Raw genomic sequence first — 56,443 nt, forward strand, 5'->3', positions numbered from 1 at the left:
ACTCAGGCGCTGGTGATGCTGGCTCGCAAGCTTGCTCGGGTGGTATTCGCCTTGCTGAAAGGGCAAAGCGAATATCAGCCAAAAGCCAGTTGAGGGCTTTCCCTCAACCATAGAATCTCCCACAGTAGATCGCATTCCTCCGAGCCAACTCGGCCCTTGTAGGAGTGAGCCTGCTCGCGATGGTGTCAGCCCGGTCACCACTTTCCTGCAGGCAAAAGAAAACCCCCGACAATCCAGAGGGCTGTCGGGGGTTTCGGGTTACCGGCTCAGCTTATTGGCAAGCTTCGCAATCCGGCTCGTCGATGGCGCAAGCCTTCGGCACTGGAGCAGGGCCGGCAGGTGCTGCCAGGACCGAATCGTCACCGTGGTTGCCGCCGCTGGAAACAGCGTTCAGCTTGCCGGTGTTGATGGTCGACTTCTCGGTGCTGGTCGCGGCCAGGGCACGGAGGTAGTAAGTGGTTTTCAGACCACGGTACCAGGCCATGCGGTAGGTCACGTCCAGCTTCTTGCCCGATGCGCCAGCGATGTACAGGTTCAGCGATTGAGCCTGGTCGATCCACTTCTGACGGCGGCTTGCCGCGTCAACGATCCACTTGGTGTCCACTTCGAAGGCAGTCGCATAGAGCTCTTTGAGTTCTTGCGGGATGCGCTCGATCTGTTGCACCGAACCGTCGTAGTACTTCAGGTCGTTGATCATGACCGAGTCCCACAGACCGCGAGCTTTCAGGTCGCGAACCAGGTACGGGTTGATCACGGTGAATTCGCCCGACAGGTTCGATTTCACGTAGAGGTTCTGGTAGGTCGGTTCGATCGACTGCGATACGCCAGTGATGTTGGCGATGGTCGCGGTCGGTGCGATGGCCATGATGTTGGAGTTACGAATGCCTTTCTGCACACGGGCACGAACCGGTGCCCAGTCCAGGGATTCGTTCAGGTCAACGTCGATGTACTTCTGGCCACGCTGCTCGATCAGGATCTGTTGCGAATCCAGCGGCAGGATGCCTTTGGACCACAGCGAACCCTGGAACGTCTCGTAGGCGCCGCGCTCGTCGGCAAGATCGCAGGAAGCCTGGATCGCGTAGTAGCTGACCGCTTCCATCGACTTGTCGGCGAACTCGACGGCCGCGTCGGAACCGTAAGGAATGTGCTGCAGGTACAGCGCGTCCTGGAAGCCCATGATGCCCAGACCGACCGGACGGTGCTTGAAGTTGGAGTTCTTCGCTTGTGGCACCGAGTAGTAGTTGATGTCGATAACGTTATCGAGCATGCGAACGGCGGTGTTCACGGTGCGTTCCAGCTTGGCGGTGTCCAGCTTGCCGTTGGTGATGTGGTTCGGCAGGTTGATCGAGCCCAGGTTGCAAACGGCGATCTCGTCCTTGTTGGTGTTCAAGGTGATCTCGGTGCACAGGTTCGAGCTGTGAACCACGCCGACGTGCTGCTGCGGGCTGCGCAGGTTGCACGGGTCTTTGAAGGTCAGCCATGGGTGGCCGGTTTCAAACAGCATGGACAGCATTTTGCGCCACAGGTCTTTGGCCTGGATGGTCTTGAACAGCTTGATCTTGCCCGGGTACTCGGACAGGGCCTCGTAGTACTCGTAACGCTCTTCGAAGGCCTTGCCGGTCAGGTCGTGCAGGTCCGGCACTTCGGACGGCGAGAACAGGGTCCACTTGCCGTCATCGAAGACGCGCTTCATGAACAGGTCAGGGATCCAGTTGGCGGTGTTCATATCGTGGGTACGACGACGATCATCACCGGTGTTCTTGCGCAGTTCGATGAACTCTTCGATGTCCATGTGCCAGGTTTCCAGGTAGGCACAGACAGCGCCTTTGCGCTTGCCACCCTGGTTAACGGCAACGGCGGTGTCGTTCACTACTTTCAGGAACGGAACAACGCCCTGGGATTTGCCGTTGGTGCCCTTGATGTACGAACCCAGTGCACGAACCGGGGTCCAGTCGTTGCCCAGGCCGCCCGCAAATTTCGACAACATGGCGTTGTCGTGGATTGCGTGGTAGATGCCCGACAGGTCATCCGGCACGGTGGTCAGGTAGCAGCTCGACAGCTGTGGACGCAGAGTACCGGCGTTGAACAGGGTCGGGGTCGACGACATGTAGTCGAAAGACGACAACAGGTTGTAGAACTCGATCGCACGGTCTTCTTTGTTCTTCTCTTCGATCGCCAGGCCCATGGCCACGCGCATGAAGAAGATTTGCGGCAGTTCGAAGCGGATACCGTCCTTGTGGATGAAGTAACGGTCGTACAGGGTTTGCAGGCCCAGGTACGTGAACTGCTGATCGCGCTCGTGGTTGATCGCCTTGCCGAGTTTTTCCAGGTCGAAGGTAGCGAGGACCGGGTTCAGCAATTCGAATTCGATGCCCTTGGCGATGTAGGCAGGCAGGGCCTTGGCGTACAGGTCGACCATTTCGTGGTGGGTCGCGCTTTCGGCGACTTCCAGGAAGCTCAGGCCTTCGGCACGCAGGGTGTCCATCAGCAGGCGGGCGGTCACGAACGAGTAGTTCGGCTCACGCTCGACCAGCGTACGGGCGGTCATCACCAACGCGGTGTTGACGTCGGTCAGGGCCACGCCGTCGTACAGGTTTTTCAGGGTTTCGCGCTGGATCAGGTCGCCGTCGACTTCTTCCAGGCCTTCGCACGCTTCGGTGACGATGGTGTTCAGGCGGCCCATGTCCAGAGGAGCAAAGGTGCCATCGGCGCGGGTGATGCGGATCGACGGGTGAGCGTTGACTGCTTCTTCGGCCGGTGCGTGGGCGGCGCGTTCTTTCGAACGACCGTCACGGTAGATCACGTAGTCGCGGGCTACTTTCTGCTCGCCGGCACGCATCAGGGCCAGTTCGACCTGGTCCTGGATTTCTTCGATGTGGATCGTGCCGCCCGAGGGCATGCGACGCTTGAAGGTCGCGGTGACTTGTTCGGTCAGACGGGCAACGGTGTCGTGGATTCGCGACGAAGCGGCAGCGGTGCCGCCCTCAACTGCGAGAAACGCTTTGGTGATGGCGACGGTGATCTTGTCATCGGTGTAAGGAACGACAGTGCCGTTACGCTTGATCACGCGCAGTTGACCAGGCGCGGTGGCGGACAGATCCGAAGTCGAATCTGCGGCCTGCGGCAAGGTGCCCTGCGGGTTCTCGCGAGTTGTGTCGGTTTGCATGGGGGGTTGTCTCCACATTCTCTATGTTTGTTTGGGCACCGTTTGGGTGCCCACCGTTCCGTCCTGAAGCACTACAACCGGCGAAGGGCCGGGCATACCAACTTCGGGACAGATCAGGAAGGGGCAATTGGGGCGCCGCTTCCATGCCGAAGTCTTTGGTCCCAGGCCTTGAACCTGAAACCGGGATCCTTTTGGGTGACAGTAATTGACTGCAACACCCGTACCGTAAACGCCGTTTTCGGCGCAAAAACAGTAGCCATCCGCACGCGCGGTTTGGTCTTTCGAAAATACGTTTGGTTCAACCGGACAGAGGCAATAAAAGCGCTTGAAATCGGTGTCTGATTTGTGTTTGGTTTTTTACGCAAAACCCTACATGTAGGGTTTTTTTGGCGCCGGGGTACAAGATAATGCGTTTTTTGGGGTGTTGCAACGTACTACCTGTGGATAAGCCTGTGCGTAAATTGTGTGTGAAAGGTGGAACGGGCGTGTAGGCCGCGACCTAGCTGGAGCGGACCGTTTTTCACTGATTTTCACCGATTGAAAACAGTCGCTCGGCTTTTTAAGGGCGCGAACCCTATCACAAAAAACCGCGTTGTCCGAACGCATTTACCGGCTTGTGTTCTTGGTGAGCGGCGTTTATACAATCGGCCCATGCAGATGCATTCTTATCCTCCCCAATCATTACAAAAAGACGGGCGGATCCTTCCTTATTAAGTGTTGTTGGCAAGCAGAGGTCACCGTGGAGCAAGACAACTGGCAGGTATTGATTGTCGAGGACGACCAGCGTCTGGCCGAACTGACCCGCGACTACCTGGAAGCCAATGGTCTGCGCGTATCGATCGAGGGTAACGGCGCCTTGGCCGCGGCACGGATCATCAAGGAGAAACCGGACCTGGTGATCCTCGACCTCATGTTGCCAGGCGAAGATGGCCTGAGCATCTGCCGCAAGGTCCGCGACAAGTATGACGGCCCGATCCTGATGCTCACCGCCCGCACCGACGACACCGATCAGATTCTTGGTCTGGACCTGGGTGCCGACGACTACGTGTGCAAACCGGTTCGCCCCCGACTTTTGCTGGCGCGCATCCAGGCCTTGTTGCGACGCAGTGAAGCCCCGGAAGTGGCGCCGGAAAAACAACGGCGTCTGCAGTTCGGTCCCTTGGTGGTCGACAACGCATTGCGCGAAGCCTGGCTGAACGACAACGGCATCGAACTGACCAGCGCCGAGTTCGACCTGCTCTGGCTGCTGGTGGCCAACGCCGGGCGCATCCTGTCCCGGGAAGAGATTTTTACCGCGCTGCGCGGCATTGGCTATGACGGCCAGGACCGTTCCATCGACGTGCGCATCTCGCGCATTCGCCCCAAAATCGGCGATGACCCGGAGCATCCGCGGCTGATCAAGACCATCCGCAGCAAAGGTTATCTGTTCGTTCCGGAAGCCTGCACGCTGTGAACTCGATCTTCCTGCGCATCTATGGCGGCATGTGCGCGGCGCTGATTCTGGTGGCGGTTCTCGGCGTGCTGGCCTTGCACCTGCTTAACCAGGTGCGCGGCGAGCAATACCGCGAACGCCTGGCCCACGGCACGTTCTCGCTGATGGCCGACAATCTGAACCCGATGAACGAAACCGAGCGCCACCGTGCCTTGCTGGTGTGGGAGCGGTTGTTGGGGATTCCTCTGGCGCTGAAGACCTTTGCCCAAACCGACCTCGACCTCACCCAGCGCACCCGCGTGCTGCACGGTCAGGCGCTGGTGGAACAAACCGGTCCGCACGCGGCGAAGGTCTATCGATTGGTCAGCGACAAGGAACAGCTGGTGCTGACCGGCGAAGTCCAGCAGATCAGCGAACAACTGGCCCGGGCGACTATTTACCTGCTGGCCGATGAACTGGTGCGCTACCCGGTGGCCGAGCAACCCGAGCGCCTGGCGCAGTTGAAACGCGATAAAGGGTTTGGTTTCGACTTGCGCCTGGTGACGATCGAACAGGCGGACATGGACGAAGACCAGAGTCGCCGGGTGTCCGAGGGCGACACGGTGATGGCGCTGGGCAAGGGCGGCGATTCGATCCGGGTGTTTGCCGGCATGGTCGGTACGCCGTGGGTGCTGGAAATCGGCCCGTTGTATCAGATGAATCCTTATCCGCCGGAGTGGCTGGTGCTGATCGCCGCCCTGGGTTTGAGCCTGATCGGTTTGATCGTCTATCTGTTGGTGCGGCAACTTGAGCGCCGTTTGCGTGGCCTGGAAGCGGCCGCCACGCGCATCGCCAAGGGCAGCCTGGAAACCCGCGTGCCTGCACGCGGCGCGGATTCGGTGGGGCGGCTGGCTTCGGCGTTCAACGGCATGGCCGAGCACTTGCAGCAGTTGCTGGCGATTCAGCGTGAGTTGGTGCGCGCCGTGTCTCATGAGCTGCGCACACCCGTGGCGCGGTTGCGTTTTGGTCTGGAAATGATCGGTTCGGCCACCACGCCGCAGGCGTTGGAAAAATACTGTGAAGGCATGGACAACGACATCGAGGATCTCGATCGGCTGGTGGACGAGATGCTCACCTACGCACGACTGGAGCAGGGTTCACCGGCATTGAATTTTCAGCGGATCGATCTGGATGCGTTGGTCAATCAGGTGATCGAAGAACTGGCGCCGTTACGCGCCGAGGTCACGGTGCAACGCGGTTTGTGTTTGTCTGCCGCTGACAATGACGACGCCTGGGTCGAGGCCGAGCCGCGCTACCTGCACCGGGCGTTGCAGAACCTGGTGAGCAACGCCATGCGCCACGCTCAATCACGGGTGACTGTCAGCTATCAGGTCGGGCAGCAGCGCTGTCGAGTGGATGTCGAGGATGACGGACCGGGCGTGCCGGAAACGGCTTGGGAGAAGATCTTCACGCCATTCCTGCGCCTCGACGACAGCCGTACCCGCGCTTCCGGTGGGCATGGGTTGGGGTTGTCCATCGTGCGGCGAATCATCCATTGGCATGATGGCCGGGCGTTGATCAGCAAGAGCAAAAGCCTGGGCGGGGCGTGTTTCAGTTTGAGTTGGCCGAGGAATCAGGAGAAGCGTTGAGAGGTGCGGTGGATGAGCTACCGCTTTCGTCGGAACGCCGCCCGGAGACAAGCCCGCTCCCACAGGGGATTTGCGTGAGACATAGATCCAATGTGGGAGCGGGCTTGCTCGCGAAGAGGCCGTCCCAGGCCCCACAAATGTCAGGCCTTGATGCTGACCAGACTCAACAACTGCCCATCAATGACCCCGAACTGCGCATCCAGCTCAGTGCCATTGCACCATTCGCTGGACAGATCCGTCAGCAACCGCAGCCGCACTTCACCGCGCTCGGTCCACTCCAGCACTTCAGCGTGCTCGAAATAGAAGCGCTGCTGAACGATCGGATACAGCGCCTTGAACAGGCTTTCCTTCACCGAAAACGTCAGGGTTACCAGCATCGCCAACTGATCGCGACGGCCCGCGGTCATGCGTTGCAACTCGGGCGGCGTGAGGATTTCCCCGGCCAGTCGCTCGGCCCGTTCAGGGTTGAGCAGGTTCTCCAGGTCCATTCCCAGGCCGCGCCAGTGGGTTTTCTTCGCGACAATCGCCGAGGCCCGGCCGGTGCTGTGGGTGATCGAGCCCGTGATGTGCGTCGGCCATACCGGTGCCCGGTCTTCGCCGATAGCCGGGATAAAGCTCAGCCCTTCCAACTGTTGCAACGCCGCCCGAGCGCAAACCCGCCCGGCGAGGAACTCCGCCTGACGCTTGGCGACCGAACGCTGGATGGTGGGCGGCGGCTCGATGGCGCTGCGCTGGAAATCATCGCTGGCCAGTTGCGAGGTATCGAAGTGCGTGCTCAACAGCACCGTATCGGGCAGCGCAAACGGCAGCGGCCAATGGGCATCGAGTGGGGTACAACAGACGGGTAGGGCGGGGGCGCGATTCATGTGGGGCATTTTGCCGGGTTGCTCTCAGGCTGGGTAGCCCCACACTGATCGTTCCCACGCTCTGCGTGGGAATGCCTCAAGGGACGCTCCGCGTTCCAATGGGACGCAGAGCGTCCCGGGCTGCATTCCCACGCAGAGCGTGGGAACGATCATCGTGTCAGCCAAAGATTTTTTTGAAGAACGCCTGCATATCCGCCCAGGATTTTTCATCCGCCGCTTTGTTATAGCCAATATCCGGCCCGGCATGATCGCCATGGCTCAGACGATCCGCATCAGGATTACTGAACCCATGCTTGGCACCTTCAAGGCTGACAAATTTATAGTCAGCCCCAGCCTTGTCCATTTCGGCCTTGAACGCCGCAACGTTATCCGCCGTTACCATGCTGTCCAGAGCGCCATGTTCGACCAGGATCTTGGCTTTCACGCTACCCGGTGTGGCAGGCGTCTTGGTCGCCAGCGCGCCGTGAAAACTCACCACGCCCGCCAGCGGCAAACCCTGACGTGCCGCATTCAGTACCACTGCACCGCCGAAGCAATAACCGATAGCGGCGATTTTGTCCGGATCGGTTTGCGGCTGTTTCTTCAGCAGATCGAGCCCGGCCTGAAAGCGCGCGCTCGCCGCGCCACTGTCTTTCAACGCGGCCTGCATGAAGGCCATGGCGTCCTTGGGATGCTCAGTGTTTTTGCCATCGCCATACATGTCGATGGCCAGTGCGCTATAGCCCAGACCGGCGAGATCACGGGCGCGGCGCTTGGTGTACTCGTTGAGCCCCCACCATTCGTGCACCACCACAACGCCAGGGCGTGCGCCTTTGATGGCGTCGTCATAGGCGAAATAGCCGATCATTTTGGTGCCGTCAGTACTTTGATAGGGGATTTCCTGAGTCTTGATGGCGGCTTGAGTCAGCCCGCTCAAGGCCAGCAAGACGAAAGCGAGAAACATGCGCATGGTCGGATCTCCTGACAGAAAAGTCGTCAAAAACAGCTGGGTCGATCTGGTTCAGCTTAGGTTCAGAGAGCGTTCAGGGGGAGTTCAGGGCCGGGTGAGTAACCTTGCCCCGTACCCAAATAGCATATAGCGCATAAGGAACGCCCCTATGACTGGCTTCAAAAAACTGCTTCTGGCTTTCACTGTCTTGACCGCGAGTACCGCGGCTTTCGCTTCCGACGACAATTTCGCCAGCCTTACTTTTGGACAGACCAGCGACAAGGTCAAAAAGTCCCACGCCCTGAACGACAACCTCAACAGCCCGAACGCCGACGGCGTGATCGGCAAGGACAACACCTGGGGTGTGCGTCTGGGCCGGCAAAACAGCCAGGGCCGCTACTACGCCACTTACGACAATGTGTCGGGTTCGCACAATGGCATTAAACTGCGTCAGGAAAACCTCCTGGGCAGCTACGATCTGTTCTACCCGGTGGGCGGCAGCACCAAGCTGTTCGGTGGCGCCACAGCCGGCTTGACCAAAATGACTCAGGAATCCCCAGGTTTCAGCCGCGACAGCGACATCGGTTACGCCATCGGCGGCCAGTTGGGTGTCCTGCAACAGGTTTCGCAAAACACCTCGGTGGAACTGGGTTACCGTTACCTGCGCAGCAACGCCAGCACCGAGATGAGCGAGCGCGGTGGTAGTAAACAAGGTTCGCTGGACCTGACCAGCAGCGCCCAGACCTACCTGTCGGCGAACTACGCTTTCTGATAAGTAATGCTAGTCGGTCAAGCGCAAAACCTGTGGGAGCGAGCCTGCTCGCGATGACGGCGGTACATTCAGCATCAATATTGGCTGACCCACCGCTATCGCGAGCAGGCTCGCTCCCACAGGTTGCGCGTCTTAACTGATGGGCGTCGCCCTGTCAGCCATTGAAGTTTGTATTTGGAGATGTTGATTTGCGTAGGAGAGCGTTATGAAACTGCTGGTCGTCGAAGATGAAGCGCTGTTGCGCCATCACCTGCAAACCCGCCTGACGGACAGCGGTCACGTGGTCGAGTCCGTGGCCAACGCTGAAGAGGCGCTGTACCAGACCGAGCAGTTCAACCATGACCTGGCGGTGATCGACCTCGGCCTGCCGGGCATGGGCGGGCTCGACCTGATTCGTCAGTTGCGCTCGCGCGGCAAGACCTTCCCGATCCTGATCCTCACCGCCCGCGGTAACTGGCAGGACAAGGTCGAAGGCCTCGCCGCCGGCGCCGACGATTACGTGGTCAAGCCGTTCCAGTTCGAAGAACTCGATGCCCGGCTGAACGCGTTACTGCGCCGTTCCAGCGGTTTCACCCAGTCGACCATCGTCGCCGGGCCGTTGCTGCTGGACCTCAATCGCAAACAGGCGTCCCTCGATGATCAACCGCTGGCGCTGACCGCTTACGAGTATCGGATCCTCGAGTACCTGATGCGGCATCACCAGCAAGTGGTGGCCAAGGATCGCTTGATGGAGCAGCTCTACCCGGACGACGACGAGCGCGATCCGAACGTGATCGAAGTGTTGGTCGGCCGTCTGCGCCGCAAACTTGAAGGCCCGGCCGGCTTCAAACCGATCGATACCGTGCGTGGCCTCGGCTACCTGTTCAATGAGCGCTGCACTTGATTCGTTCCCTACGTGTCCGTTTGATGCTCGCCGCCACGATCCTGGCGGTGTTGTTCATGCTGGCGTTGCTGCCGGCGATGCAGGGCGCGTTCAGCCTGGCGTTGCAGGATTCCATTGAGCAGCGCCTGGCGTCGGACGTCACCACGCTGATCTCCGCCGCGCGTGTGGAAAACAACAGCCTGCAAATGCCAGCGCAGTTGCCCGATGAGCGCTTCAACCTGACCGACAGCCGTTTGCTCGGCTACATCTACGACCGCGAAGCTCACCTGGTGTGGCGCTCGAAAGCCACCCGCGAAGAGAAGATCAACTACAAACCGCGTTACGACGGACGCGGCAACGAGTTCGCCCGAATTCGTGAGGCCGATGGCCAGGAATTCTTCGTCTATGACGTCGAGGTCAAACTGCTCGGCGGCAAGAGTGCGGCGTTCAGCATCGTCGCGCTGCAACCGGTGCGTGAGTACGAAGCCACCCTCGAAGGCCTGCGGGAAAATCTCTACCTCGGATTCGGTGCCGCCTTGCTGGTGTTGCTCGCGCTGCTGTGGATCGGCCTGACCTGGGGCTTGCAGGCGTTGCGCCGGCTCAGTCAGGAACTGGACGAGATCGAAAGCGGCACCCGCGAAAGCCTCAGCGAACAACACCCGCGCGAACTGCTGCGCCTGACCGGTTCCCTCAACCGCTTGTTGCACAGCGAGCGCGAACAACGCAGCCGCTATCGCGATTCCCTCGACGACCTGGCCCACAGCCTGAAAACCCCGCTGGCCGTGCTGCAAGGCGTCAGCGAAGACATGGCCCGGCGCCCGGCCGATCGTGATCAGGCCTGGGTGCTGCAAACCCAGATCGAACGCATGAGCCAGCAGATCAGCTATCAACTGCAACGCGCCAGCCTGCGCAAAAGCGGTCTGGTGCGCCACCAAGTGCGCCTGCAACCCGTGCTGCAAAGCCTGTGCGACACCCTGGACAAGGTCTACCGCGACAAACGCGTGCGGGTCGCCTTCGATCTGCCGGCGCAGTGTTACGTGCCGATCGAGCAGGGTGCGTTGCTGGAAATGATGGGCAACCTGCTGGAAAACGCCTATCGCCTGTGCCTCGGCGAAGTACGCATCAGCGTGCGCGAAAGCCTGAGCGGGATTGAATTGTGCGTTGAGGATGACGGTCCGGGAGTGCCGCCGGATCAGCGTGCACGGATTCTGCAAAGGGGAGAGCGGCTGGATCGCCAGCATCCGGGGCAGGGGATTGGGCTCGCGGTGGTCAAGGACATTATCGAGAGCTACAGCGCCAAGTTGACGCTGGGGGACTCGCCAATGGGCGGAGCGGCGTTCCGGATTCATTTTCCGGTGGTTTGATGGTGTTCTTACGGGCCTCTTCGCGGGCAAGCCCGCTCCCACAGAGGGCTATGTATTACACAGATTTTGTGTTCGGACTCGAAACCTGTGGGAGCGGGCTTGCCCGCGAAGAGGCCGGCCCATTCACTACAAAACATGCAGGTAAGACCTATAAACAGCAGTGTTTAAAACACATCTCCAGACACTCAGTCAGGCTACACATCCTTGCGCCGCTGCCTACGGCTGGATCTCAAGTCTTGAATCAATGCTCCTGCGCCCGATAAGCCCCAGGCGTCAACCCGGTCCACTTCTTGAACGCCCGGTGAAACGCTGAAGGCTCTGAAAACCCCAACTGCTCGGCAATCTGCTGCAACGACAAATCCGCCCGCCCCAGGTGATAGATCGCAATGTCCCGGCGCAGTTGATCCTTCAATTCCTGAAAACTCGACCCTTCCTCCCGCAAATGCCGACGCAACGTCTGCGGGCTGATGTGCAAGTGCGCGGCGACCTCTTCCAGGTCCGGCCAGTGTGAACTGTCGCGGCTGAGCAACCTTCGCAACTGGCTGCTCAAACTGTCGCCGTCATCCGGGCGCGACAACAGGTCGGCGGGGGAGTGTTCGAGGAAATGCTTGAGTGTCCGCTCGTCCTGCAACAGCGGCATGTCCAAGTAACGACTGTGAAACAGCAGGCTGCTTTTCGCCGTGGAAAACGCCAGAGGGCAGGGGAACAGCAAATCGTATTCGGCGCCGTGCTCGGGTTTCGGGTAGCTGAATGTCGCCTGTTCCAGGCGAATGCGCTGGCCGATCAGCCAACTGGCGAGGCGATGCCACACCATCAGCTGGCTCTCGGTGAGGAAGTGATCCGGGTCCCGGAACTGCGAATCGTCGAGGCTTAGGCGGATCATGTCGTTTTCGCGGGTCAGGGTCAGACGCGGACCGTCGGGGAATAAGCTATAAAACAATAAGCCGCGATGAAGTGCTTTCTCCAGATTGCGGCAGTGGATCACCGCATGGCACATCATCGCGAAACTCCCGGTTTTGCTCGGGACCGGCCCGAAGCCCAGGTATTCGTCGTCCAGTGCCAACCACAGTCCCTGGATCAATCGGGTGAATTGTTCAGGCGCGATTCTCGCTCGTGGCTCTTCAAGCAACTCGGGGCTGATACCGAGTTGTTGCAGCAGATTTGAATAGTCGTAACCCAGCCGGCGTGCGCCACCGAGGGCGGCACGGGCGAAATGACTGGCGATGGTGCGTTCGCGCATAAGAAGGCAAGTCCGTCCATTGAACGGCGGATGGTAGCCGTGGTGTCTGATGATGGACAAGGCGGATATCCGCCAATTTGTAGGACAAGGTCTGGTCGATGGGCGGAAATCCGCCACTTTGCCGTAACCGCTTGGTGACAAAGAAAAACCTGCAACCCTTGATGTCAAAAGACTTGCTGGCGATTTGACGAAGGTGGCACGGGCCTTGCGATACAACCTGCAGATGCCTGCCGTTGCGCAGCTCGACAAAACAAATCCCTCCAGTGCAGGAGGGTTCGCAATTGAAGTGCCTTTGGCAACAGATGGATGTTGTCACCGGGCACTCTTGAGGAACTTTGCAATGACGACTCGTCAGCCACTGTACAAATCCCTGTATTTCCAGGTGATCGTTGCTATTGCCATCGGCATCCTGCTCGGTCACTTCTACCCGCAGACCGGTGTTGCCCTCAAGCCGCTGGGTGACGGGTTCATCAAACTGATCAAAATGATCATTGCCCCAATCATCTTCTGCACCGTCGTCAGCGGTATCGCGGGCATGCAGGACATGAAGTCGGTCGGCAAGACCGGCGGTTACGCGCTGCTCTACTTCGAAATCGTTTCGACCATCGCATTGCTGGTGGGTCTGGTGGTGGTCAACATCGTGCAGCCGGGTGCCGGCATGCACATCGACGTCGCTACGCTGGATGCCTCCAAAGTCGCTGCTTATGTGGCAGCCGGTGCTGATCAAAGCGTTGTTGGCTTCCTGTTGAACGTGATCCCGTCCACCATCGTCGGCGCGTTCGCCACAGGCGACATCCTGCAAGTGCTGATGTTCTCGGTGATCTTCGGTTTCGCCCTGCATCGCCTGGGTGCCTACGGCAAGCCGATCCTGGACTTCATCGATCGCTTCGCCCACGTGATGTTCAACATCATCAACATGATCATGAAGCTCGCGCCACTGGGTGCCTTCGGTGCCATGGCCTTTACCATCGGTGCCTACGGTGTTGGCTCGCTGGTGCAACTGGGTCAATTGATGGCGTGCTTCTACATCACTTGCCTGGTGTTCGTGCTGGTGGTGCTGGGTGGTATCGCTCGCGCTCACGGCTTCAGCGTGTTGAAAGTGATCCGCTACATCCGTGAAGAACTGCTGATCGTGCTGGGTACTTCTTCTTCGGAATCGGTACTGCCACGCATGCTGATCAAGATGGAACGCCTGGGCGCGCAGAAATCCGTTGTGGGTCTGGTGATCCCGACCGGTTACTCGTTCAACCTCGACGGTACGGCGATCTACCTGACCATGGCGGCGGTGTTCATTGCTCAGGCAACCGACACCCACATGGACATCACTCACCAGATCACCCTGCTGGTGGTGTTGCTGCTGTCCTCCAAAGGCGCTGCGGGCGTGACCGGTAGTGGCTTCATCGTGTTGGCGGCTACCTTGTCCGCCGTTGGCCACTTGCCGGTGGCCGGCCTGGCGCTGATCCTCGGTATCGACCGCTTCATGTCCGAAGCCCGTGCCCTGACCAACCTGGTCGGTAACGCTGTTGCCACCCTGGTTGTGGCCAAGTGGGTCAAGGAACTGGACGTCGACGTGATGCACGCCGAACTGGCTTCTGGCGGTCGCGGTATCTCCGACGAGCCTAAAGACGATGTTCTGGGCCACGTCGAAGAGGCAACCCCAAGCAGCGTCAAATAAGACGGCTGCACGGAAAAAACCCGCTTCGGCGGGTTTTTTCATGCCTGGGATTTGAGCGCAACGGTCAGCGCATCTGACGCATAAGGTGATTGCTGCAATGCCATTGGCTGCCTAGTCTGGAGGCATCGTTTACGGAGAACGCCCATGCTCGGTCCACTGGCATCACTCAAGGTTCTGGATTTCTCGACACTGCTGCCGGGGCCGTTCGCCTCGTTGTTGCTGGCAGACATGGGCGCCGAGGTGCTGCGCATCGAATCGCCAACGCGCATGGACCTGCTGCGGGTTTTGCCGCCTCACGATCAGGGCGTTTCCGCCAGCCACGCTTACCTCAATCGCAACAAACGCAGCCTGGCGCTGGACCTCAAGCAGCCTGAGGCGCTGGAGCTGATCAAGCAGTTGCTGCAGGACTACGACATCGTGCTGGAGCAGTTCCGCCCCGGCGTGATGGAGCGATTGGGCCTGGGTTATGAAGCCTTGAAGGCGATTAATCCGAAACTGATTTACGTGTCGATCACCGGTTACGGCCAGACCGGCCCCTACAAGGACCGCGCCGGCCACGACATCAACTACCTGGCGCTGGCGGGGCTGGCGAGCTACACCGGCCACGCCGACAGCGGGCCGTTGCCGTTGGGCATGCAAGTGGCGGACATCGCCGGTGGCTCGTTGCACGGGGTGATCGGGCTGCTGGCGGCGGTCATCGCCCGGCAGCAAACCGGACAGGGGCAGCACCTGGATGTGAGCATGACCGACTGCGTGTTCAGCCTGAACGCTATGGCTGGCGCCGGGTATCTGGCCTGTGGCGAAGAGCCGGGAAGGGAGGCGCAGATGCTCAACGGTGGCAGTTTCTATGACTATTACCGTTCTCGCGATGGGCGCTGGTTCTCGGTGGGCAGTCTGGAGCCAGCGTTCATGAAGCAACTGTGCGCAGCACTGGGGCTGGAGGAGCTGGAAACCTTGGGCTTATCGCCGGAACCGGCCTTGCAAAAGGCGCTGAAGAACGCGCTGAGGATTGAGTTCGAGACCCACGATTTCGCCGAGTTGTGCGCGTTGTTTGCCACGTTGGATGCGTGTGTCGAGCCGGTGTTGAGTTTGAGCGAAGCGGTGCGGCATCCGCAGTTGAAGGCCCGGGCGCTGGTGACCGATGTGCCGCGTGGTGACGGGACGACTCAGGCGCAGATGGCGTGTCCGTTGAAGTTTTCAGATGGGTTGCCTGAGCCTCGGTATATCGGCGCGGCCATAGGGCAGCATACGGAACAGGTGTTGGGGGAGTTGGGGTATAGCGCTGAGCGGATTGAAGCGTTACGCCGTGCCAAGGTGGTTGTTTAGCGCCTGTCAGGACGCCTTCGCGAGCAAGCCCGCTCCCACACTGGATCTTCGGCATGACATATATCCAGTGTGGGAGCGGGCTTGCTCGCGAAGGGGCCAGCACAGGCACCACAAATCTAACTACTCGACCCGCATTTCCCCACTGAACACCAACGTGCTCCGGCACCGCCGACACAGATACCGCCGCCCCTGTCTCACCAAACCATGGCGCTGGGCCGAAAACGGGAAATCGCTGTCGGGGCACGGGCATTTGTAAATGTAGCGGGTCATGCTGCGGCGTTTGACGTCATAGGTGTGGCAACGATTGGGCGGCAGTTCGTACACGCCGCGCATGATCAATTGCCACTCTTCGCCATGGGGCTGGATGCGGTCGCCGAACAGTTGATGGGCGATCAGGTGCGCCACCTCGTGGGCCACGGTTTGTTTGAGGAAGTCTTCGGTATTTTCCCGGTACAGCTGTGGATTGAAGCGCAGCAGGTTCTCGTGCAAATGCGCGACACCGGCTTTTTGCCCGCGCAGCTTGAGGCTCACCACGGGGCGTTTGAAAGGTCGTTTGAAAAAGGATTCGGCTAGCTGGTAACAGTCTTCGACGCGGGTATTGAGTTGCTCGGGCATGCTTGATGGATCTCCAGAGGCGTCGAGTATGCCGTAACCCTCGGGACTTGCGAATCGCTCAGGCGCCGAATGGTCGTCACCGGTTTCTATCCTTGAACACTAGAAGGCCGCCTTGCGGCGGCCTGTGTTGGCAGATCTTGTTTTTGGGTGAAGTGTTGCTAATTCGTATAGACCGGCCCCACGCCGAGTCCCCAGACAATGACCGTGAACGCCATGATGGCCACCAGCACCACCAGGCCTACCGCAAGCACCGAACTCGAAAACAGAAATCCCTCGTCTGATGGAATGCTCATGAAAGTGGGTAGCCCCACATACAGCAGGTACACCGTGTAGCAGATGGCCGCGGTGCCGACGATCATCCCAAGCCACATGTGTGGGTACAGCGCCGCCAGACCGCCGATAAACAGCGGTGTCGCGGTGTAGGTCGCAAATGCAACGCAGCGTGCCAGGCTCGGGTTGGCGTCATAGGTGCGAGCCATCCAGTGGATGAACGCGCCCATGACCGCCACACCGCCGAGCATCGCCAGGTACGACATGACCGTCATCCATATCGCGCTTTCCACCGTCAGCATCACCGGTGCGCGACTGCCAATGACCCAGCCGACCTGTGTGGTGCCAATAAACGCCGACACCGCAGGGATCGCCGCCAGAATCAGGGTATGAGTGAGATACATGTGGCTGATGCTTTCCTCCTGGTCGCCACGAATCTCTTTCCATTCTTGGTCAGGGTGGGTGAAGAGCCCCACTACGTGATGGATCATGCCAGTCACTCCTCTTGTTTTTACCGTCGCCCCCCAGCGGAGCGCCTACGGGCCAAAGTGGCCGAGTAAGGAAAGGTCTGGATTATGTGTGCGACCTTATGTCGCAGTATAGAAAGGTCTTAACGACGCAGGTTGCAGGGCTTTAGAGCAAATTGCGCTGTAAACCCCGCTGCTAATCGCCGCAGGATCTGTCACCGACCCCCTGTGGGAGCGGGCTTGCTCGCGAAAGCGGTGTGTCAGTCGAAACAATATTGCTTGACACACCGCTTTCGCGAGCAAGCCCGCTCCCACAGGGGATAGGGGGCTCTTCGCCCGTGACCGGTTTTTGCGTAAAATGCCGGCCTTTCGTCACACCTCACGGATTTCGCGTCATGGGCACTCTTACGGTCAACCAGAACAAACTGCAAAAGCGCCTTCGCCGCCAGGCCGGTGAGGCTGTTGCCGATTTCAACATGATTGAAGACGGCGACAAGGTCATGGTCTGCCTGTCCGGTGGCAAGGACAGCTACACCCTGCTTGACGTGCTGTTGCACTTGCAGAAGGTCGCCCCGATCAAGTTCGAGATCGTGGCCGTGAACATGGACCAGAAACAGCCGGGTTTCCCTGAGCATGTGCTGCCGGCCTACCTCAAAGAGCTGGGCATCGAGTACCACATTGTCGAGAAAGACACCTATTCCGTGGTCAAGGAGCTGATCCCGGAAGGCAAGACCACCTGTTCGCTGTGCTCGCGCCTGCGTCGCGGCACGCTCTACACCTTTGCCGACCAAATCGGTGCGACCAAGATGGCCCTCGGTCATCACCGCGACGACATCGTCGAGACCTTTTTCCTGAACATGTTCTTCAACGGTTCGCTCAAAGCCATGCCGCCGAAGCTGCGCGCCGACGATGGCCGCAACGTGGTGATCCGTCCGCTGGCCTACTGCAACGAAAAAGACATCCAGGCCTACTCGGACTTCAAGCAATTCCCGATCATCCCGTGCAACCTCTGCGGCTCCCAGGAAAACCTGCAACGCCAGGTGGTCAAGGACATGCTGCAGGAATGGGAACGCAAGACGCCAGGCCGGACCGAAAGTATTTTCCGCAGCTTGCAGAACGTGATCCCGTCGCAACTGGCGGACCGTAATCTGTTCGATTTCACCAACCTGCGTATCGATGAAACCGCCGCGTCGCGCTTCGTCAACGTCGTCAACCTCTGAACAAATTGTGGGAGCGGGCTTGCTCGCGAATGCGTAGTGTCAGTCGACATCAATGTTGAATGACACACCGCCTTCGCGAGCAAGCCCGCTCCCACAGGTTTTTCGTTAACCTCAGGAGAGGGCATGCGCGATTACAAGTGGCTGCACGAATACTGTCTGAACCGCTTCGGTTCGGCAGCTGAACTGGAAGCCCATCTGCCCGTTCCGAAAACCCCGGCGCAATTGCGCAACATCAGCGACGACCGCTACCTCTCGACCATGGCGCTGCGCGTCTTCCGTGCCGGGCTCAAGCACAGCCTGGTGGACGCCAAATGGCCGGCGTTCGAAGAAGTGTTCTTCAAGTTCGACCCTGAGAAAGTCGTACTGATGAGTGCCGAACACCTTGAGCGTTTGATGCAGGACGCGCGGATCATTCGTCACCTGGGCAAACTCAAGAGCGTGCCGCGCAACGCGCAGTTCATTCTGGATGTGGCGCATGAGAAGGGCAGCTTCGGCGCGTTGATCGCCGATTGGCCGGTCACGGATATCGTTGGGTTGTGGACCTGCCTGAAAAAGCGCGGTCATCAATTGGGCGGGTTGTCAGCACCGCGGTTCTTGCGGATGGTGGGCAAGGATACGTTTGTGCCGAGCTACGACGTGGTCGCGGCGTTGAATGCGCAGAAGATCGTCGACAAGGTGCCGACCAGCCTGCGGGATCTGGCGTTGGTACAGGATGTGTTTAACCAGTGGCATGAACAGAGTGGCGGGCGGGCGATGAGCCAGATTTCGATGATGCTGGCCTACACTGTGAATCATTAAGACCGAGTCGCGCCCTTCGCGAGCAAGCCCGCTCCCACAGGGGATTTGTGGACGACGCAGATCCAATGTGGGAGCGGGCTTGCTCGCGAAGGCGTCGGATCAGGCGACTCGAATCTCACCTTCGCCAGCCAACTTGCGGTTCAACTGAAACCGCCACCGTACATACAGCAGCGCCGAGCAGAACACCGCCAGGCTCGCGCCCATCTCCAGCAAACCAAACAACTGTCGGTTCGGGTCATACGCCGCCAATGCGCCCTTGATGAAATACAGGTTCACCACAAAACACATCCATGAATGCCCGCGTGCACTGCCGATAATCATCCCCGGCGCCAGCAATAGCAGCGGCACCAGTTCGATTAGCAGAATCACCCATGGTCGGGCGCCGTGCAGGTCGGCGACCACCAGGTAGTAGGCGCACAGCAAACCCACCAAACCGAAGTAGCACAGCAGGCTGATGACGCGCATCGCTCGGACCCGCGGTTCGAGCCATTCGATGGAGGGCAAAATCTTCGGCTTTTTGGCCACGTCAGTTCCCCAGTTTCTGTGCAGTCTTCGCCAGGCGCAGGCCCAAGGCCCGACACAGCGCGACTTCATGTTCATTCAAACCGCTTTTGCCGTCCGCCCCGGCGTGATGGCTGGCGCCGTAAGGCGTGCCGCCGCCACGGGTTTCCAGCAGGGCCGATTCGCTGTAAGGCAGGCCGGTGATCAGCATGCCGTGGTGCAGCAACGGCAACATCATCGACAGCAGCGTGGTTTCCTGACCACCGTGCAGGCTCGCGGTGGAGGTGAAAACACCAGCCGGCTTGCCCACCAGAGCACCGGTCAGCCACAGGTTGCTGGTGCCGTCGAGGAAGTACTTGAGCGGCGCCGCCATGTTGCCGAACCGGGTCGGGCTGCCCATGGCCAGGCCCGCGCAGTTCTTCAAGTCGTCGAGGCTGGCGTACAGCGCGCCTTCGTCGGGGATGTCCGGCGACACGGCTTCGCATTCGGCCGAGATCGGCGGGACCGTGCGCAACCGGGCTTCAAGACCGGCCTGCTCGACGCCCCGGGCAATCTGCCGGGCCATTTCATTGGTCGAGCCGCTGCGGCTGTAATACAGAACCAGAATGTACGGCGCACTCACGGCAGCAGCTCCAGCACATTTTCCGGCGGACGGCCGATGACGGCTTTGTCGCCGACTTCCAGAATCGGTCGTTCCATCAGTTTCGGGTGGGCGGCGATGGCGGCGATCAATTGCGCCTCGCTGAGGCTGCTGTCGGCCAGGTTGAGGGTTTTGTACTCGTCCTCACCGGTGCGCAGCAGTTGCCGGGCGCTGATGCCGAGCTTGGTCAGCAGGCTCTGGATTTGCGCCGCGTCCAGCGGGGTATCCAGGTAGCGGACCACCGTCGGGGTCAGGCCACGGGCTTCGAGCAGTTCGAGCGCACCGCGGGATTTCGAGCAGCGCGGGTTGTGATAAAGCGTCAGATCGGTCATGTGCGGTTCGCATCTTGCGTAAGGTGACGGCTATTCTAACTGTGCTGCGCGTAATCCAGAACCTTGGGAGGCGATGGGTCGCAGGCGCATTCAATTTTGAACAAGGGATACGACATGACTAGGCGACTGGCAGCGGCATTGGCGATCATCGGTGCGTTATTGCTGGGGGGCTGTGGTAACGACTATGGCACCGACCAGAGCGGCCAGAAAGTCGCCGCCGCACGTCTGGACAAACAATGGCTGGTGCTCAATTACTGGGCTGAATGGTGCGGGCCGTGCCGGACCGAGATCCCTGAATTGAACGCCTTGGCCGATCAGCTCAAGGCCAGGAAGATTGGTGTGTTCGGGGTCAACTTCGACAATGTGCAGGGTGAAGAGCTGAAAAACGCCAGTGAAAAACTGGGCATCAAGTTCACCGTGCTGGCTTCTGATCCGGCCGATCTTTTCGAGTTACCGCGCAGTGAGGCGTTGCCGGTGACTTACATCATCGATAACAAGGGCAAGGTACGGGAACAGTTGATGGGTGAGCAGACGGCGGCGGGGGTGATGGCGAAGCTTGAGGCGTTGCAGGCGAAGAACTGATTGCTCCTACTGTGGCTAGGGAGCTTTTGTGGAGAGGGCTTTTGTGGCGAGGGGATTTATCCCCGTTGGGTTGCGCAGCAACCCCAAAAAAGGGACTGCTGCGCAGTCCAACGGGGATAAATCCCCTCGCCACAGATACACTTGGCTGCAGTGAGGAGGGCTCAACCCTCTTCAAGCCACCAACGCAACGGCTTGCCTTCTGCCGGCCAGAAGCGCATCTGGTCGATCGGCGAGACGTCCCAGCGCTGAACGTTTTCCAACGCCTGGAGGAAACGCTTTTCCTGCTCCATCAGCGCCGGCGCACACAGTTTGCGGGTGCTGCCAACCTTGCCGAAGCTCAGCTTGTCGCCTTCCAGGGTGTACGGCGCGAACCAGTGGTTGCAGCCGCCGTTGCCGTAGGCCCGACCGTCTTCACCGAGGGTGACGGTCAGGTGGCTGTAATCCATCAGCGGACGTTCGCCAATCCACTCCAGAATGTAGCTGCGGTTTTGTTGCAATTGCACCGGCTCGGCGGCGCAGCCCAGCAGGCTGGCGCCAACCATAGTGGTCAGAGCGAGGCGTTTCATCACGCGGGCTCCTGGCATTTCGGGCACAGGTGCTTCTCGCCAACCGTGGTCCAGCCCAGTTCGGCGATCCGCGCGGTGGCAGCAGGCTTTTCAGCCTTGTTGCCCAGCTTGGCGTCGACCGCGAACTCGAAACTCAGCTCTTTGGCGCAGCTGTCGCAGTTGACTTTCCAGGTGTGGATCGCCAGTTCGCCGAACACCGGACCACTGGCCACCGCGACCCATTGGCCGGGCGGGTTGATCAAGTGGCGAACCGTTTCGACGGTCAGGCGCATGGACAAGTCCTTGGCGCCTTTAAGGGTCACTACCAGCACGTCGTTGTTACGAATCGAGCCGCCGTTGCCGGTGACTTGATAACGCCCCGGCACAAGGGCGCGGCATTCGGTGAGGGTGTGTTGCGGGTTCATCAGGCTATAGCGGAAATCGTGTTCGACCATGGGTCCTCCAAATATGCGCGGCATGCTAGCACGGACATCAGCGCAGCATGGCGCGGGCGTATGACCTTCGATCTGGTTCAGTCACCCTTTACCAGATTCGCAGGCGCGCCGGCCGCCCAAGCGGCGATGTTCTGCAGGGTAGTCGCGGCAATCGCACCCAGGGCTTCGCGGGTCAGGAAGGCCTGGTGAGCGGTGATGATCACGTTCGGAAAGGTCAGCAGCCGTGCCAGCACATCGTCCTGCAGCGGCAGGTCGGAACGGTCCTCGAAGAACAGCTGTGCTTCCTCTTCATACACATCCAGCCCCAGATAACCCAGTTGACCGTCCTTCAACGCGTCGATCAGCGCCGGCGTGTCCACCAGACCACCGCGGCCGGTGTTGATCAGCATCGCACCGGCTTGCATGTGCGCCAGTGACTCGCGATTGATCAAGTGTTTGCTTTGTTCGTTGAGCGGGCAGTGCAGGCTGATGATCTGCGACTCGGCCAGCAGTTCCGGCAGGCTCAGGTAACGGGCGCCGAGGGCTTCGACTTGCGGGTTGGGGAAGGGGTCGTACGCCAGCAATTGGCAGCCAAAGCCGTTCATGATTTTCGCGAAGGTCGCGCCGATCTGCCCGGTGCCGACCACGCCGACGGTCTTGCCCACGAGGTCGAAGCCGGTCAGCCCGTGCAGGCTGAAATCCCCTTCGCGCGTGCGGTTGTAGGCGCGGTGCAGGCGCCGGTTGAGCGCCAGGATCAGTGCCACCGCATGTTCCGCTACTGCGTGGGGCGAGTAGGCCGGGACGCGCGCAATCGCCAGCCCCAAACGCTTTGCCACTGCCAGGTCGACATGGTTGTAACCGGCCGAGCGCAGGGCGATCAGGCGTGTACCGCCCACAGCCAGGCGTTCGAGCACCGGCGCTCTGAGGTCATCATTGATGAAGGCACAGACCACTTCGTGATGCTCCGCCAGCGCCACCGTATCAAGGCTCAGTCGCGCTGATTGAAAGTGCAGTTCAATGCCGGCCGGTAGTTCGGCACAGAGAAAACTGTCGCGATCGTAGGTCTGGCTGCTGAAAAGAATCGTACGCATGCGGTCCTCCTGGAATGCACATCAAGCATTTATACGGGCATGAGCGGCCAGACGATTGATGGCCCGGTCGAGGTCTTCCAGCGCGCTGGGGGCTTTGGGGTCCTGTTGCTTGAGCAGGGTTTCGCTGCGTTGGCAGGCGGCGCGCAGTTGCGGGACGCCGCAATAACGGGTCGCGCCGTGCAGGCGATGGACACGCTCGATCAGGGCGTTGTGGTCGTTGGTTTCCCGGGCGAAACGAATCGCCTCGCGGTCGGCTTCCAGCGACGCCAGCAGCATTGCCAGCATGTCCGCCGCCAGATCAGCCTTGCCGGCAGCCAGGCGCAAACCTTCTTCGTGATCGAGTACCTGCAACTCATGACCGCCACCGTGGCTGTCGCTGGAGCGCTCCGGCCCATGATTGCGCAGCGCCAGGCCGGTCCACTTCAGCACCACTTGGGCCAGTTGCCGTTCGCTGATCGGTTTGGTCAGGTAATCGTCCATGCCGCTTTGCAGCAGCGCGCGTTTTTCGTTGGCCATGGCGTGAGCGGTGAGGGCAACGATCGGCAGCGGCGTGCAATGCCGTTCACTTTCCCACTGGCGAATCGCTTCAGTGCTTTGCCGCCCGTCCATGCCGGGCATCTGAACGTCCATCAACACCAGGTCGAAGGTTTCGGTCTGCACCGCCTTGACCGCCGCGTAACCGCTTTCCACCGCGAGGACTTTGGCGCCCATGTCCTCGAGCAGGGTTTGCACCAGCAGCAGGTTGGCCGGGTTGTCGTCGACACACAGCACCTTTGGCGCGCGGCTGGACACCGGTTCGCCGGGTTCGCTGCGGTGCTGGCGCGGGTTGACCAGGTCGGACAAGGCCCGCCGCAGCTTGCGGGTGCAGGCCGGTTTGGCCTGGAGCTGGCTGTGCGGGTTGGGCACCGAGAGGTGGAACAGCGTCTGTTCGGTGGTCGGGCACAACACCAGCACCTTGCAGCCCAGGTGTTCGAGGTCCCAGATGTGCTGGTTGAGGCGCTCTGGCGGCATGTCGTTGCTGGTGATGCCGAGCACCGCCAGGTCGATCGCCTGATCGGTCTGATGCGCGCCGGTCACGCCATTGGTCAGGCTTTCCAGCGTATTGAATGGGGTGACTTCGAGGCCACAGTCTTCCAGTTGATGCTGCAACGCCTGACGGGCCAGTTCGTGGTTTTCCAGCACGGCCACCCGACGCCCGAGCAACGGCGGACCGGGCAGGTCTTCGGCGTCGTCGCGGGTTTTGGGCAGGCTCAGGCTGATCCAGAATTCCGAGCCTTCGCCGGGCGTACTGTCGACACCGATCTCGCCGCCCATCTGTTCGATCAGACGTTTGGAAATCACCAGCCCCAAACCGGTGCCGCCCGGTTGCCGCGACAGCGAGTTGTCGGCCTGGCTGAAGGCCTGGAACAAGGCGCGCACGTCCTGGTTCGACAGCCCGATGCCGGTGTCCTGAATGCTGATGCGCAGTTGCACGCTGTCTTCGTGTTCTTCTTCAAGCATGGCGCGGGCGACGATGGTGCCTTCGCGGGTGAACTTGATCGCGTTGCTGACCAGGTTGGTGAGAATCTGCTTGAGTCGCAGCGGATCACCCACCAATGACAGCGGCGTATCGCGATAAACCAGACTCACCAGCTCCAACTGTTTGGCGTGGGCGGCCGGGGCGAGGATGGTCAGCGTGTCCTGGAGCAGGTCGCGCAAGTTGAACGGAATATTGTCGAGCACCAGTTTGCCGGCCTCGATTTTCGAGAAGTCGAGAATCTCGTTGATGATTCCCAGCAGGCTGTCGGCGGACTTTTCGATGGTGCCCAGATAGTCGAGCTGGCGCGGGGTCAGCTCGCTTTTTTGCAGCAGATGCGTGAAGCCGAGAATGCCGTTGAGCGGCGTGCGGATTTCATGGCTCATGTTGGCCAGGAACTCGGATTTGATCCGGCTGGCTTCAAGGGCTTCCTTACGCGCCAGGTCCAGTTCGATGTTCTGGATCTCGATGGTTTCCAGGTTCTGGCGCACGTCTTCGGTGGCCTGGTCGATGCTGTGCTGCAATTCTTCCTGCGCGTTTTGCAGGGTGCCGGCCATACGGTTGATGCCGGACGCCAGTGTGTCCAGCTCCTGGCTGCCGAGGGGCGGCAGACGGGTTTCCAGATGACCGTCCTTGAGTTGCGCCACCGCTTGCTTGATCTGGCTCAGCGGCCGATTGATGCTGCGGCCCATGCGTAACGCCAGCAGCGCCGCACCGGCCAGCCCTGCGCCGATCAGCAACAGGCTGGCGAACAGGCTGCGGTAACCGCGCAGCAGCATGCCGTTGTGGGACAGTTCAAGTTCGACCCAGCCCAACAGGCGATCGGCTTCGTCGGGAATCAAATCACCGGCCAGATTGCGGTGCTTGCCGAACACCGGCAGCAAGTAACGCGTCGCGTCATTGCCGCTGCGACGCAGCATCTGCGAACTGTTGCCGACCGGCGCCTGGTTGAGCATGGTCGGGCCGGCATGGGCCAACAGGGAACGGTCGGGGGCGAGGAATGAAACGGCGCGCACGTCCGGTTGTTCCAGCGATTGGGTGGCAATGCGTTCCAACAGCTCGGTGTTCTTGTGGCCCATGGCCGGGGCCACCAGGGGCGCCAGTTGTTCGGCGATCATCTCGCCACGCTGCATGAGCTGGGTTTGCAGGTCGGATTGCTGCATCCAGGTGAAATAGCCGCCCAGAACCAAGGCCATCAGGCTGGTCGGCAACAGGGTCAGTAATAGCACGCGGCCTTTAATTCCCAGTTTCTTGAGCACGCATCTCTCCTGCATCCAGCGATTTAATGACCTGCACGTACGTCCAGCACGCGCCACCTGCGCAGTGTAGCGATTTGCAGGCGGGCAATCTTCGTAAAATTGATGTCGGCATTCGTCGGCAGGATCGCCACTTTTACCTCACGGGCAAACCTTGTGTTGCCCGCAGCAAGGCAATCTTGAATAATCCACAACTGAGAATTATTTGCAGATAGTCATGACTCCCATCGCTGCTGGACACCCTCGTATCCTGTCTATAGAAGACGACCTCGTACTCGGTGCTTATGTTCATGAACACCTGGGACGTTGCGGTTTTCAGGTGACGTGGTGCCAGAACGGTCTGGAAGGCTTGAACATCGCCCGCCAGCAAGCCTTCGATGTGGTGCTGATGGATATTCTGCTGCCGGGCCTGGACGGGCTGAATGTACTGACGCAATTGCGCCAGAGCCATTCCACTCCGGTGGTTCTGATGTCGGCGCTCGGTGCCGAGGCGGATCGCATCAGTGGTTTTCGCCTGGGCGCCGATGACTACCTGCCCAAACCCTTCAGCATGGTCGAGTTGCGGGTGCGCATCGAAGCGATCCTGCGACGGGTCGCGCTCGACCGCCGGCCAGCGCCGGCACCGATTGCGCCTTCGGCGGACAGCCTGCGTTTCGACGATGAAGGCTGTGATGTCTTTTATGGCGAACACGCTGCCGGCCTGACCCGCAGCGAATATCGGTTGCTGGAAACGCTGAACCGCAATGGCGATGAAGTCCTGAGCAAAGCCTTCCTTTACCAGCATGTGCTGCAGCGCGGTTACGCGCCCCATGACCGCAGCCTCGACATGCACATCAGCCAGATCCGCCGCAAGCTCAAGGCCGTCGGTTACCTCGAGCGCGAAGTGCGCACGGTGTGGGGCAAGGGTTACGTATTGAGTGCGGTCGATGAAGTGGACTGACCTGCCGGGCAGGCATTCGCTGTTCTGGAAACTGGCGTGTTTGTTGGTGGCGTTCTGTCTGCTGATGATCTGGCTCAGTTGGTCCTGGGGGCGCTACATGGAACAGAAAAACCTGTTCCTGTCCGACGAGGCACGGGGCACGCTGATGCGCTACGCCGCCGAGGCCGAGCAGGTGTGGAATGAGCGCCAGAGTGCGGGCATCGATGCCTGGTTGCACAGCGTCGGACATCGCGAGTCGACATGGGTCGGTGTGATTGGCGGTGATTTGCAGTCATTGAGCAGTTACCCGCTGACGGAAATAGAAACCCGGCGCCTGACCTTTTTACGCGGTCTGGATTGGCCGACGAGTCGCCATACCAAAGGTTTGCCGTGGTTGAGAGTGCCTTTTCCCAAGGATCCGTCCGCTGGCAGCCTGGTGATCGAACTGCCCCAGCGTTTCGTGCCTGGCCGTTACCGGGTGTTCTGGCGGGTGATCACCAACGGGGTGATTCCCGGGTTGTTCACCTTGCTGCTGTGCGTCGGTCTGTATCGGTTGCTGGTCGTGCCTTTGAACAGTCTGCGCGAACAGGCCAATGCCTGGCGTGCCGACCCGTTGAACGTGCGGTTGTCGAGCCGCATCACCCATCGCCCGGATGAGCTGGGTGAACTGGGCCGGGCCTTCGATCACCTGTCCGAGCGCCTGCAAAGCACGGTGGCCCTGCAACAACAACTGCTGCGCGACCTGTCCCACGAGTTGCGCACGCCACTGAGTCGCCTGCGGGTGGCCAGCGAAAGCGAGCAGGGGTTGACGCAATTGCGCGAGCGCATTAGCCGAGAGGTCGATGGCATGCAGCGTCTGGTCGAAGACACCCTGCAACTGGCCTGGCTCGACACCGAGCGCACTCGGTTGCCCGACGAATCGATCCAGGTTCAGGCGTTGTGGGAAATGCTCACGGAAAATGCCTGCTATGAAAGTGGCTGGCCGGCGAGCCAGTTGCAGTGTGCGGTGGATTCGTCCTGCTGGGTGCGCGGCCATCTCAATACGTTGGCTCAAGCGCTGGAAAACATCCTGCGCAATGCCATTCGTCATTCACCGCAGGGCGGCGTTGTGCGTCTGGGTGGGCAGCGCGATGGTGACTTCTGGCAGGTGTGGCTGGAGGATGAGGGCGGCGGGGTGGCTGATGAAGATCTGGAGCGGATCTTCTCGCCGTTCATCCGACTCGACGGATCGCGACCGGGGGATGGTGGATTTGGCTTGGGGTTGAGCATTGCGAGGAATGCGGTGCAGCGTCAGGGCGGGAGTTTGTGGGCTGAGAATACTGAGACCGGGTTGCGGCTGAATATGCGGTTATTGGCTGATGGAAGTGTTGACTGTCAGACTGCTTTCGCGAGCAAGCCCGCTCCCACATTAGAGGTGAGTCGAACACAAAGTGTGTGATCAACCTCGGACAAATGTGGGAGCTGGCTTGCTCCGGGCGGCGTTCCGACGAAGAGGCCCTCCCATCCACCATTGATCTGATTTTGCCGGAGCGTTCCCGTTTTTTTGTACGACCTTTCCTAAAGGTCATTGCCGACACCTTGTGCCTGATTCGACGGAATAGATTCACGTTTTCCTTCGTCCTCCAGGAGTTCGGCATGACTGCACCCAGCGTCCCCGGCAGCACAACCGAAGACCGTTTCAATGAAGTGCTGGCGCTGATTCAAAGTGCCAAGCAGCAAGCCATACAGGCGGTGAATACCCAGTTGATCGAGCTGTATTGGCAGGTGGGTGCTTACATCAGTCGCAAGCTGGAAAAAGCCGAATGGGGCGATTCTGTGGTCAGTCAGCTGGCCGAGCATCTGGCTCAGACTCAACCGGGGTTGCGTGGGTTTACCCGGTCGAACTTGTTCCGCATGCGTCAGTTCTATGAGGCTTATCACGCTGAAGAGAAAGTCGCACCACTGGTGCGACAATTGTCCTGGTCGCACAACCTGATCATTTTCAGCCAGAGTAAACGGCCGGAAGAGCGGGAGTTCTATGTCCGTTTGGCTGTTCAGGAAAAATGGTCGAAGCGTGAACTGGAGCGTCAGTTCAAAGCTGCACTGTTCGAGCGAAGCGTGACCCAACCGGCAAAAGCCACTGCAGTGCTGAGACAAACTCACCCTGAGGCACTGAACGTGTTCCGCGACGCCTACATGCTCGAGTTTCTCGACTTGCCCTCCAGCCATGGCGAAACCGATCTGCATAAAGGGTTGCTGGCGCGCCTCAAGGAATTTCTGATCGAACTGGGTCGCGACTTTTGTTTTGTCGGCTCTGAACGCCCGCTGCAAGTCGGCGGGCGTGATTTCGCCCTGGATCTGCTGTTCTTCCATCGCGGCCTTAATTGTCTTGTAGCCATTGAGCTTAAGGTCGGTCGTTTTGAACCGGAGTATTTGGGCAAGCTGAACTTCTATCTGGAAGCGCTGGATCGCAATGAACGCAAACCCCACGAAAACCCGGCCATTGGTGTGTTGCTGTGTGCCAGCAAGGATGACGAGGTGGTCGAGTACGCCCTTAACCGCAGCTTGTCGCCAGCGCTGATCGCTGAATACCAGGTGCAGCTACCGGACAAACAGTTGTTGCAGGCCAAGTTGCATGAGTTCTATGCATTGAATCTCGCGCAAGGCGAAGAGTACTGATCCAGCCACTTATTCCCATAAACCATAAGCACCATACTTTGCGTGATATGGCCTGCCGACGTTTGCCGGTATGATAGGCGCCCCCGCAGTCTGGATTGCGAATACGCCATGACCTTGCAGTACCCAACCATCGCCGATTGCGTCGGCAACACTCCGCTGGTCCGTTTGCAGCGCCTGCCTGGCGCCACCAGCAATACCCTTTTGCTCAAGCTCGAAGGGAATAACCCGGCGGGTTCGGTCAAGGACCGTCCGGCGCTGTCGATGATCACCCGCGCCGAACTGCGCGGGCAGATCCACGTCGGCGATACGCTGATCGAAGCGACCTCGGGCAACACCGGGATCGCCCTGGCGATGGCCGCCGCGATCAAGGGTTACAAGATGATCCTGATCATGCCGGACAACTCCAGCGCCGAGCGTAAAGCCGCCATGACGGCGTATGGCGCCGAGCTGATTCTGGTTACCCAGGAAGAGGGCATGGAAGGCGCCCGCGACCTCGCCCAGCGAATGGAAGCCGAAGGCCGCGGCAAGGTGCTGGATCAGTTCGCCAACGGGGATAACCCCGAAGCGCACTACACCACCACCGGCCCGGAAATCTGGCGTCAGACCGAAGGCACCATCACCCATTTCGTCAGCTCCATGGGCACCACCGGTACCATCATGGGCGTCTCGCGCTACTTGAAAGAGCAGAACGAGAGCGTGCAGATCATCGGTCTGCAACCGATGGAAGGCTCGGCGATTCCGGGCATCCGTCGCTGGCCGCAGGAATACCTGCCGAAGATCTACCAGGCCGAGCGCGTGGACCGGATCGTCGACATGGCGCAAAGCGAAGCCGAAGACGTGACCCGTCGTCTGGCCCGCGAAGAAGGCATCTTCTGCGGCGTGTCCTCGGGCGGTGCGGTAGCAGCGATGCTGCGTCTGTCCAAAGAAGTTGAAAACGCGGTGATCGTCGCGATCATCTGCGACCGTGGCGACCGTTACTTGTCGACCGGCATTTTCGACGCGCCCAACTGATGGCCAAGCAAGAGAGAGGCCTGCGCTTCCAGCCCACCGGCGGCAGCAAGGCCCCGCAAATTCCGACTGGCAAAAAGCAGCGCTTGAGTATCGAGCGCCTGGCTAATGACGGTCGCGGTATCGCGTTTTTTGAAGGTCGCACCTGGTTCGTCATCGGCGCATTGGCCGGTGAAGAAGTCGAAGCACGCGTGTTGGGTGCCCACGGCAAAGTGGTCGAGGCGCGCACCGAGCGGGTGTTCCAGGCCAGCGAACTGCGCCGCCCGGCACCGTGCCCGCATGCCGGTCGCTGTGGCGGTTGCAGCGTGCAACATTTGCCGCACAACGAACAACTCGCCCTGAAACAGCGCATGCTCGCCGAGCAATTGTCGAAGGTCGCCGGTGTCGAACCCGAAGAATGGGCCGCGCCTTTGAGCGGTCCGGAATTCGGTTACCGGCGTCGCGCCCGAGTGGCGGTGCGCTGGGACATGAAAGCGAAAAAACTCGAAGTCGGTTTCCGCGCCGCTGGCAGTCAGGACATCGTTGCGATCAACGAATGCACGGTGCTGGTACAGCCTTTGCAACCGATCATGACCCGCTTGCCGGAAATGCTCCGGCGCTTGAGCAAACCTCAGGCGCTGGGGCATGTGGAATTGTTCAGCGGTTCGTCGTTGGCGGTTTTGTTGCGGCACATGGCGCCGCTGTCCGACGCCGACATGACGATCCTCAAGGATTTCTGCGCCTTCCATGAAGCCCAATTGTGGCTGCACGGTGACGGTGAACCGCAACCGGTCGAGGCTGACCAGTCGTTGGGTTATCGACTTGAACAGTGGGATTTGAACCTGGCGTACCGACCGGGAGATTTCATCCAGGTCAACGCCGGGGTCAATGAAGCGATGATCGCCCAGGCGTTGGAGTGGCTGAAGCCGACGGCGGATGAACGGGTTCTCGATCTATTCTGTGGTTTGGGTAACTTCGCATTGCCGCTGGCCAAGGTCGTTCGCGAAGTGGTGGCGGTGGAAGGTGTGCAGGCGATGGTCGAGCGGGCAGCCGCGAACGCTGCTAGCAACAATCTTCATAATGCGAAGTTTTTTCAGGCCGATTTATCCCAGCCTTTGACCGATGCCGAATGGGCGCGGGAAGGCTTTTGTGCGGTACTCTTGGACCCACCGCGTGACGGTGCTTTCGAGGCAGTGCGCAAGCTTGCGTCCCTGGGCGCCAAACGGTTGGTGTATGTGTCGTGCAATCCGGCAACGCTGGCGCGCGATACGGTCGAATTGATCAAGCAGGGCTACCGGTTAAAACGTGCCGGGATTCTCGATATGTTTCCTCAGACGGCACATGTCGAGGCCATGGCGTTATTTGAAGCGAGCTAGGACGGCTCGTCTGGTCCGACTGGCCTGCCCACGCCACTCTCGCATTAGCCCCGCGAGCGTCCAAGGGTAACGAAAGGTCAGCGATTTGACGCATTGAATCTGCGTCGTAGGGAAGGTAAGCAAGATGGTACAGGTGAGAGCACACCAGCCGATCAACACCGACGGCAGTATCAATCTCGAGGCTTGGCTCGATCATGCGGTCAGTGTCGATCCGGCACTGGATCGCGAAGCCTTGAAGGAAGCGTGCGAGTTTGCTCGTACGTCTGAACAACAAGCCAATGCGGCGAAAAACCTGTGGTCCGAAGGGACCTCGAGTTTCCGCACGGGCCTTGAGATCGCCGAGATTCTCGCCGACCTCAAACTCGATCAGGATTCGTTGGTTGCCGCGATCCTGTATCGCGGCGTGCGCGAAGGCCAGATCGAGTTGCCGGCGATCAGCCAGCGCTTCGGTCCGGTGGTCGCCAAGCTCATCGACGGCGTGCTGCGCATGGCGGCGATCAGCGCCAGCCTCAGCCCCCGCCAATCCCTGGTGCTGGGCACGCAGGGCCAGGTCGAAAACCTGCGCAAGATGCTGGTCGCCATGGTCGACGACGTTCGCGTTGCACTGATCAAACTGGCCGAACGCACCTGCGCCATCCGTGCGGTGAAAACCGCCGATGACGAAAAACGCAACCGCGTCGCCCGTGAAGTCTTCGACATCTACGCGCCTTTGGCTCACCGTCTCGGTATCGGTCATATCAAGTGGGAACTGGAGGACTTGTCCTTTCGTTACCTTGAGCCCGATCAGTACAAGCAGATCGCCAAGTTGCTTCATGAGCGACGTCTGGATCGCGAGCGCTTCATCGCCGACGTGATGAGCCAACTGAAGAATGAGCTGACCGCCACCGGCGTCGACGCCGACATCAGCGGCCGGGCCAAACACATCTATTCGATCTGGCGCAAAATGCAGCGTAAGGGTCTGGAATTCAGCCAGATCTACGACGTGCGCGCCGTTCGCGTGCTGGTGCCGGAAATGCGCGACTGCTACACCGCACTCGGTATCGTCCACACCCTGTGGCGGCACATCCCGAAAGAATTCGACGACTACATCGCCAACCCGAAAGAGAACGGCTACCGCTCGCTGCACACCGCGGTGATCGGCCCTGAGGGCAAGGTGCTGGAAGTGCAGATCCGCACCCACGCCATGCACGAAGAAGCCGAGCTGGGCGTTTGCGCGCACTGGCGCTACAAGGGCACCGACGTCAAATCCGGCTCCAACCACTACGAAGAGAAAATCTCCTGGCTGCGTCAGGTCCTCGAGTGGCATGAAGAATTGGGCGACATCGGCGGCCTGGCAGAACAGCTTCGGGTCGATATCGAGCCGGACCGGGTCTACATCTTCACCCCGGACGGTCACGCCATCGACTTGCCGAAGGGCGCGACGCCGCTGGACTTCGCCTACCGCGTGCATACCGAAATCGGTCACAACTGCCGTGGCGCGAAGATCAACGGGCGCATCGTGCCGCTCAACTACAGCCTGCAAACCGGTGAACAGGTCGAGATCATCACCAGCAAGCACGGCACCCCGAGCCGCGACTGGCTGAACCCGAACCTGGGTTACATCACCACCTCGCGGGCACGGGCGAAGATTGTTCACTGGTTCAAGTTGCAGGCGCGCGACCAGAACGTCGCCGCCGGTAAAACCTTGCTGGAGCGTGAACTCAGTCGCCTCGGTCTGCCAGCGGTGGATTTCGACAAGCTGGCCGAAAAGGCCAACATGAAGGTGGCCGAAGACATGTTCGCCGCGTTGGGCGCAGGCGATTTACGTCTGGCGCAACTGGTGAACCTGGCGCAGCAACTGGTCGAGCCGGAGCGCGGCAACGAACAGCTGGAACTGATTCCGCGCAAGGCCACCGGCTACAAACCGGGCAAGCGCGGCGACATCCAGATCCAGGGCGTCGGCAACCTCATGACCCAGATGGCGGGTTGCTGCCAGCCGCTGCCGGGGGATGCGATCGTCGGTTACATCACCGTGGGCCGCGGCGTGAGCATCCATCGTCAGGACTGCGCCTCGGTGCTGCAACTGGGCAGCCGCGAACCCGAGCGGATCATCCAGGTCAGCTGGGGGCCGGTGCCGGTGCTCACCTATCCGGTGGACATCATCATCCGCGCCTACGACCGGTCCGGTCTGCTGCGTGACGTTTCGCAAGTGCTGCTCAACGAGCGGATCAACGTGCTGGCGGTCAACACCCGCTCGAACAAAGAGGACAACACCGCGTTGATGTCCCTGACCATCGAGATTCCGGGGCTGGATGCGCTGGGGCGGTTGCTGGGGCGGATTTCCCAGTTGCCGAACATCATCGAAACCCGTCGTAACCGGACGCCGTAATGATGACCAATGTGGGAGCGAGCCTGCTCGCGATGGCGGTATTTCAGTCAACATCTGTGTTGTCTGCAAGTCCGCTATCGCGAGCAGGCTCGCTCCCACAGGTTTTTGTGATGAGACATGATTGATGTACAGCCTTGAAGACTTGCTGCACTTGATGAGCCGTCTGCGCGACCCGCAGTACGGCTGCCCGTGGGACATCAAGCAAACCTACGAAACCATCGTCCCGCACACGCTGGAAGAAGCCTACGAAGTCGCCGACGCCATCGAGCGCGGAGACTTCGATCACTTGCAGGGTGAGTTGGGGGATTTGCTGTTCCAGGTGGTTTATTACAGCCAGCTGGCGCGGGAAGAAGGGCGCTTCGAATTCGCCGGTGTCATCGACAGCATCACCCGCAAATTGATTCGCCGTCATCCTCACGTTTTTCCCACGGGTGATTTGTACGCACCGCTGGATGTTCCGCGTCTGAATGAAGATCAGGTCAAGCAGCGCTGGGAAGAGATCAAGGCTGAGGAACGCGCCGAGAAATCATCCACGCCAACGCAACTGTCCTTGCTCGACGACGTACCCGCAGCACTGCCGGCATTGTCCCGTTCGGCGAAGTTGCAGAAGCGCGCAGGGCAGGTCGGGTTCGACTGGCCTGACGCCTTGCCGGTGCTCGACAAAGTGCGCGAAGAGCTCGATGAAGTGCTCGAAGCCATGGCCGACAATGACTCGGTAGCGATTGCCGATGAAGTCGGTGATCTGTTGTTTTCCGTGGTCAATCTGGCGCGTCATCTCAAGGTCGACCCCGAAACTGCGCTGCGTGGCGCCAACAGCAAGTTCGAAAGACGCTTCCGTTTTATCGAACAGGCATTGCGCGACACCCACCGTCCCATAGAAGATTGCACCCTCGAAGAGTTGGACGCCTTGTGGGGCGAAGCCAAACGTCAGGAAAAGAATTTGCCCAGCTGCGGTTGAGCAGTTGCCTAAGTGAGTAATAAGCACCATGAGCATTTCCCTTCGCGACCAGTTGCTCAAAGCAGGGCTGGTCAACCAGAAGCAGGCCAAACAGGTCGGCAAAGAGAAGCAGAAACAGCAGCGTCTGGCCCACAAAGGCCAGATCGAACTCGATGACTCGCAGCAGCGGGCGGCTCAGGAAGCCATGGCCGAGAAGGTCAAGCGCGATCAGGAGCTGAACCGTCAGCAACAGGAGAAGGCCGAGGCCAAGGCTCGCGCTGCTCAGGTCAAACAGTTGATCGAAGTCTCGCGTCTGCCGAAGCTGACGACCGAGGACTACTACAACTTCGTCGACGACAAGAAGGTCAAGCGCATCTGCGTCAACACCCTGATGCGCAACAAGCTCAGCAGCGGTTCGCTGGCCATCGTCCACCACGCCGGCGGTTATGAAGTGATCCCGCGTGAGGCGGCCCTGAAGATCCAGGAGCGCGACCCACAGCGTATCGTGCAGATGAACGTGAAGACCGAAGAAGTCGCTGTCGAGGACGATCCGTACGCGGCCTATCAGATCCCGGACGATCTGATGTGGTAAGCCGTTAAAGGCTGCAACAACGACAAACCCCGCTCATGGCGGGGTTTGTCGTTTTCAATGCTGTCATTGCTTATGCGGATTGGAGCGCTCGTTGCTGCTCCAGTTTTTCCAGTTCGGCCTTGTAGCTGTGGGCATCGGTTTCGGAGTGGAACATCCCCACCAGCATGTCTTGTTGGTGAACGTCCCAGATCCGGATACCGGCGGCTACGCCTTCGTGGGACTTATGTGAATCGTCGCGTTCAGTTACTTTTACAGTCATCTGCTAGCTCCAATCTCTGTTATCTGCAGCAAGGCGTGTGCAGGACTCCGTTATATGTTTGGTTAGCCTGCTAAGTAAACGACTGGGTTTGGTAACGGACTTTTGCAAAAACAGAGAAAATCCTGCAGCCCTTGAAGCGCGCGGCATTCGGTCGCAGGCCGCTGAGTTTCATGACAAAAGCTTCATGTTCGCATTGAAGAAAATGTCTGGCTTCACACAAAACCTGTGGGAGTGAGCCTGCTCGCGATAGCGGTCTTATTCATACAGAAATGTTGAATGTGGTGCCGTCATCGCGAGCAGGCTCGCTCCCACAGGGATTGCGGTGTTCAATCTTTCAGGCACAAAAAAACGCCCCGAACCAGTCGGGGCGTTTTTGTGTGCAGCGTAGCGGGGGAGGTATTACTTACCGGCCCAGCGCTTCAGTACCAGCGTGGCATTGGTGCCGCCGAAGCCAAAGCTGTTGCTCATCACGGTGTTGATGGTGGCGTCTTCACGAGTCTTGGTCAGGATCGGCATGTCAGCCACTTCCGGGTCCAGTTCGTCGATGTTGGCGGAACCCGCCATGAAGTTGCCTTCCATCATCAGCAGGCAGTAGATCGCTTCGTGAACGCCGGCGGCGCCCAGGGAGTGACCCGACAGGCTCTTGGTGGAGCTGATGGCCGGAGCCTTGTCGCCGAACACTTCACGCACACCTTTCATTTCCATGACGTCGCCGACCGGAGTCGAAGTGCCGTGGGTGTTCAGGTAGTCGATCGGAGTGTCAACGGTGGCCATGGCCATCTGCATGCAACGGATGGCGCCTTCGCCGCTTGGGGCGACCATGTCGTAGCCGTCGGAGGTCGCGCCGTAGCCAACGATTTCCGCGTAGATCTTCGCGCCGCGGGCCAGAGCGTGTTCCAGCTCTTCGACCACGACCATGCCGCCACCGCCGGCGATGACGAAACCGTCACGCTTGGCGTCGTAGGCACGGGAAGCTTTTTCCGGGGTTTCGTTGTACTGGCTGGACAGTGCGCCCATGGCGTCGAACAGGAACGATTGGCTCCAGTGTTCTTCTTCACCGCCGCCGGCGAACACGATGTCCTGCTTGCCCAACTGGATCTGCTCCACAGCGTTACCGATGCAGTGAGCACTGGTGGCGCACGCGGAGGAGATCGAGTAATTCACACCCTTGATCTTGAACGGCGTCGCCAGGCAAGCCGAAACGGTGCTGCCCATGGTCCGCGTGACGCGGTACGGGCCTACACGTTTGACGCCTTTTTCGCGCAGGATGTCCAGCGCTTCCATCTGGTTCAAGGTCGACGCGCCACCGGAACCGGCGATCAGGCCGGTACGCACGTTGGAAACCTGCTCATCGGTCAGACCTGAGTCGGCGATGGCGTCTTTCATGGCCAGGTAGGCGTAAGCCGCCGCGTGGCCGACGAAGCGATAGATCTTGCGATCGATCAGCTCTTCGAGGGGAAGGTCAATGGAGCCGGAAACCTGGCTACGCAGACCCATTTCAGCATATTCCGGGTTGAACCGGATGCCAGGGCGGCTTGCACGCAGGTTAGCGGAGACGGTCTCTTTGTCATTGCCCAGGCACGAAACGATGCCCAGACCAGTGATAACGACGCGGCGCATGCGGATAACCCTTAGAAGTTGTCAGTGGAGGTGAAAACGCCGACCCGAAGGGCTTCGGCGGTGTAGATCTCGCGGCCGTCGACGCTGACCGAACCATCGGCGATGGCCAGGTTCAGCTTGCCCTTCAGTACACGCTTGATCTGAATGTTATAGGTTACTTTCTTGGCGGTCGGCAGAACCTGACCAAAGAATTTCACTTCGCCCGAACCCAGGGCGCGACCGCGGCCCGGCAGACCTTGCCAGCCGAGGAAGAAACCGACCAGTTGCCACATGGCGTCGAGGCCCAGGCAGCCTGGCATCACCGGATCGCCTTCGAAGTGACAGGCGAAGAACCACAGGTCCGGAGTGATATCCAGCTCGGCGACCAATTCACCCTTGCCGTACTTGCCACCCTCGGCGCTGATATGGGTGATGCGATCCACCATCAACATGTTCGGGGCGGGCAGTTGTGCGTTACCTGGGCCGAACAGCTCACCGCGACTGCAGCGCAGCAGGTCTTCCCGAGTAAAGGCGTTTTGTTGGGTCATGCGAGCTCCTCAATAGTCCCATGCGGCAGGTGGGGCAAATCTTCCCGGCCGATCGAAGCGTTCATGCCTCGAGTCAGCAGCCTACTCATAGACTATTGCGTTGTGGTGAAAGTCACAGCACCAAGGACATGAATGTACACTTGTGCACTGAAATTATTATTCAAGCCCCTTTTCGGGCCTGTTCGGGTGCCTAAGACTGCCGCACTTTCGCCTTTCACGCCAGTCGCAGATAGCCGAAAGGCCTGCACTACTGCACCCAGCGCTGCAGAATTTGCTGCAAATCTGTGCGTTTGAAGGGCTTGGCCAGGTAATCGTTCATTCCCGCCGATAAACAGGCTTCGCGGTCACCCTGCAAGGCGTTGGCGGTCAGCGCGATGATCGGCAAGTCTGTGCAGCCGGGTAATTGGCGAATCTGTCGGGTGGCCTCGTAGCCGTCGATGATCGGTAGCCGGCAGTCCATCAGAATCGCTTCGAAAATCAGACTCTCCGCACTGCGCACAGCCTGGGCGCCATCGGTGACGACGCTGACAGTAAAGCCCAGACTGCGCAACATTGCTTCGATGACCGTCTGATTGACCGGATTGTCTTCCACCAGCAACACGTTGCGCCCTTCGCCATCACCGCTGCCGGTCGGTATGCGCGGCACCAGCACGGGCAGCGTCTGTTTATAGAGCGCCAGCGGGATTTCCAGGGTGAACACCGAGCCGCGACCTTCCTCGCTCTGGGCGCGCAACGTGCCGCCCATGCGTTCAGCCAGCGTGCGAGCAATCGGCAGACCCAGCCCGGTGCCCCCGTAACGCCTCGAAATAGAACTGTCGGCCTGCTGGAAGGCGTTGAACATCAATTCCAGGCTTTCAGCCGAGATACCAATCCCGCTGTCGCGCACAGTGCAGGTGAACCACAGCAATTCATGATCCAGCGACTGCCATTGCGGTTCGATGCTGACGCAGCCCTGTTCGGTGAATTTCAGCGCATTGCCGATCAGGTTGACCAGGATCTGCCGGATCCGCGTCGGGTCGCCCTGCACCTGCAACGCGCGCATGTCGTCCGGAATCGACAGCGCCAGGTCGAGCCCGCGTTGCATGGCGCCGTGCGAGAACGACTGGGCGCAACTGCCGATCAGGTCTGCGAGGTTGAATGGAATGTGTTCCAGCTCCAGTTCCGAACGCTCGATGCGCGAGAAATCCAGAATGTCGTTGATGACTTTGAGCAGGTGTTCGGTGGACTCCGAGGCGAGCGCCGCGTATTCGACCTGCTCCTCGGTCATTTCGGTGGTTTCCAGCAGTTGCAGCATGCCCAACACGCCATTCATCGGCGTGCGCAGTTCGTGGCTCATCATCGCAAGGAAATCGGATTTGGCGTTGTTGGCCTTTTCCGCTTCCTCGCGAGTCTGAATCAACTGCGCCATCGCTTGATGCTGTTCGCGACTGGCTTGTTCGAGTCCGTTGGCGAGGTTGTTGATGTGTTGCGACAGCGCGCCCAGTTCAGTGTCGTCGACGATCGGCAGCGGCGTTTTGTAGTCGCCGTCCTGAATCGCCTTGACCGCGTTGCCGATGTCGCGGATCGGTTGTGACAGACTGCCGGCCAATCGCCGGGCGAGCAGAAAAGTAAACAGCAGGGCGAACAGCGCCAGGATCCCGGCCTTGAGCAGGATTTCCTGCTGGCGCTGGCTGAAGGCGTCATTGGACAGGCCGACGATCACCCGACCCAGATAATCCTCGCTGGGCGTCGTGTTGGCGACGCGGCTGCCCTGCAGGAAATCATTGTGCAGCTGAATGCGTTGCAGCCGCACCGGGGCCTGGAACACTTCGACCTGGTGCGAGCGGTTGTGGGTTTCCGACGGTTGCTCGACGTACACCAGAATCCGGTTGGCGCTGTCCTGGACTTCCAGAAAGCGCACATTGGGCGTGGCCAGGGTAGCCTTGAGCAAACTGTCGAGCACCTCGTTGTTGCCTGAGATCACCCCGTATTCGGTGGCCGGTGCCAGTTGGTTGGCGATCAGTTGCCCGGTGTGATTGAGCTCCTGACGCAGGTCCTGGATCCGCACGAAGGTGAAGAAACTGATCAACAGCAACGTCAGTAACAGGGCAGGGCCGAGGCTGATGATTTGGGTGCGGGTGTTGATGTCCCAACGGCGACGAAAAGTCATGGGTGGCGTTCTCCTGCGGCCAGCTGTGTTGCGACAAACGCATCAGGCATCTGTTCTATACCTAATGAACGAGCCACCTGCGGGTTACTCAAGACTTTGAAATGTTGCGGGTAATGCGCGCGTGGCCATGTCGTTGGTGGTCGGTCGAGCAGCTCATTGAGAATCTCCAGCCAATCACTCTGATCGCTGTAGGTGCTGGCCAGGCTGCCAGCCTTGACGAATCCGGGATTGGGCCCGATCAGCGCCATTTGCCGCGCGTAGCTGCTAAGCAGCAGGTTCTTCGCGGTTTTCGGGTTGTACAAATCGGGGTCGTCGAGGCCCAGCAACACGTCGCTGTTTTTCAGCAGAGTCTGCAATGGTCGGCTGTCATTGGTGTTGTCCCAACGCTCGGTGACCACCTCAAGGCCCAGGGAGTGGGCGGCCTGATGCAATTCTTCCAACAGGAATTCGCTGTGGCTGTCGAAGAGCACACCCACGCGTTTGGCATGGGGCAGGAGGAGCCGGGTCAGACGTAATTGCCGGTCCAGAGGCTGATCGCTCCAAAGCAGGCTGAGGTGTGAGGGCAGGGTGGTCCCCAGACGCTGGCGGGCTTGCAGGCGGCTGATGCGCAGGACCAACGTCGCCGGGCCTTGGGAGTCTTGCAGGCGCCAGTCGAGGCTTGGCAGGTCGAGCAGAATCAGACGGGTACCGGCGGGCAGTTTGCCTGGCTCCGGCAGACTGGCCAGTGTCTGGAAACGCACGCTGTCGTCAGGGCGCATCTCGTGCAGGGCCTGGACGAAGGATTGCGCGCCGGGGCTGTCCTCGGCGCCGGTCAGCAAAATGTCCGCGGCGCTGGCCGCCAGGCTGCTCAGCAGTCCGGCAAACACCAGGCACAGCCCGGCCAGCAGGCGGCCAAGGATTGGCGTCTTGCGTGACGGGCTATACCGCATCTTAGAACGCCAGCTCTGCGCTGAAGTAAAGCACCCGGCGCTCGTCGTAGTTATTGTCGACGAAGGTTGTGGGCTGACTGTCGAGGCGTTGCTGGAGCACACCGGCCAGTTCCAGGCTGGCCTTGCCCAGGCCGATGCGTTTGGCGATGCGCGTGTCGACCCGTTCGAAGCGGTAGCCGTTCAGGGCATCGTCACCATAGTAGAAGAGCGCACTGTTCCAGCCGTGGCCCCAGTTGTGCAGCCACCCGGCGGAACCGCTGTTTCGGGCGGTCTGTTGGGCATCCTGCGGGTTGCTCGCCTCGGCATCGACGTAGGCATACGTCAGACGCAGGCGATCGGCGCTGCTGATTCTCCAGTCGAGCTGGGTTTCTGCCCCTTCGAGGCGCGCGCTATTTGAGTTGCTGGCGATGTACTGATTGTTGCGCAGCGGTTCGCTGATCATCCCGGTGATTTCGTCGTAGAACAGTTTCACATCGACCGCCAGCCCCACTTCGGCAAAGTAGCCGTTATAGCCCAGCTCCCGGGAGCGCATGTATTCCTGTTCGAGGTTGCCGGGGCCACGGGTCTTGACGAAATAACGGGCACTGGACTGGCCATAGGCGCTGGGTCGCAGGTTCTTTACCTGATAGCTCCAGTTGACGTTGTTCTCGAACATGTCCGGCGAGCGGATGGCTTCCGAATACACCGCTCGCAGGCCATGGCGCGGGTTGATCAGGTAGTTGACTGCCACTCGAGGGTTGAGCGAACTGCCGATCAATTGCGTGTCTTCGAACATCGCACCGCCCTGCAGCAACCAATGCTCGGTGGCGCGCCACTCGAGCTGGCCGAACGCCCGCCAGGTGGTGTCGTCGAGGGTGCCATTGAAGTAGGTCTCGGAATCTGCCCGGTCGTAACGATAGTTCATGCCGCTGACCAGCCGCAGACTGTCGGACAGGCTGAGGGTGTCCTGTAATTCAAGGTCGTAGCGCGATTCCCGGGTGCTCTGGTCAATATCGCCACAGAGGGTTTGCCGGGCGCCGTTTCGCCATTGGTCGAGCACTTGATTGGCCAGTGCGCGCTGGGTCGGGTCACCTGCGGGCGCGCCGGGGCCGGTGTAGCGCTCCATGTTGCGTGCCAGGCGTTCGGTGTAATTCGGGTTGAGCTGCCAGAGTTCGGTCAACTGCGGGCTGAACGAAACTTCGGCATCGCAGGCACGCCAGGTCTGCTGACGATCCCAGTGCTGCGCCGAGCCCTGGATGTAAAGGCTGTGATCGGGATTGATGTCGAGGTTCCAGCGCAGCGAGCCGGCGTAGTCCTTGGCGACGACGTCGGAATTGTTCCCGGCAGCGGTAATCCCCGAGAAGACCGGGCGGTAGGTATACGGCCGCTGGTTGCTCCCGTCCTTGGCATTCAATTGCCAGTCGATACTCTGGTTTTCAGTGAGCGTCTGGCTGACGGCGAGGTTGAAGCGGTTCAAGCGGCGGCTGTCGCGGTAGTCGGCGCCATTGCGGTCCGAGTCGAAGCCGTCGTCTTGCTGGCCGGACAGTGACAGGCGCAGGTCGCCGCCGTCCCAGCCCACGCCCTGGCTGGCGTAAAAGTCGTCGATGCCGCGCTGCCCACGGGTGACTTTCATTCGCGTGCCGTGGCTGTCGGCCGGATTGCGCGTGATGATGTTGACCACCGCCATCAGCGCATTGGCGCCATAGCTGACGGTGTTCGGGCCACGGAAAACTTCGATGCGTTCGATGTCTTCCAGGGCCACCGGAATGTCACTCCAGTCCACGGTGGCCAGGCCTGCGCGGTACACCGAGCGGCCGTCGATCAACACTTGCATGCGTCGCGCTTCAGTCGCATTGGTGCCGTGATAGTTCACCGCCGCCTGGTTGCCGTTGATGTTGCCGACCATCATTCCCGGCACCAGTCGCAGCAACTCACTGATGTCCCGGGCGCCACTGGCGGTGATCAGTTCGCTGTCGATCACTGTCATGCTCCCCGGTACTGCGGCCGGCGACTGCTTGAGTCGCGTCGCGGTCAATACTTGCGGCAGCGGCTCGCTGTCGAGGAACAAGTCGTCGGCAAGCAATGGCGAGCTGAACATCAGCGCCAGTACCAGCGGCGAGCGAGGTGATGGGGAGCCAAACGACACAACACATCCTTGATAGCGAACAATTGGCGCGCATGTTAACCGAGCGCAATGACTTTTCCAGTCACGTTGTGGGCATTTTCCTCGGTTTTCTTGGTCTTCTTCCTACAAGTGTCGGTAATTGATGCGGGGGCTGGCCGCCACTGGGCCGCTCCGTATAATGCCGACATCGCCACTGGTATGGATTAACGGATTGCATATGACTGAACAGCGCCCAATTGCGGTCCTGGGAGGCGGAAGTTTTGGTACCGCCGTGGCTAATCTGCTGGCCGAGAACGGGCATCAGGTCCGGCTGTGGATGCGTGACCCCGAGCAGGCTGAGGCCATTCGGGTCAATCGCGAGAACCCGCGTTACCTCAAAGGCATCAAGATTCTGCCGGCCGTGGAAGCGGTCACCGACCTGCTGGCCACTCTGCAAGCCTGCGACTTGTGCTTCGTCGCACTGCCTTCCAGCGCGCTGCGCTCGGTATTGATGCCGCACGCCGAACGTTTGAACGGCAAATTGTTGGTTAGCCTGACCAAAGGCATCGAAGCCCACACCTTCAAACTGATGAGCGAAATCCTCGAAGAGATCGCCCCGCAAGCGCGCATCGGCGTGCTGTCCGGGCCGAACCTGGCCCGTGAAATCGCCGAGCATGCACTGACCGCCACGGTGGTCGCCAGCGAAGACGAAGAACTCTGCCAGCGGGTCCAGGAAGCGCTGCACGGCAAGACCTTTCGCGTATACGCCAGCGCCGACCGCTATGGCGTGGAGCTGGGCGGGGCGTTGAAAAACGTCTACGCAATCATTGCCGGCATGGCCGTGGCGATGGGCATGGGCGAAAACACCAAAAGCATGCTGATCACCCGGGCGCTGGCGGAAATGACCCGCTTTGCGGTGAATCAGGGCGCCAATCCGATGACCTTCCTCGGTTTGGCGGGCGTCGGCGATTTGATCGTCACCTGCTCGTCGCCGAAAAGCCGTAACTACCAGGTCGGGTTCGCCCTCGGTCAGGGCTTGAGCCTGGAAGATGCAGTGACGCGCCTGGGCGAAGTCGCTGAAGGGGTCAACACCCTCAAGGTGCTCAAGACCAAGGCGCAGGAAGTGGGCGTGTACATGCCGCTGGTCGCCGGGCTGCATGCCATCCTGTTCGAAGGGCGCACGCTGGAGCAGGTGATCGGTCTATTGATGCGTGCCGAGCCGAAAACCGACGTCGATTTTATTTCCACCAGTGGTTTCAACTAAGCATCAGGGAGAGCGAGACATGAACGATCCGAAAACAGAGGACAAGTACGAATCCATCCTGCTGCGAGTGTTGTGGATGATCGTCTATGTGCTGGTCTGGCAAGTGGCGCAGTTCATCCTTGGCGCCGTGGTGCTGGTGCAGTTGATCTATCGTTTGATATATGGCGCCCCGAGCGCCAGCCTGATGAACTTCGGCGACAGCCTGAGCCAGTTCCTGGCGCAGATCGGTCGATTCGGCAGTTTCCACAGTGATCAGAAGCCGTGGCCGTTCGCCGACTGGCCGACGCCGCGTACACCGGAAGGTGAAGCGCCGCACACTGTGGCGCCGGCACCACACCCGGCCCGAGATGAGGAACCCAAGCTATGAAACTCTGGATACTGCGTCATGGGGAAGCCGAGCCACACGGCAAACGTCCTGATTCGGAACGGGCACTGACCGCCCATGGTCGTGAAGAAGTGCTGCGCACTGCCGCCGAGTTGGCCGGCAAGCCGCTGACCGCGATCTACGCCAGTCCTTACCTGCGAGCGCAGGAGACCGCAGAAATTGTGCGTACAGCGCTGAATTTCGCGCCGGAGATTCGCACCGTCGACTGGCTGACCCCCGACAATCGCCCTCAAGCGGTGGCGGAGCAGTTGGTGTCTGTGGATCACGCGTTGCTGGTCAGTCATAACCCGCTGGTGGGCAACCTGTTGGGTTACTTGCAGCACGGCCATGTGCAAGACCCGGAAGCGGTGAAAACCGCCGGCCTTGCAGAACTTGAAGGTGATTTGCCGCTGGCCGGCGGGATGAAACTCAACGCCATCAAGCACCCGTAATCCTGTTTTTACAGGGGGAATGGTTTGCCCGAAACTTAAGAGCGACACCGATCAAATGTGGGAGCGGGCTTGCTCGCGAAAGCGATGTGTCAGGCAACATTGATATCGACTGACACACCCTCTTCGCGAGCAAGCCCGCTCCCACAGGTTCTACTTTGTGCCGGATTTTTATGTTTGAAATAGTCAACCGAGCAACTGCTTGGTTGGCTACGCTTGCTCCAGACCAAAAATAAAGGAGCGAGTCGCATGCCTGCTGCTTTTCGTTTGCCGCTGGACGTCTTTTACGAGCGCGAGGCCCGTCATCCCCGCCAGCGCTTTCTGGTCCAGCCCACGGGCGGCGGACAGGTCGAGACCCTGAGCTGGGCCGACGTCGGTCATCAGGCGCGCTGCGCTGCGCATTGGCTGCGCGCACGCGAACTGCCCCAAGGCAGCCACATCGCCCTGATCTCGAAAAACTGCGCCCACTGGATCATCGCCGACCTGGCGATCTGGATGGCGGGCCACGTGTCGGTGCCGCTCTACCCGAACCTTACCGCCGAGACCGTGGCCCAGGTCCTTGAACACTCCGAAGCGGTCCTGGTGTTCATCGGCAAACTCGATGACTGGCCCGGCATGTCTCGCGGGGTCAGCCCCGATCTGCCGACGATCAGCCTGCCGTTGCATCCGCCCGGTACTTTCGACTACAGCTGGGCCGACCTGCAAAAGAGCTCACCGATCCAGGACGATCCCAAGCCGTCCGCCGACCAGTTGGCGACCATCATTTACACCTCCGGCACCACCGGCATGCCCAAAGGCGTGATGCACAGTTTCGCCAATCTGGGGTTTGCCACCACTCGTGGCACACACTTGTTTGGCTTGAATGAGTCGGATCGGCTGCTGTCCTATTTGCCGCTGTGCCATGTCGCCGAGCGAATGTTCGTCGAGCTGGCGTCGATCTACACCGGGCAAACGGTGTTTTTTGCCGAAAGCCTCGACACCTTCCTGACCGATTTGCGCCGTGCACGACCGACCGCGCTGTTCGGTGTGCCGAGGATCTGGACCAAATTCCAGATGGGCGTGTACAGCAAAATCCCGGCAAAGCGCCTCGACTTCCTGCTCGGTCTGCCGATCATCGGCAAGCGGGTCGGCCACAAAGTCCTGGCCGGGCTCGGGCTGGATGCCTTGCGCATCGCCTTGTCCGGCGCCGCGCCAGTGCCGCAGACCTTGCTGCTGTGGTACCGCAAACTGGGGCTGGATGTGCTGGAGGTCTATGGCATGACCGAGAGTTGCGGCTATTCGCACGTTTGCCTGCCGGGCCAGAACAAACCCGGCTGGATCGGCAAGCCCTGCCCGGAGGTCGAGGTGCGGATCGCCGAGTCGGGCGAGGTCATGGTGCGTAGCGGCGCGACCATGCTCGGGTATTTCAAGGAGCCTTGGAAAACCGCCGAAACCATCACTGAGGACGGTTTCCTGCGCACTGGCGACAAGGGCGAGGAGGACGCCGAAGGCAACCTGCGCCTGACCGGTCGACTGAAGGAAATCTTCAAGACCAGCAAAGGCAAATACGTCGCCCCGGCACCGATCGAGAATCGTCTGGCGGAGCATTCGCGCATCGAGCAAGTGTGCGTGGTGGGCGATGGCCTGAGTGCGCCGCTGGGGTTGTGCGTGCTCTCGGCGGTCGGTCAGCAGGACGCCAGCGGAACGGCGCGGGCGGGCCTGCATTCAAGCCTGGAAAAACTGTTGGAGGAGGTCAACGGCGTCCTAGATAAACACGAACGCTTGCATCGATTGGTGGTGGTCAAGGACAGCTGGGCGGTGGAAAACGGCTTCCTGACGCCGACCCTGAAGATCAAGCGCAACGTGATCGAAGCGGCTTATGGCGCCCGCTTCGAAGAATGGAGCGCGCGCAGCGAAGCGGTGCTGTGGCAGGATTGAGTCACGATTAACACCAACAAAGGATGTCAGCAATGAGCTTGTGGCGTACCCATCCCAACATTGAACAGTTGAACGCAATCCAGAAAAACACCATCGGCGAAGTGTTGGATATTCGCTTCGAAGCCTTCGACGACGAGTCCCTGACCGCGAGCATGGTCATCGACCATCGCACTCACCAGCCTTACGGCTTGCTGCACGGCGGCGCCTCGGTGGTGCTGGCCGAAACGGTCGGCTCGATGGCCAGTTACCTGTGCATCGACGCCAGCAAGTTTTACTGCGTGGGCCTGGAAATCAACGCCAACCATTTGCGCGGCTTGCGCAGCGGGCGGGTCACGGCGGTGGCCAAGCCGATTCACATTGGCCGCACGACGCATGTCTGGGATATCCGTTTGACCAGCGATGAGGGCAAGGCCAGTTGTGTGTCGCGGTTGACCATGGCAGTGGTGCCATTGGGTGAGAATCCGCCGGCGCGTTGAGAGTGTGTTTCTTCAATTAGATCCGCCCCCTCTCCCTAGGGGGCGAGGGGACTGACCGAGGTGTTCTTGGTGCTACATCGACCTGAAAGTCCGAGTCGAACTCCGGTCTTGAAAAGCCCCCGATCTGCTCCCTTTCCCCCTCTCCCCCGTGGGGAGAGGGCTGGGGTGAGGGGTGGATTCATCTGACACGCCATTCCCATGACCGGACTGTCATCATTCCTGGCACTTACGGTCATTGCTGTAGGACGTCGTCTTACGGACAATCAACCCTTGTTTTCGTTGATGGATCACCGGTATGTCGCAACAGATATTTTTCGCCCACGCCAACGGTTTTCCCTCAGGCACCTACGGCAAGTTGTTCGCGGCGCTGGCGCCCGAGTATCAGGTGACGCATCTGCAGCAGCACGCCCATGACCCGCGTTTTCCGGCGGACGACAACTGGTACAACCTGGTCGATGAGCTGATTCATCACCTCAAGCAGCAACCGGAACCGGTGTGGGGTGTCGGCCATTCCTTCGGTGGCGTGCTGCACCTGCACGCGGCGTTGCGGTGCCCCGAGCTCTATCGCGGCGTGGTGATGCTTGATTCACCGGTGCTGACCCGCGCTGATCAATGGGTGATCCGCGCCGCCAAACGCTTCGGTTTCATCGATCGCCTGACCCCGGCCGGCCGTACGTTGGGACGCCGGGAAGAGTTCACCGATCTGGACGCGGCCCGACTCTATTTCGCGGGCAAAACCCTGTTTCGCGGTTTCGACCCGGAATGCTTCGACGCTTACCTGCAACACGGCTTGCACAAGGTGGGCGACAGGCTGCGCCTGCGCTTCGACCCGGCCACGGAAATCAGTATCTACCGTGGTGTGCCGCATACCAGTCCCGGCCGCACACGGCAACTGAAAGTGCCGCTGGCGGTGGTTCGCGGGCACAAGAGCCGGGTGGTGATGCGTCATCACGCAAGCCTCGTGGGGCGCTTGCCGCTGGGCGAGTCCCTGACCATGCCTGGCGGCCACATGTTTCCCCTCGAACGTCCCCAGGACACGGCCACGCTGCTGAAGAACCTGCTCAGCCGGTGGGACGGTCGCCGCCAACAGGATTGCGCATGAGCAATGTCGTTGAAGAAGTTCGCCTGAGCCTGCCGCACATCGAGTTGGCAGCGCACTTGTTCGGCCCCGAAGACGGCCTGCCGGTGATCGTCTTGCATGGCTGGCTGGACAACGCCAACAGCTTCGCCCGGCTGGCGCCGAAGCTCAAAGGCTTGCGCATCATCGCGCTGGACATGGCCGGTCACGGTCATTCCGGGCATCGGCCTACCGGTGCCGGTTACGCGCTGTGGGACTACGCCCATGACGTGCTGCAAGTGGCCGAGCAATTGGGCTGGAAGCGCTTTGGGCTGCTGGGGCATTCCATGGGCGCGATCGTTTCGCTGGTACTGGCCGGTTCGTTGCCGGAACGCGTGACCCATCTGGCCTTGATCGACGGAGTCATTCCTCCTACAGACAAGGGTGAAAACGCTGCCGAACGGATGGGCATGGCCCTGCAAGCGCAGCTGGATTTGCGGGAGAAGCGCAAACCGGTCTACAACACCCTCGACCGGGCCATCGAGGCGCGCATGAAAGGCTTGGTCGCTGTCAGTCGCGAAGCCGCAGAACTGCTGGCCCAGCGTGGATTGATGCCAGTGCCGGGCGGTTATACCTGGCGCACCGATAACCGCCTGACCTTACCGTCGCCGCTGCGTCTGACCTCAGAACAGGCGATGGCCTTCGTCCAGCGAGTCAGTTGTCCTGCAAAACTGGTGGTGGCTGCCGACGGCATGCTCGCCAAACATCCCGAGTTGCTGGAGCGTCTACCCTTTAGCCGTGAACAGCTGCCTGGCGGTCATCATTTGCACCTGAATGACGAACCCGGTGCCGACCTTGTCGCAGACTGTTTCAATCGGTTCTTCGCTGTTCCTTGACTTGCGCCGGGCAACTGTCGAGGCTGGGCGGGTTGAAATGGGAGACAACCATGATAGATCTCTACACCGCTGCGACCCCGAATGGCCACAAGGTCTCTATCGTGCTCGAGGAACTCGGCCTGCCCTACACGGTGCACGCCTTGAGTTTCGACAAAAAGGAACAGAAGTCCGAGGGCTTCCTCAAGATCAATCCCAATGGCCGGATCCCGGCGATTGTCGACCGCGCCAACGGCGATTTCGCTGTGTTTGAATCCGGCGCGATCCTGATTTACCTGGCTGAATTGAGCGGCAAACTGCTGCCAAAAGACCCCAAGGGGCGCTCGGTGGTCCTGCAATGGCTGATGTTCCAGATGGGTGGAATCGGCCCGATGCAAGGCCAGGCCAACGTGTTTTTCCGTTATTTCCCGGAGAAGCTCCAGGGCGCCATCGATCGCTATCAACATGAAACCCGCCGCCTCTATGAAGTGCTCGACACGCGTCTGCAAGCCGTGGAGTTTCTGGCCGGTGAATACAGCATTGCCGACATCGCCACTTATCCGTGGGTCCGTGGCCATGAGTGGTCGGGTGTCGCGGTGGACGGTTTGCCGGCCCTGCAGCGCTGGATGGCAACCATGGAGGCGCGTCCGGCGGTACAGCGCGGTTTGCTGGTGCCTGAGCGCATCGATGACGCCAGTATCATCAAGGGTGCCCAGGCCATGCTGATCCGATGAGTCTATCCATGCGTTCATTCAGTCTGCTGGCGCTGTGTTGTTTCAGTCCGCTGTTATTTGCCGCCGATGTCCCGGGCAGCCATGACTTGCCGATCGTGCCGCGTATGGCCGATGCGCAGATCGTTGACTATCGTCCGGTCGCCGAACTTGAGCGGATCTATCCATTGGGTTCGATCCGCAAAATCAGCGGCCAGTTGCGCTTCGACGGCCAGGTCGCTGCCCGAGGGCAAACCACGTCGGTAACCTACGAGTTGCCACCGGAGCATTCCTCCACCGAGGCCTTCACCGCTGCTCGTGAAGCCTTGCAGAAGCAGGAGGCCCAGTTGCTGTTCTGGTGCCAGGCCCGTGATTGCGGCGAAAGCAGCCTGTGGGCCAATGATGTCTTCGGCAATGCCAAGCTGTATGGCGCAGATGATCAGCAAGCGTTTTTGCTGTTGCGTCTGGCGGCCCCTCAGGACAACACGCTGGTGGCGCTTTACAGCATCACGCGCGGCAATCGCAAAGCTTATCTGCACGTCGAACAGTTTGACGCCGCCGCGCCGCTGGGTGATTTGCTGCCGACTTCTGCAACCTTGCTTCGAGAGCTCAAAAGCACCGGTGAACTCGATTTCCCCAAACTGACCGGCGATCCTGACGAGTCCTGGCTGCGCCTGATCTCTCGTGGGCTGAATCTGGACACCACGTTGCGGGTCAGTGTTTCCGGGCCGAAGGCCGAAGCCTGGCGTCAGGCACTGATCGGGCAGGGGGTGCGTACCGCCAGGATGGAAGCCGGCAGCATCGACGGCGCTGGCTTGCACATCGAACTGTTGCGGTAAGCTTTATCCGGCGAACGTACACGCTGCGTTCGCCTACTCTTTTGCGGACTGATTTTTTCGAGATTTAGATGATCAATAACGATCGGCTGTTGGTGCAGATCCTGCTTCTGGTGCTGTTTGGCGCGAGCTTCTGGGTGATGGCGCCGTTCTGGTCGGCGCTGTTCTGGGGCGCGGTGCTGGCATTTGCCAGTTGGCCGCTGATGCGTTTGCTGACGCGTTTGCTCAAAGGTCGCGAATCTCTGGCGGCCGCAGTACTGACGCTGGGCTGGATGTTGCTGGTGGCGTTGCCGTTGGTCTGGCTGGGGTTCAACCTCGCAGACCATGTGCGCGATGCCACGGCGTTCATCAAGGATGTGCAGGTCGACGGGCTGCCGGAAGCGCCGGCCTGGCTGGGCAGTATTCCCTTGGTGGGCGAGCGGCTGGTGGGGGTCTGGAACAGCATCGATCAGCAGGGCGCGGCAATGATGCTGGCGGTCAAACCTTATCTGGGTCAGGTCGGCAATTGGTTGCTGGCGCGCAGTGCGCAGATTGGCGGCGGGATACTTGAGCTGACGTTGAGTATCGTCTTCGTGTTCTTTTTCTACCGTGACGGGCCGCGTCTGGCGGCGTTTGTTCACGGGTTGCTGGAACGTCTGATCGGTGAGCGTGCCGGGTATTACATTGAGTTGGTGGCGGGCACGGTGCAGCGGGTGGTGAACGGCGTGATCGGGACGGCAGCGGCCCAGGCGGTTCTGGCGTTGATCGGGTTTTTGATTGCCGGGGTACCCGGGGCGCTGGTGCTGGGGATCGTCACGTTTTTGTTGAGCCTGATTCCGATGGGACCGCCGCTGGTGTGGATTCCGGCCACGGCCTGGCTGGCCTGGAAGGGTGAGTATGGGATGGCGGTGTTTCTCGGGATTTGGGGGATGTTCATCATCAGTGGCGTCGACAACGTGCTCAAACCGTACCTGATCAGCCGGGGCGGGAATTTGCCGTTGGTGATTGTCCTGCTCGGGGTGTTTGGCGGGCTGATTGCCTTCGGGTTTATCGGCTTGTTCATCGGCCCGACGTTGTTGGCGGTGGCCTACAGCCTGCTGAACGACTGGAGCAAGAGTCAGGCCCGGGTTGAGGATCGCCGGCCCTGAGATTGATCGTTCCCTCGCTCTGCGTGGGAATGCCGCATGGGACGCTCCGCGTTCCGCTTCGATCAACCTGTAGGAGCAAGGCTTGCCCGCGAAGCTTTTGATTTAAGTGGCCTCGTTCAGGTACTTGCCTACGGTCGCCACGTTGTCGAGCGAGTACTGCTTGCTCAGGTTGGCGATCATTTTATTCAGGGCTTCGGTCACGTTCGACTGATCGGTGGAACTGTCGGTGTTTCGCTCGCGGCCGGCTTGCAACGCAGCGTTCAACTCGTCGCTGCTGACGCCGCCACTGCTGTCGCTATCCAGCACTTTGAGCAACGCGGCGCTGGTGTCGGTGCTGGTCGATGAGGTGCTGCTGGTCTGCAACGCGTTGGTCAGCTCGGTGACGCTGACACTGCCGTCGCTGTCCGCATCGAGCTGGCTAAACAGTTCTTCGCTGGACATTTGTTGAGGTGGCGGCGGCGGAGGGGCCATCGCGGCCATTTCTTCACTGCTCAGGCTGCCGCTTTCGTCGCTGTCCAGGTCAGCGAAGTTCTTGCTCAGGCTGACCAGCAGACCGTCGTCGGTTTTCTGCGACAGGGCGCTCTTGAGTTCATCCTGATCCACCGCGCCATCGCTGTTGCTGTCGAGTTTGGCGAGTAGATCTTTCTGAAATTGTTGACTACGGGCGGAGCTGGTTGCGGTGCTGCTGGTGCTGGTATAGCTCGTATAACTGCTGACGCTACCGATCATTGCGCTCACTCCTTGGAATGGATAACCGGTGGGTGCACCGGTTTATGCAGCCTCAAGGGGCAAGTTGTCGTGGGTATGTGAAGTTTGTACCGAGCGGTACACAGAACACACGGATCTGCTACATGGATCGAGGTAGTCGGATAACGGCGGTCAATCCGCCGCCGGGTGTTTCTTCTAGGCTCAACTGTCCACCCAGGCGTTCGGCCGCCTCGCGGGCGATGGTCATGCCCAGCCCGACGCCACCGGAGTTGCGGTTGCGCGATCCTTCCAGGCGAAAGAATGGCTCGAACACGGCTTCACGTTTATCCGCCGCAATCCCCGGCCCATGGTCGATGACCCGGATCACCAGGGTTTCGCGCGTGTCGTCGAGCGTAATCAGTGCCTGCCCGGCATAACGCAGGGCATTGTCCAGCAGGTTGTTGATGCACGAGCGCAAGGCCATCGGCTGCACTTGCAACGGTGCGCAGTGGCCGCTGGTCAGAACATCGGCTCCCTGGTCCTGGGCGTTTTCACTCAGGGATTCGACCAGCGCCTGCACGTCCATCCATTGCAGGGCCTCACTGGTGCGCTGCTCGTGGAGGTAGGTGAGCGTGGCGTCGAGCATGCCAATCATGTCGTCCAGATCCTGACGCATCTGGCCTTGCAATTTGTTGTCGTCGATCTGCTCCAGCCGCAGCTTGAGCCGCGACAGCGGCGTGCGCAGGTCGTGGGAGACGGCGCCAAGCATCCGCGAGCGTTGCTGCACTTGTTCACGAATGCGTTGCTGCATCTTGTTGAAGGTGTGTGCCGCTTGCCGTGCTTCCCGTGGGCCGGACTCATCCAGAGGCGGGCTGTCGAGGTTTTCGCTCAGTCGCTCGGCAGCATCGCTCAGGCGCTGGATCGGCCGGCTCAGCAGTTTGGCACCGTACCAGGCGGCGATGATCAGCGAGACCAGCTGAAAGGTCAGCGGCACCAGGGGGCCGCCGAACCACGGCCGCGGTGGCCGACTTGCGAAGCGCGGGTCCATCGGCGGGCGCTGTCCGTCGAATTTTTCGGAAAACCCCGGCGGCGGCGGGGGCGGCGGTGGGCCGTAATAGTGAAACCAGAAAAACGCCAACAAATGCGCCAGGATGATCGCCACCAGCAGCATGCCAAACAGGCGGCCGAAGAGCGTATCGAAGCGCGCACGCATCAGCCGATGTCTCTGGCGTCGAACAGATAACCCTCACCGCGAACGGTTTTGATCAGTTGCGGGGCTTTGGGGTCATCACCGAGTTTTTGGCGCAGGCGCGAGACCAGCAAGTCGATGCTGCGATCAAAGGCTTCGATCGAGCGACCACGAGCGGCATCCAGCAGTTGTTCGCGGCTGAGTACCCGGCGCGGACGTTCGATGAACACCCAGAGCAAACGGAACTCGGCGTTGGACAGCGGCACCACCAGGCCATCAGCGGCGATCAATTGGCGCAGCACGCTGTTCAGGCGCCAGTTGTCGAAGCGGATGTTGGCCCGTTGTTCGGTGCGATCGTCGCGTACCCGGCGCAGGATCGTCTGGATCCGCGCCACCAATTCTCGCGGCTCGAACGGCTTGGCCATGTAGTTGTCGGCGCCCAATTCCAGGCCGATGATCCGGTCGGTCGGTTCGCAGCGGGCAGTGAGCATCAGGATCGGGATGTCCGATTCGGCGCGCAGCCAGCGGCACAGTGACAAACCGTCTTCGCCGGGCAGCATCAGGTCGAGCACCACCACGTCGAAATGCTCCGCTTGCAGCGCCAGGCGCATCGCGGCGCCATCGGTGACGCCGCTGGCGTGAATGTTGAACCGGGCCAGATAGTCGATCATCAGTTCGCGGATCGGGACGTCATCGTCGACGATCAGGGCGCGAATGCTCCAGCGTTTGTCGTCGCCGGGCGCTTTTTGATCGTCGTTCACAGGGGCGTGGAGGTTGTGCATGCGTGCGTTCATCTGCCAGGTAGGCTGCCAACCACAAAGATGGGCTGCGAGGTTGTGGTTTCAGCATAGGCGTCCGGCCCGGAGGCAGGAAGTGCTGTAGGACGTGTTGCGGCTGCCGAAGGTAACGTTGAAGGGTGTTGCAGGCGTGTCATGTGTGTATCTGACTCGACACAATGGGTGCAAGGGCTAGTCTTGCTTGAGCCGTCTCGACGAATTACCGATCATCGGGTCCCGCAGAGGCGCTGGTTCCGCTACAATGCGCGCCGATTTCGACCTGCCTGAGAGCCCACTCATGTCCGCCTGCCAGACTCCTATCATCGTCGCCCTGGATTTCCCCACCCGTGACGCCGCACTGAAGCTGGCCGATCAGTTGGACCCGAAGCTGTGCCGGGTCAAAGTCGGTAAAGAACTGTTCACCAGCTGCGCTTCGGAAATCGTTGGAACCCTGCGTGACAAGGGTTTCGAAGTGTTCCTGGACCTCAAGTTCCATGACATTCCGAACACCACCGCCATGGCCGTCAAGGCGGCTGCGGAGATGGGCGTGTGGATGGTCAATGTGCACTGCTCCGGTGGTTTGCGCATGATGGCCGCGTGCCGCGAAGTGCTTGACCAGCGCACCGGTCCGAAACCACTGCTGATCGGCGTGACCGTGCTGACCAGCATGGAACGTGAAGACCTGGCGGGTATCGGTCTGGATATCGAGCCGCAGGAGCAAGTGTTGCGCCTGGCCGCGTTGGCGGAAAAAGCCGGGATGGACGGTCTGGTGTGCTCGGCCCTGGAAGCCCACGCGCTGAAATCGGCGCACCCGTCGCTGCAACTGGTCACTCCGGGGATTCGTCCAGCGGGCAGCGCCCAGGACGATCAGCGCCGCATTCTGACCCCGCGTCAGGCGCTGGATGCCGGTTCCGATTATCTGGTGATCGGCCGTCCGATCAGCCAGGCCGCGGATCCGGCCAAGGCGTTGGCAGCTGTAGTCGCCGAACTCGCCTAAGCAAACACTGAAGATCCAAATGTGGGAGCGAGCCTGCTCGCGATGAGGGAGTGTCAGTCGACATCAATGTTGGCTGATCCACCGCTATCGCGAGCAGACTCGCTCCCACATTAGTACTGTGGTCATTTCAAATATCGGGTTAAACCTTCAGCACCAACTTCCCGAAATTCTCGCCGCTGAACAACTTCATCAGCGTCTCCGGGAACGTCTCCAGTCCTTCAACGATATCCTCCTTGCTCTTGAGTTGCCCCTTGGCCATCCAGCCGGCCATTTCCTGTCCGGCGGCGGCGAACTGTGCGGCATAGTCCATCACCACAAAACCTTCCATCCGCGCGCGGTTGACCAGCAGCGACAGGTAGTTGGCCGGGCCTTTGACCGCTTCCTTGTTGTTGTACTGGCTGATGGCGCCACAGATCACCACCCGCGCCTTCATGGCCAGGCGACTCAACACCGCGTCGAGGATATCGCCGCCGACGTTATCGAAATACACATCGACACCTTTCGGGCATTCGCGCTTGAGGCCGGCCTGGACGTCTTCGTTTTTGTAATCGATGGCACCGTCAAAACCCAGTTCGTCGATCAGGAACTGGCACTTGTCTGCGCCCCCGGCAATGCCGACGACCCGGCAACCTTTGATCTTGGCAATCTGCCCGGCAATGCTGCCCACCGCACCGGCCGCGCCCGACAGCACCACGGTGTCGCCAGCCTTTGGTGCGCCGACATCGAGCAGGGCGAAATAGGCGGTCATCCCGGTCATGCCCAGCGCCGACAGATAGCGCGGCAGCGGCGCCA

52 protein-coding genes and 1 pseudogene (1 of these 53 cut by a window edge) are annotated in these 56,443 nt (G+C 60.2%); 30 read left to right on the forward strand and 23 right to left on the reverse strand.

Going from position 1 to position 56,443, the window contains the following annotated elements; all coding sequences use genetic code 11:
• A pseudogene (locus KW848_RS31855) lies at positions 1-93 on the forward strand (IS110 family transposase); the annotation flags it as partial.
• A 178-nt stretch (positions 94-271) separates the two neighbouring features.
• On the opposite strand, the gene KW848_RS17960 reads toward KW848_RS31855, so the two are convergent.
• Complete coding sequence (locus KW848_RS17960) at positions 272-3,166, reverse strand: ribonucleoside-diphosphate reductase subunit alpha (RefSeq protein WP_111451689.1); 2,895 nt, start codon at positions 3,164-3,166, stop codon at positions 272-274.
• Between the two features lie 739 nt (positions 3,167-3,905).
• Here KW848_RS17960 and KW848_RS17965 point away from each other — a divergent pair.
• Positions 3,906-4,619 (forward strand): response regulator, encoded by a 714-nt coding sequence (locus tag KW848_RS17965; RefSeq protein ID WP_111451690.1) that lies wholly within the window; start codon positions 3,906-3,908, stop codon positions 4,617-4,619.
• Complete coding sequence (locus KW848_RS17970; protein WP_192411064.1) at positions 4,616-6,226, forward strand: ATP-binding protein; 1,611 nt, start codon at positions 4,616-4,618, stop codon at positions 6,224-6,226. The genes KW848_RS17965 and KW848_RS17970 overlap by 4 nt, the downstream gene beginning before the upstream one ends.
• A gap of 140 nt (positions 6,227-6,366) precedes the next feature.
• On the opposite strand, the gene KW848_RS17975 is transcribed toward KW848_RS17970, so the two are convergent.
• A complete protein-coding gene (locus KW848_RS17975) occupies positions 6,367-7,092 on the reverse strand; it encodes a 4'-phosphopantetheinyl transferase (RefSeq protein WP_218537615.1) in 726 nt (241 codons plus the stop codon).
• 157 nt (positions 7,093-7,249) lie between these two features.
• Positions 7,250-8,041 (reverse strand): dienelactone hydrolase family protein, encoded by a 792-nt coding sequence (locus KW848_RS17980; RefSeq protein ID WP_111451692.1) that lies wholly within the window; start codon positions 8,039-8,041, stop codon positions 7,250-7,252.
• Positions 8,042-8,189: 148 nt separating this feature from the next.
• On the opposite strand from KW848_RS17980, the gene KW848_RS17985 reads away from it, so the two are divergent.
• From KW848_RS17985 to KW848_RS17995, 3 genes are all read left to right on the forward strand, one after another.
• On the forward strand, positions 8,190-8,792 hold the full coding sequence (locus KW848_RS17985; RefSeq protein ID WP_218537616.1) for a hypothetical protein: 603 nt from the start codon (positions 8,190-8,192) through the stop codon (positions 8,790-8,792).
• A gap of 205 nt (positions 8,793-8,997) precedes the next feature.
• Positions 8,998-9,675 carry a response regulator gene (locus KW848_RS17990; protein ID WP_054054836.1) on the forward strand — a complete coding sequence of 226 codons (678 nt, stop codon included), beginning with the start codon at positions 8,998-9,000 and terminating at the stop codon, positions 9,673-9,675.
• Entirely contained in the window at positions 9,672-11,018 is a 1,347-nt protein-coding gene (locus KW848_RS17995; RefSeq protein ID WP_008147974.1) for an ATP-binding protein, read from the forward strand. Before KW848_RS17990 ends, KW848_RS17995 begins: the two co-directional genes overlap by 4 nt.
• A gap of 241 nt (positions 11,019-11,259) precedes the next feature.
• On the opposite strand, the gene KW848_RS18000 is transcribed toward KW848_RS17995, so the two are convergent.
• Positions 11,260-12,258: an AraC family transcriptional regulator gene (locus tag KW848_RS18000; protein WP_218537617.1), complete on the reverse strand. Its 999-nt coding sequence runs from the start codon at positions 12,256-12,258 to the stop codon at positions 11,260-11,262.
• A gap of 340 nt (positions 12,259-12,598) precedes the next feature.
• On the opposite strand from KW848_RS18000, the gene KW848_RS18005 reads away from it, so the two are divergent.
• Positions 12,599-13,933, forward strand: coding sequence for a dicarboxylate/amino acid:cation symporter (locus KW848_RS18005; protein ID WP_218537618.1), 1,335 nt, complete (start codon positions 12,599-12,601; stop codon positions 13,931-13,933).
• A gap of 144 nt (positions 13,934-14,077) precedes the next feature.
• Positions 14,078-15,259 carry a CaiB/BaiF CoA-transferase family protein gene (locus tag KW848_RS18010; protein ID WP_218537619.1) on the forward strand — a complete coding sequence of 394 codons (1,182 nt, stop codon included), beginning with the start codon at positions 14,078-14,080 and terminating at the stop codon, positions 15,257-15,259.
• 120 nt (positions 15,260-15,379) lie between these two features.
• On the opposite strand, the gene KW848_RS18015 is transcribed toward KW848_RS18010, so the two are convergent.
• Entirely contained in the window at positions 15,380-15,874 is a 495-nt protein-coding gene (locus KW848_RS18015) for a SprT family zinc-dependent metalloprotease (RefSeq protein ID WP_192411057.1), read from the reverse strand.
• A gap of 158 nt (positions 15,875-16,032) precedes the next feature.
• Entirely contained in the window at positions 16,033-16,635 is a 603-nt protein-coding gene (locus KW848_RS18020) for a Yip1 family protein (RefSeq protein WP_033055256.1), read from the reverse strand.
• 371 nt (positions 16,636-17,006) lie between these two features.
• On the opposite strand from KW848_RS18020, the gene ttcA reads away from it, so the two are divergent.
• Positions 17,007-17,831 (forward strand): tRNA 2-thiocytidine(32) synthetase TtcA, encoded by an 825-nt coding sequence (gene ttcA, locus KW848_RS18025; protein WP_218537620.1) that lies wholly within the window; start codon positions 17,007-17,009, stop codon positions 17,829-17,831.
• 123 nt (positions 17,832-17,954) lie between these two features.
• Positions 17,955-18,629: a DNA-3-methyladenine glycosylase I gene (locus tag KW848_RS18030; RefSeq protein ID WP_111451700.1), complete on the forward strand. Its 675-nt coding sequence runs from the start codon at positions 17,955-17,957 to the stop codon at positions 18,627-18,629.
• A 99-nt stretch (positions 18,630-18,728) separates the two neighbouring features.
• Here the strand turns inward: KW848_RS18030 and KW848_RS18035 are convergent, their stop codons facing one another.
• The 3 genes from KW848_RS18035 to arsC are packed head-to-tail and all read right to left on the reverse strand — an operon-like array spanning position 18,729 to position 20,102.
• Positions 18,729-19,154, reverse strand: coding sequence for a DUF2069 domain-containing protein (locus KW848_RS18035; RefSeq protein WP_095132448.1), 426 nt, complete (start codon positions 19,152-19,154; stop codon positions 18,729-18,731).
• 1 nt (position 19,155) lies between these two features.
• A complete protein-coding gene (wrbA, locus tag KW848_RS18040; protein WP_218537621.1) occupies positions 19,156-19,752 on the reverse strand; it encodes an NAD(P)H:quinone oxidoreductase in 597 nt (198 codons plus the stop codon).
• Positions 19,749-20,102, reverse strand: coding sequence for an arsenate reductase (glutaredoxin) (gene arsC, locus KW848_RS18045; protein ID WP_218537622.1), 354 nt, complete (start codon positions 20,100-20,102; stop codon positions 19,749-19,751). The genes wrbA and arsC overlap by 4 nt, the downstream gene beginning before the upstream one ends.
• A 114-nt stretch (positions 20,103-20,216) precedes the next feature.
• Here arsC and KW848_RS18050 point away from each other — a divergent pair, with 114 nt between their 5' ends.
• Positions 20,217-20,684, forward strand: a complete 468-nt coding sequence (locus KW848_RS18050; RefSeq protein ID WP_218537623.1) for a TlpA disulfide reductase family protein — start codon at positions 20,217-20,219, stop codon at positions 20,682-20,684.
• A 161-nt stretch (positions 20,685-20,845) separates the two neighbouring features.
• On the opposite strand, the gene KW848_RS18055 is transcribed toward KW848_RS18050, so the two are convergent.
• The 4 genes from KW848_RS18055 to KW848_RS18070 form a co-directional block, all read right to left on the reverse strand.
• Complete coding sequence (locus tag KW848_RS18055) at positions 20,846-21,250, reverse strand: META domain-containing protein (protein ID WP_111451705.1); 405 nt, start codon at positions 21,248-21,250, stop codon at positions 20,846-20,848.
• Positions 21,250-21,684 (reverse strand): hypothetical protein, encoded by a 435-nt coding sequence (locus KW848_RS18060; RefSeq protein ID WP_033056853.1) that lies wholly within the window; start codon positions 21,682-21,684, stop codon positions 21,250-21,252. The genes KW848_RS18055 and KW848_RS18060 overlap by 1 nt, the downstream gene beginning before the upstream one ends.
• A gap of 77 nt (positions 21,685-21,761) precedes the next feature.
• Entirely contained in the window at positions 21,762-22,754 is a 993-nt protein-coding gene (locus KW848_RS18065; protein ID WP_218537624.1) for a 2-hydroxyacid dehydrogenase, read from the reverse strand.
• A 21-nt stretch (positions 22,755-22,775) separates the two neighbouring features.
• Positions 22,776-25,529 (reverse strand): response regulator, encoded by a 2,754-nt coding sequence (locus KW848_RS18070; RefSeq protein ID WP_218537625.1) that lies wholly within the window; start codon positions 25,527-25,529, stop codon positions 22,776-22,778.
• A 214-nt stretch (positions 25,530-25,743) separates the two neighbouring features.
• On the opposite strand from KW848_RS18070, the gene KW848_RS18075 reads away from it, so the two are divergent.
• The 8 genes from KW848_RS18075 to KW848_RS18110 all read left to right on the forward strand — a co-directional run bounded on the left by KW848_RS18075 (position 25,744) and on the right by KW848_RS18110 (position 35,363).
• Positions 25,744-26,466 carry a response regulator transcription factor gene (locus tag KW848_RS18075; RefSeq protein ID WP_218537626.1) on the forward strand — a complete coding sequence of 241 codons (723 nt, stop codon included), beginning with the start codon at positions 25,744-25,746 and terminating at the stop codon, positions 26,464-26,466.
• Positions 26,453-27,883, forward strand: a complete 1,431-nt coding sequence (locus tag KW848_RS18080) for a sensor histidine kinase (RefSeq protein WP_218537627.1) — start codon at positions 26,453-26,455, stop codon at positions 27,881-27,883. The genes KW848_RS18075 and KW848_RS18080 overlap by 14 nt, the downstream gene beginning before the upstream one ends.
• 197 nt (positions 27,884-28,080) lie before the next feature.
• Positions 28,081-29,103: a YhcG family protein gene (locus KW848_RS18085; protein ID WP_218537628.1), complete on the forward strand. Its 1,023-nt coding sequence runs from the start codon at positions 28,081-28,083 to the stop codon at positions 29,101-29,103.
• Positions 29,104-29,211: 108 nt separating this feature from the next.
• Positions 29,212-30,114, forward strand: coding sequence for a cysteine synthase CysM (gene cysM / locus KW848_RS18090; protein WP_008148007.1), 903 nt, complete (start codon positions 29,212-29,214; stop codon positions 30,112-30,114).
• On the forward strand, positions 30,114-31,466 hold the full coding sequence (rlmD, locus tag KW848_RS18095) for a 23S rRNA (uracil(1939)-C(5))-methyltransferase RlmD (RefSeq protein ID WP_008148009.1): 1,353 nt from the start codon (positions 30,114-30,116) through the stop codon (positions 31,464-31,466). The genes cysM and rlmD overlap by 1 nt, the downstream gene beginning before the upstream one ends.
• Before the next feature lie 124 nt (positions 31,467-31,590).
• Positions 31,591-33,834, forward strand: a complete 2,244-nt coding sequence (gene relA / locus KW848_RS18100) for a GTP diphosphokinase (RefSeq protein WP_192411048.1) — start codon at positions 31,591-31,593, stop codon at positions 33,832-33,834.
• A 124-nt stretch (positions 33,835-33,958) separates the two neighbouring features.
• On the forward strand, positions 33,959-34,792 hold the full coding sequence (gene mazG / locus KW848_RS18105) for a nucleoside triphosphate pyrophosphohydrolase (protein ID WP_218537629.1): 834 nt from the start codon (positions 33,959-33,961) through the stop codon (positions 34,790-34,792).
• Between the two features lie 28 nt (positions 34,793-34,820).
• Positions 34,821-35,363, forward strand: coding sequence for a DUF2058 domain-containing protein (locus KW848_RS18110; RefSeq protein ID WP_111451715.1), 543 nt, complete (start codon positions 34,821-34,823; stop codon positions 35,361-35,363).
• Between the two features lie 70 nt (positions 35,364-35,433).
• Here KW848_RS18110 and KW848_RS18115 read toward each other — a convergent pair whose 3' ends face one another.
• The 6 genes from KW848_RS18115 to KW848_RS18140 all read right to left on the reverse strand — a co-directional run bounded on the left by KW848_RS18115 (position 35,434) and on the right by KW848_RS18140 (position 42,972).
• On the reverse strand, positions 35,434-35,622 hold the full coding sequence (locus KW848_RS18115) for a hypothetical protein (protein ID WP_008148017.1): 189 nt from the start codon (positions 35,620-35,622) through the stop codon (positions 35,434-35,436).
• Positions 35,623-36,021: 399 nt separating this feature from the next.
• Entirely contained in the window at positions 36,022-37,242 is a 1,221-nt protein-coding gene (fabB, locus tag KW848_RS18120; protein WP_192411046.1) for a beta-ketoacyl-ACP synthase I, read from the reverse strand.
• A gap of 11 nt (positions 37,243-37,253) precedes the next feature.
• On the reverse strand, positions 37,254-37,769 hold the full coding sequence (gene fabA, locus KW848_RS18125) for a 3-hydroxyacyl-[acyl-carrier-protein] dehydratase FabA (protein WP_111451717.1): 516 nt from the start codon (positions 37,767-37,769) through the stop codon (positions 37,254-37,256).
• Positions 37,770-38,016: 247 nt separating this feature from the next.
• Positions 38,017-39,918: an ATP-binding protein gene (locus KW848_RS18130; protein ID WP_111451718.1), complete on the reverse strand. Its 1,902-nt coding sequence runs from the start codon at positions 39,916-39,918 to the stop codon at positions 38,017-38,019.
• Positions 39,915-40,847 carry an ABC transporter substrate-binding protein gene (locus tag KW848_RS18135; protein ID WP_218537630.1) on the reverse strand — a complete coding sequence of 311 codons (933 nt, stop codon included), beginning with the start codon at positions 40,845-40,847 and terminating at the stop codon, positions 39,915-39,917. Before KW848_RS18135 ends, KW848_RS18130 begins: the two co-directional genes overlap by 4 nt.
• Before the next feature lies 1 nt (position 40,848).
• On the reverse strand, positions 40,849-42,972 hold the full coding sequence (locus KW848_RS18140) for a TonB-dependent receptor domain-containing protein (protein ID WP_218537631.1): 2,124 nt from the start codon (positions 42,970-42,972) through the stop codon (positions 40,849-40,851).
• Positions 42,973-43,168: 196 nt separating this feature from the next.
• On the opposite strand from KW848_RS18140, the gene KW848_RS18145 reads away from it, so the two are divergent.
• The 10 genes from KW848_RS18145 to KW848_RS18190 all read left to right on the forward strand — a co-directional run bounded on the left by KW848_RS18145 (position 43,169) and on the right by KW848_RS18190 (position 52,002).
• The gene (locus KW848_RS18145) at positions 43,169-44,194 is read left to right on the forward strand and encodes an NAD(P)H-dependent glycerol-3-phosphate dehydrogenase (protein WP_192411042.1); all 1,026 of its coding nucleotides are present in this window, start codon (positions 43,169-43,171) and stop codon (positions 44,192-44,194) included.
• Between the two features lie 19 nt (positions 44,195-44,213).
• Positions 44,214-44,561: a DUF4389 domain-containing protein gene (locus KW848_RS18150; protein ID WP_008148033.1), complete on the forward strand. Its 348-nt coding sequence runs from the start codon at positions 44,214-44,216 to the stop codon at positions 44,559-44,561.
• Positions 44,558-45,010, forward strand: coding sequence for a phosphohistidine phosphatase SixA (gene sixA, locus KW848_RS18155; protein WP_008148035.1), 453 nt, complete (start codon positions 44,558-44,560; stop codon positions 45,008-45,010). Before KW848_RS18150 ends, sixA begins: the two co-directional genes overlap by 4 nt.
• 246 nt (positions 45,011-45,256) lie before the next feature.
• Positions 45,257-46,924: an AMP-binding protein gene (locus KW848_RS18160; RefSeq protein WP_218537632.1), complete on the forward strand. Its 1,668-nt coding sequence runs from the start codon at positions 45,257-45,259 to the stop codon at positions 46,922-46,924.
• A 32-nt stretch (positions 46,925-46,956) separates the two neighbouring features.
• The gene (locus tag KW848_RS18165; protein WP_056743253.1) at positions 46,957-47,400 is read left to right on the forward strand and encodes a hotdog fold thioesterase; all 444 of its coding nucleotides are present in this window, start codon (positions 46,957-46,959) and stop codon (positions 47,398-47,400) included.
• 295 nt (positions 47,401-47,695) lie between these two features.
• Positions 47,696-48,502 carry an alpha/beta fold hydrolase gene (locus KW848_RS18170; RefSeq protein ID WP_008148042.1) on the forward strand — a complete coding sequence of 269 codons (807 nt, stop codon included), beginning with the start codon at positions 47,696-47,698 and terminating at the stop codon, positions 48,500-48,502.
• Positions 48,499-49,353: an alpha/beta hydrolase gene (locus KW848_RS18175; RefSeq protein WP_218537633.1), complete on the forward strand. Its 855-nt coding sequence runs from the start codon at positions 48,499-48,501 to the stop codon at positions 49,351-49,353. The genes KW848_RS18170 and KW848_RS18175 overlap by 4 nt, the downstream gene beginning before the upstream one ends.
• A 50-nt stretch (positions 49,354-49,403) precedes the next feature.
• Positions 49,404-50,063 (forward strand): glutathione S-transferase family protein, encoded by a 660-nt coding sequence (locus tag KW848_RS18180; RefSeq protein ID WP_008148047.1) that lies wholly within the window; start codon positions 49,404-49,406, stop codon positions 50,061-50,063.
• Between the two features lie 8 nt (positions 50,064-50,071).
• Positions 50,072-50,878 carry a DUF4892 domain-containing protein gene (locus KW848_RS18185; RefSeq protein ID WP_111451727.1) on the forward strand — a complete coding sequence of 269 codons (807 nt, stop codon included), beginning with the start codon at positions 50,072-50,074 and terminating at the stop codon, positions 50,876-50,878.
• A 68-nt stretch (positions 50,879-50,946) separates the two neighbouring features.
• Positions 50,947-52,002 (forward strand): AI-2E family transporter, encoded by a 1,056-nt coding sequence (locus KW848_RS18190; protein ID WP_218537634.1) that lies wholly within the window; start codon positions 50,947-50,949, stop codon positions 52,000-52,002.
• 102 nt (positions 52,003-52,104) lie between these two features.
• Here the strand turns inward: KW848_RS18190 and xopAW are convergent, their stop codons facing one another.
• The 3 genes from xopAW to KW848_RS18205 all read right to left on the reverse strand — a co-directional run bounded on the left by xopAW (position 52,105) and on the right by KW848_RS18205 (position 54,660).
• Positions 52,105-52,731 carry a XopAW family type III secretion system calcium-binding effector gene (gene xopAW, locus KW848_RS18195; RefSeq protein ID WP_218537635.1) on the reverse strand — a complete coding sequence of 209 codons (627 nt, stop codon included), beginning with the start codon at positions 52,729-52,731 and terminating at the stop codon, positions 52,105-52,107.
• A gap of 118 nt (positions 52,732-52,849) precedes the next feature.
• Positions 52,850-53,902, reverse strand: a complete 1,053-nt coding sequence (locus KW848_RS18200) for a HAMP domain-containing sensor histidine kinase (protein WP_218537636.1) — start codon at positions 53,900-53,902, stop codon at positions 52,850-52,852.
• Positions 53,902-54,660, reverse strand: coding sequence for a response regulator (locus tag KW848_RS18205; RefSeq protein ID WP_218537637.1), 759 nt, complete (start codon positions 54,658-54,660; stop codon positions 53,902-53,904). Before KW848_RS18205 ends, KW848_RS18200 begins: the two co-directional genes overlap by 1 nt.
• Positions 54,661-54,952: 292 nt before the next feature.
• Between KW848_RS18205 and pyrF the strand changes: the two genes are divergently transcribed.
• Positions 54,953-55,651 (forward strand): orotidine-5'-phosphate decarboxylase, encoded by a 699-nt coding sequence (gene pyrF, locus KW848_RS18210; RefSeq protein ID WP_161990885.1) that lies wholly within the window; start codon positions 54,953-54,955, stop codon positions 55,649-55,651.
• Between the two features lie 139 nt (positions 55,652-55,790).
• On the opposite strand, the gene KW848_RS18215 is transcribed toward pyrF, so the two are convergent.
• A protein-coding gene (locus KW848_RS18215; protein ID WP_218537638.1) for an NADP-dependent oxidoreductase crosses the window boundary here: on the reverse strand, positions 55,791-56,443 show its 3' portion. 352 nt of this gene lie beyond the right edge of the window; 653 of the gene's 1,005 nt are visible here — the last part of the coding sequence; its start codon lies beyond the right edge, outside the window — the gene reads right to left on this strand; the stop codon is at positions 55,791-55,793.

Origin of the sequence: Pseudomonas sp. PDM25, assembly GCF_019219045.1 — a bacterium.
Lineage (GTDB): Bacteria > Pseudomonadota > Gammaproteobacteria > Pseudomonadales > Pseudomonadaceae > Aquipseudomonas.

Bases quoted from the DNA above. Each gene is read 5' to 3' on its own strand.
- KW848_RS18020 (WP_033055256.1), bottom strand. From the start codon at position 16,635: ATGATCCATCACGTAGTGGGGCTCTTCACCCACCCTGACCAAGAATGG.
- xopAW (WP_218537635.1), bottom strand. From the start codon at position 52,731: ATGATCGGTAGCGTCAGCAGTTATACGAGCTATACCAGCACCAGCAGC.
- KW848_RS18005 (WP_218537618.1), top strand. From the start codon at position 12,599: ATGACGACTCGTCAGCCACTGTACAAATCCCTGTATTTCCAGGTGATC.
- sixA (WP_008148035.1), top strand. From the start codon at position 44,558: ATGAAACTCTGGATACTGCGTCATGGGGAAGCCGAGCCACACGGCAAA.
- KW848_RS18010 (WP_218537619.1), top strand. From the start codon at position 14,078: ATGCTCGGTCCACTGGCATCACTCAAGGTTCTGGATTTCTCGACACTG.
- KW848_RS18080 (WP_218537627.1), top strand. From the start codon at position 26,453: ATGAAGTGGACTGACCTGCCGGGCAGGCATTCGCTGTTCTGGAAACTG.
- KW848_RS18060 (WP_033056853.1), bottom strand. From the start codon at position 21,684: ATGGTCGAACACGATTTCCGCTATAGCCTGATGAACCCGCAACACACC.
- relA (WP_192411048.1), top strand. From the start codon at position 31,591: ATGGTACAGGTGAGAGCACACCAGCCGATCAACACCGACGGCAGTATC.
- ttcA (WP_218537620.1), top strand. From the start codon at position 17,007: ATGGGCACTCTTACGGTCAACCAGAACAAACTGCAAAAGCGCCTTCGC.
- pyrF (WP_161990885.1), top strand. From the start codon at position 54,953: ATGTCCGCCTGCCAGACTCCTATCATCGTCGCCCTGGATTTCCCCACC.
- KW848_RS18200 (WP_218537636.1), bottom strand. From the start codon at position 53,902: ATGCGTGCGCGCTTCGATACGCTCTTCGGCCGCCTGTTTGGCATGCTG.
- KW848_RS18145 (WP_192411042.1), top strand. From the start codon at position 43,169: ATGACTGAACAGCGCCCAATTGCGGTCCTGGGAGGCGGAAGTTTTGGT.
- fabA (WP_111451717.1), bottom strand. From the start codon at position 37,769: ATGACCCAACAAAACGCCTTTACTCGGGAAGACCTGCTGCGCTGCAGT.
- KW848_RS18165 (WP_056743253.1), top strand. From the start codon at position 46,957: ATGAGCTTGTGGCGTACCCATCCCAACATTGAACAGTTGAACGCAATC.
- KW848_RS18065 (WP_218537624.1), bottom strand. From the start codon at position 22,754: ATGCGTACGATTCTTTTCAGCAGCCAGACCTACGATCGCGACAGTTTT.
- mazG (WP_218537629.1), top strand. From the start codon at position 33,959: ATGTACAGCCTTGAAGACTTGCTGCACTTGATGAGCCGTCTGCGCGAC.
- KW848_RS18015 (WP_192411057.1), bottom strand. From the start codon at position 15,874: ATGCCCGAGCAACTCAATACCCGCGTCGAAGACTGTTACCAGCTAGCC.
- rlmD (WP_008148009.1), top strand. From the start codon at position 30,114: ATGGCCAAGCAAGAGAGAGGCCTGCGCTTCCAGCCCACCGGCGGCAGC.
- KW848_RS18190 (WP_218537634.1), top strand. From the start codon at position 50,947: ATGATCAATAACGATCGGCTGTTGGTGCAGATCCTGCTTCTGGTGCTG.
- KW848_RS18050 (WP_218537623.1), top strand. From the start codon at position 20,217: ATGACTAGGCGACTGGCAGCGGCATTGGCGATCATCGGTGCGTTATTG.
- KW848_RS18135 (WP_218537630.1), bottom strand. From the start codon at position 40,847: ATGCGGTATAGCCCGTCACGCAAGACGCCAATCCTTGGCCGCCTGCTG.
- KW848_RS18055 (WP_111451705.1), bottom strand. From the start codon at position 21,250: ATGAAACGCCTCGCTCTGACCACTATGGTTGGCGCCAGCCTGCTGGGC.
- KW848_RS18085 (WP_218537628.1), top strand. From the start codon at position 28,081: ATGACTGCACCCAGCGTCCCCGGCAGCACAACCGAAGACCGTTTCAAT.
- KW848_RS17990 (WP_054054836.1), top strand. From the start codon at position 8,998: ATGAAACTGCTGGTCGTCGAAGATGAAGCGCTGTTGCGCCATCACCTG.
- KW848_RS18115 (WP_008148017.1), bottom strand. From the start codon at position 35,622: ATGACTGTAAAAGTAACTGAACGCGACGATTCACATAAGTCCCACGAA.
- KW848_RS18160 (WP_218537632.1), top strand. From the start codon at position 45,257: ATGCCTGCTGCTTTTCGTTTGCCGCTGGACGTCTTTTACGAGCGCGAG.
- KW848_RS17980 (WP_111451692.1), bottom strand. From the start codon at position 8,041: ATGCGCATGTTTCTCGCTTTCGTCTTGCTGGCCTTGAGCGGGCTGACT.
- cysM (WP_008148007.1), top strand. From the start codon at position 29,212: ATGACCTTGCAGTACCCAACCATCGCCGATTGCGTCGGCAACACTCCG.
- KW848_RS18180 (WP_008148047.1), top strand. From the start codon at position 49,404: ATGATAGATCTCTACACCGCTGCGACCCCGAATGGCCACAAGGTCTCT.
- KW848_RS18000 (WP_218537617.1), bottom strand. From the start codon at position 12,258: ATGCGCGAACGCACCATCGCCAGTCATTTCGCCCGTGCCGCCCTCGGT.
- KW848_RS18185 (WP_111451727.1), top strand. From the start codon at position 50,072: ATGCGTTCATTCAGTCTGCTGGCGCTGTGTTGTTTCAGTCCGCTGTTA.
- KW848_RS18110 (WP_111451715.1), top strand. From the start codon at position 34,821: ATGAGCATTTCCCTTCGCGACCAGTTGCTCAAAGCAGGGCTGGTCAAC.
- KW848_RS18030 (WP_111451700.1), top strand. From the start codon at position 17,955: ATGCGCGATTACAAGTGGCTGCACGAATACTGTCTGAACCGCTTCGGT.
- KW848_RS18175 (WP_218537633.1), top strand. From the start codon at position 48,499: ATGAGCAATGTCGTTGAAGAAGTTCGCCTGAGCCTGCCGCACATCGAG.
- fabB (WP_192411046.1), bottom strand. From the start codon at position 37,242: ATGCGCCGCGTCGTTATCACTGGTCTGGGCATCGTTTCGTGCCTGGGC.
- arsC (WP_218537622.1), bottom strand. From the start codon at position 20,102: ATGACCGATCTGACGCTTTATCACAACCCGCGCTGCTCGAAATCCCGC.
- KW848_RS18205 (WP_218537637.1), bottom strand. From the start codon at position 54,660: ATGCACAACCTCCACGCCCCTGTGAACGACGATCAAAAAGCGCCCGGC.
- KW848_RS18150 (WP_008148033.1), top strand. From the start codon at position 44,214: ATGAACGATCCGAAAACAGAGGACAAGTACGAATCCATCCTGCTGCGA.
- KW848_RS17960 (WP_111451689.1), bottom strand. From the start codon at position 3,166: ATGCAAACCGACACAACTCGCGAGAACCCGCAGGGCACCTTGCCGCAG.
- KW848_RS18170 (WP_008148042.1), top strand. From the start codon at position 47,696: ATGTCGCAACAGATATTTTTCGCCCACGCCAACGGTTTTCCCTCAGGC.
- KW848_RS17985 (WP_218537616.1), top strand. From the start codon at position 8,190: ATGACTGGCTTCAAAAAACTGCTTCTGGCTTTCACTGTCTTGACCGCG.
- KW848_RS17975 (WP_218537615.1), bottom strand. From the start codon at position 7,092: ATGAATCGCGCCCCCGCCCTACCCGTCTGTTGTACCCCACTCGATGCC.
- KW848_RS18130 (WP_111451718.1), bottom strand. From the start codon at position 39,918: ATGACTTTTCGTCGCCGTTGGGACATCAACACCCGCACCCAAATCATC.
- KW848_RS18075 (WP_218537626.1), top strand. From the start codon at position 25,744: ATGACTCCCATCGCTGCTGGACACCCTCGTATCCTGTCTATAGAAGAC.